This window comes from Pseudomonas sp. NIBRBAC000502773, from assembly GCF_006517195.1.
In the GTDB taxonomy this organism is placed as follows: Bacteria; Pseudomonadota; Gammaproteobacteria; order Pseudomonadales; family Pseudomonadaceae; genus Aquipseudomonas; species Aquipseudomonas marginalis.
Genome location: NZ_CP041189.1, coordinates 2275157 through 2332827, shown reverse-complemented (window position 1 = coordinate 2332827; position 57671 = coordinate 2275157). Strand labels below are relative to the sequence as shown.

Here is a 57671-nt window from a genome sequence, read left to right as displayed (position 1 = left end):
GCGCCAACGCCGGGCTATTGGCGGCGATACCGATACCCAGGGTGAAATACTCGGGGTTGGTGGTGGCCCCCAGCTTCAGGCCGGCCCAGAGGATCAGCGGCACCGCAAGGCTCATCAACAGCAGGAACAGCGGCAAGCCCCAGCTGGCGCTGACCAGCGAGCGCGGGTTGAGGTTCTCGGTGAAGGTCATGTGGTACATGTGGGGCATTACGATCGCCGAGGCGAAGAACACCAGCAACAGCGTGCGCCATGGGCCTTCCTGCAACGGCGTGTGCAGGGCGGCGAGAGCGGTCTGGTTTTGCAACAGCCACAGCTCCAGCTGTTGCGGGCCGTCGAACACGCCATAGAGCGCGTAGAGGCCGACGCCGCCGATGGCGATCAGCTTGATCACCGATTCGAACGCAATCGCAAATACCAGCCCTTCATGCTTCTCGCGGGTGGCGATGTGACGTGAGCCGAAGAAAATCGTGAACAGGCTGATCAGCGCACAGAACGCCAGGGCGACCCGGTGTTGCACCGGCTCGCGGGTCAGGATGCTGATGGAGTCGGCCACCGCCTGGATCTGCAGGGCCAGCAGGGGCAGCACGCCGATCAGCATGAACACCGTGGTCAATGCCCCGGCCCACGTGCTGCGGAAGCGGAAGGCGAACAGGTCGGCCAGGGACGACAACTGATAGGTGCGAGTAATTTTCAGGATCGGGTACAGCAGCACCGGTGCCAGCAGGAACGCGCCGGACACACCCAGGTAGCTGGAGAGAAAGCCGTAGCCGTATTGATAGGCCAGGCCGACGGTGCCATAGAACGCCCAGGCGCTGGCGTACACGCCGAGGGACAAGGTGTAGGTCAACGGATGGCGAATGATCGCCCGCGGAATCATTCCGCGCTCACTGATCCAGGCGACGCCGAACAGTGCCGCCAGGTAAGCGGCGCTGATCAGCAGCATCTGAGTGAGGCTAAAGCTCATCGGCATCTTTTTGGCTCTGCAGGATGAAGGTCACGACGATCAGGATCAGCCACAGCAGATAGGGGCGATACCAGGCGCCCGTGGCGTCGATCCACCAATCCATGATGGCGGGGGAAAACAAGTAGATCCCGACGACCAGCAGCAGGACCAATCGATAGATGTACATGTTGGCCTCTGATTAAAAAACTGCGGCGATGGTAACGGATGGCTGGCAGGCTGCAAGCGCCTTCAGCGTAATTGCGCTTCGGCCAGGGTCAGTGTGCGCGGGATCCTGCTGGCATCCCAGTGCACAATGCCCCAATCCAGCAACTCCCGTGGGCTGGCATGAAGCAGTTCGTTGCCAGGCTGCTGGCCAAGGGCGCGCAGGGCTCTTAATAGCAGCGGCGTGGCCTGGTCGGGATGCAGTGGCGGGGAACGATAGGACTTGCCCAACTTGTTACCGTCCGGCTGGACGATCAACGGTACGTGCAGATAGCGCGGCTGGCGCAGGCCCAGCAACTCCTGCAGGTACAGCTGGCGTGGCGTGGAGTCGAGCAGGTCGGCGCCGCGCACGATATCGGTAATCCCTTGCCAGGCATCGTCGAGCACCACGGCCAGTTGGTAGGCGTAGAGGCCATCGCGGCGACGGATGACGAAGTCGCCGACATTACGGCCCAGGTGTTGTCGGAATTCTCCTTGTACGCGGTCAGTAAAGTGGTACTCCAGCTCCGGAACACGCAGGCGGATGGCGGCGTCCTGCTGGTCGTGACCGGCATTTCGGCACAGGCCTGGGTAAATCCCGTCGTAGGGCTCCAGTTGTTTGCGTGAACAGGTACAGGCGTAGGCCAGGCCGTGGTTGAACATATCGTTCAGTACCTTGGCGTAGGCGTCATGCCGCTCGCTTTGTCGGACCAGTTCGCCATCCCACTCAAAGCCGTAGCTTTCCAGGGCATGCAGGATTGCCGCCTGGGCGCCGGGCTCTTCGCGGGGCGGGTCGAGGTCTTCCATGCGCATCAGCCAGCGGCCGTGATTGGCGCGGGCGTCGAGGTAGGAGGCGAGGGCGGCGACCAGGGAGCCGAAGTGCAAATGGCCGCTGGGCGTGGGGGCGAAACGCCCGATATAGGTAGAGGCAGTCATGGGCCGGATACTACTGGAAAATCGGTAAATCCCAGAAACAAAAATGGGGCGTTTGCACGCCCCATTTATTCAGCTCGGCTGGATCACTTGCCGACCTGTTTTTCCTTGATTTCAGCCAAGGTCTTGCAGTCTACGCAGAGGTCCGCAGTAGGGCGGGCTTCCAGGCGACGGATACCGATCTCGACACCGCAGGATTCGCACCAGCCGTATTCTTCGTCTTCGATCAGTTGCAACGTCTTGTCGATTTTCTTGATCAGCTTGCGCTCGCGATCGCGGGCGCGCAGTTCGAGGGCGAACTCTTCTTCCTGGCTGGCACGGTCTGCCGGGTCCGGGAAGTTGGCCGCTTCATCCTTCATATGGTCAACCGTGCGGTCGACTTCCTGCATCAAGTCCTGCTTCCACTGCTTCAGGATTTTGGAGAAGTGCTCGCGCATGGGCTTGCCCATGTATTCCTCACCCTTCGATTCAACGTAGGGTTGGAAGCCGCTGATGCTCTGTTGCTTTGCTTGGGTGGACATGAATAGACCGCCTCTCACTCTTCTAATCCATTGCGCAGGATTGCAACGTCACCGACACCTGCCGGCCCTGCGGCTGCAAGCGGGCGAACTTACCAGATAGATTCAGGGTGCGCCACTCCCGGTTGTCGACGCCCGTCACGCAGGGGTTGCCAACTGCAGCAGCCTGCTGTGGCTGGGTATGCATCGTCTCGAATGTTGATTTTAGTCGTTTTGCAAGCGCTTGCCGGGTTCATCTTGGACGGCCAGGCAGGCAATAGAGCATGTTTTACCGCGAGGGTTCGGTAGAATCCTGATTTTGTCCTCACCGTTAAGGAAGGCTAATGGCTCAGCCCTACAGTGCGCGCAGTCGCGCCATCGAACCTTTTCATGTCATGGCGTTGCTGGCGCGAGCCAATGAGCTGCAAGCGGCCGGCCATGATGTGATCCACCTGGAGATCGGCGAGCCGGATTTCACCACGGCCGAGCCGATCATCCAGGCCGGCCAGGCGGCGCTGGCCAATGGCAAGACCCGCTATACCGCGGCCCGTGGCCTGCCGGAATTGCGTGAAGCCATCAGCGGTTTCTACCAGCAGCGCTACGGATTGAACGTCGATCCCGAGCGTATCCTGATCACCCCCGGGGGCTCCGGCGCACTGTTACTGGCCAGCAGCCTGCTGGTGGACCCCGGCAAGCATTGGCTGCTGGCAGACCCGGGTTACCCGTGTAACCGGCACTTCCTGCGCCTGGTGGAAGGTGCCGCGCAACTGGTGCCGGTAGGCCCTGACGTGCGTTATCAACTGACCGCTGACCTGGTGGCCAGACACTGGGATCAGGACAGCGTGGGCGCGTTGGTTGCCTCCCCGGCGAATCCCACCGGCACGATCCTCACGCGCGATGAATTAGCCGGGCTTTCCGACGCAATCAAGGCGCGTAACGGCCATTTGGTGGTGGATGAGATCTATCACGGCCTGACCTACGGCACTGACGCCGCCAGCGTGCTGGAGGTCGACGATGAGGCCTTCGTCCTGAATAGTTTTTCGAAGTATTTCGGCATGACCGGCTGGCGCCTGGGCTGGCTGGTGGCGCCGCCGGCTGCGGTCGGCGACCTGGAAAAACTGGCGCAAAATCTGTATATCAGCGCGCCCAGCATGGCCCAACATGCCGCGCTCGCCTGCTTTACCCCGCAGACCCTGAGCATTCTGGAGGAGCGCCGTGCCGAATTTGGCCGGCGTCGCGATTTCCTGCTGCCCGCCTTGCGCGAGTTGGGCTTCGGGATTGCGGTAGAGCCGGAAGGTGCGTTCTATTTGTATGCCGATATCAGTGCGTTCGGCGCAGATGCCTTCGCGTTTTGTCGTCATTTCCTCGAAACCGAGCATGTCGCCTTTACCCCCGGTCTGGATTTTGGCCGCTATCAAGCGGGTCATCATGTGCGCTTTGCCTACACGCAAAACCTTGATCGACTACAGGAGGCGGTGGAACGAATCCAGCGTGGCCTGCGGAGCTGGCAAGGCTGATGCGCTTTTATCCTCCCCTCGAAGAAGGCCGGCTGATTCGCCGCTATAAGCGCTTTCTCACCGATATCGAAACCGTTACCGGCGAGTTGTTGACTATTCACTGCCCAAATACCGGTTCGATGCTCAACTGCATGGTGGAAGGCGGGCAGGTCTGGTTCAGTCGCTCCAATGACCCCAAGCGCAAGTTGCCCGGCACCTGGGAAATTGCCGAAACGCCCCAGGGCCGCTTGGCGTGCGTTAACACGGCACGCGCCAATCCGTTGGTCGAGGAGGCGTTGCGTGCTGGCGTGATCACCGAACTCAACGGTTTCACCGCGTTGAAGCGGGAAGTGCCTTACGGCCAGGAGAAAAGCCGCATCGACTTTCATCTCGAAAATCCCGACGGCGCGGTGTATGTGGAAGTTAAAAGTGTCACGCTGGGGTTTGATGGCACCCGGGTTGCCGCTTTCCCCGATGCGGTGACCCAGCGTGGCGCCAAGCACCTGCGGGAGCTGGCGCACCTGGCGCGTGAAGGTGTGCGGGCAGTGCAGTTGTATTGCGTCAACCTCTCGGGGATTGATGCGGTGCGCCCGGCACTGGAGATCGATGCTGCCTACGGTGCTGCCTTGCGCGAGGCTAAAGCTGCCGGGGTGGAAGTGTTGGCGTATGGGGTGCGCGTGACGTCCGAGGAGATTTGCGTGGACCGTCGGTTAGAGGTGCTGCTCGACTAGAGATCCACCCACAGGCCCTGCGCGTCTTCGCGACCACGCAGGGCCTTGAGGCTTTTACCTGCGCATGGGCCGGCAATGCACTCGCCGCTTTCGATCAGGAACAGCGCGCCGTGGGTGGCGCATTGGATCAGGCTGGCGCTGTCGTCAAGGAACCGGTCGGGTTGCCACTCCAGTGGAATGCCGCGATGAGGGCAGCGGTTGATATAGAAGTAAGCGATGCCGTCCCGGCGTACCGCCAGCAGCGGCGTGCCATCCATCGTAAAACCTAGGCTGCTGTTGGGCGCGAGCATGTCCGAGGGGCAGAGAAACTTCATTTCAATCCTTAAGTGCCTTGATGTTCAAATGCAAACAATTATCAAATGCCGGCTTCGCCCGTTAGCTGACTGGGTGCTCAGTTCGATGTCCGCCAGGGGTTACCTGTCACATCGATGAGTGCTCGAAAGGCCCTGCTCTTTGGAAGGAAACCCTGTTATGCGCCTGAGTGCCAGCGCTATTGCGCTTGTTGTCGGACTGCTGGTCAACCATGGGGCGCAAGCCTCCGAACTGCCACAACGCTGGGTGAGTGCCGGTGGGGCGCTGTCGGAATGGGTCACGGCGTTGGGCGGTGAGCCGAAGTTGGTCGGCGTGGACACCACCAGCCAGCATCCTGAATCGCTCAAGGCGTTGCCAAGTATCGGCTATCAGCGGCAATTGTCGGCCGAAGGCATTCTCAGCCTGCGCCCACAGGTGCTGGTGGGGACTGAAGAGATGGGGCCGCCGCCGGTGCTGGCGCAGATTCGCAGTGCAGGTGTCCAGGTCGAGATGTTCTCGGCGCAGCCGGATTTGCCGACCTTGAAGGGTAATCTTCAGCACCTGGGCAAGTTGCTGGGAGATGAGGCTAAGGCCAGTGCATTGTTTACCGGATATGAACGGGCCCTTGATCAGCAGAAAAGCTGGGTCGCCAAGGCGCAGGTCGCGCAGAAGGCACCTGGCGTGTTGCTGCTGATCGGTCATGCTGGCGGCAAGCCGCTGATTGCCGGTAAGGACACCGCGGGCGATTGGGTGGTGCAGCAGGCCGGCGGGCATAACCTGGCTACCCACAGCGGTTACAAGCCGTTTTCGGTGGAGTCGTTGGCAGGGCTGAGCCCGGATGTGCTGGTGTTTGCCGATCGTGCCCTTACCGGAGACGCGGCGCGCGCGGCGTTGTTCAAGGAGAATCCGATCCTGGCTTCGACGCCGGCGGCCAAGCGTGGGCGTGTGTTCGAGCTGGACCCGACCTTGCTGGTGGGTGGGCTTGGACCGCGCCTGCCGCAGAGTCTTGTGAAACTCTCGGCCGGTTTTTACCCGTCACAGGCTAAACCCGCTCCATGACCACTCTGGTTAAACCGAAAGCGCTGTTCATTGGCCTGGCACTGTTATGCCTGTTGGCGACCTGGCTCTCGTTGGCATTGGGCCCGGTAAGCTTGCCGTTGCTGGATACGCTCAAGGCGGCATTGCGCTTGATGGGCGTGCCGATAGAGGCGCAAGGCCTGGAGCAGGCTGAGTTGATCCTGGGGCAGATTCGTTTGCCGCGGACGTTGCTCGGTTTGGCGGTTGGCGGCGTATTGGCATTGTCCGGTGTGGCCATGCAAGGTTTGTTTCGTAACCCCCTGGCCGATCCGGGGTTGGTCGGGGTTTCCAGCGGGGCGGCACTGGGGGCGGCAATCGCCATTGTCGGCGGTGCGTTTTTTGGTGGGTTACCGGAGGCATTCGGGCCTTATCTGCTGTCGCTGTGCGCGTTTCTAGGCGGGCTGGGCGTGACCGCGCTGGTTTATCGGCTGGGGCGCCGTAACGGTCAGACCAATGTGGCGACGATGCTGCTTGCCGGCATTGCCCTCACTGCACTGGCAAGCTCGGCAGTGGGCCTGTTCACCTACCTGGCGGACGACGCCACCCTGCGCACCCTGACGTTCTGGAACCTTGGCAGCCTCAACGGCGCGAGCTATTCGCGGTTATGGCCCTTATTGCTGGTCAGTGCCGGTGTGGCGCTCTGGTTGCCGCACCGGGCCAAGGCGTTGAATGCGCTGTTGCTCGGCGAATCCGAGGCCAGTCACCTGGGAATTGATGTTGAAGGGCTCAAGCGCGAGTTGGTGTTCTGTACCGCATTAGGTGTAGGTGCTGCGGTGGCTGCGGCGGGCATGATTGGTTTTGTCGGGCTGGTGGTGCCGCATCTGGTCAGGTTGCTGGCCGGGCCTGATCACCGCGTGCTGCTGCCGGCGTCGATATTGGCGGGCGCGAGTTTGTTGCTGTTTGCCGACTTGGTTGCGCGGCTGGCCTTGGCGCCGGCTGAATTGCCGATTGGTATCGTGACTGCGTTTATTGGTGCGCCGTTTTTTCTTTACCTGTTGTTACGGGGGCGTGCCTGATGCTGCGTGTTGAAGGCCTGCAGATCCGGCGTGGCCACAAGGTCGTGCTGGCGGATGTCACTCTGGAGTTGCTGCCGGGTGAAGTGATCGGTGTGCTGGGTCCCAATGGCGCGGGTAAGAGCACGTTGCTGGGGGCGTTGTGCGGTGAGTTGCACCCGGATCAGGGCAAGGTGTGGTTGGGGCAGCAGGCGTTGAAAGACTGGAGCGGACCGCAGCGCGCGCAGCGGCTGGCGGTGTTGCCACAAACTTCGACTCTGGACTTCGCGTTCCGTGTCGAAGAGGTGGTCGGCATGGGGCGTTTGCCCCATCAGGCGGGGCGTGTGCGCGATTATGAAATTATCCATGCGGCCTTGCTGGCGGCGGACGTCGCACACTTGAAAGGTCGTAGCTACTTGGCGCTGTCTGGTGGCGAGCGTCAACGCGTGCACTTGGCGCGGGTGTTGGCACAACTATGGCCGGGTGAGGCGGGGCAGACATTGCTGCTGGATGAGCCGACATCGATGCTGGACCCCCTGCATCAGCACACGACCCTGCAAGCGATCCGCCGCTTTGCCGATCGTGGTGCGGCGGTGCTGGTGATCCTCCATGACCTGAACCTGGCCGCGCGCTACTGTGATCGCATTTTGCTGCTGGAGCAGGGCCGTCCCCACGCTTTGGATACACCGGCGCAGGTGCTGCGGCCCGAGCCGCTTAAGGCCGTGTTTGGTTTGGAAGTATTGGTTCAGCCGCACCCGGAGCGTGGGCATCCGTTAATCATTGCTCGCTGAAGCGTGCTTTTTCACAGGCAAAAAAAGACCCGGCAAAAGCCGGGTCAAATAACCGTGATTAGCCTGATGAGGAGATAATCTGAGAGTCCGAACCAATGGTCTTTCAGTTATCGGCTGATCTCGCGACCAGTTGTGATAATCATAACGATTCTCATTTGAGAGTCAACAGTTGTTTTTGAAGGATCTGCGTTTTTCCTCAAACGTCCGTTCGAAGTGCGCATAAACATTGGGCCTTGCTGACGATCTAGCTCTTCTGGCGCGCTGAAATGGCATCCAGCTGGCGGTTCAACGCCTCCTTGCGCTCGACCGGAATGTCATTCCAGTGCACGTCCATCAGGGCCCCTTCGATCGCATAGAGCAACACTTTTGATGCGCGAAACCCGCGAGTCCTGACGGCTCGATACGCATCGACCGCTCCCAGGCGGCGCAAGTCGGATGCACTGTGGATGCCCACCGCATGCAGCCACTGCGCTGACGTCTTGCCGAGGTTTTTCAGGTGTTGCAGCTCATCGTTCATCAAGCCTCCTTGCGACGGCCGAATGGTGCGGTGGGTATCGTGACCAGGCAGGCCTGAACAGCAGTGTAGCGCTCAGTAGGAAAAGCGTAGTTCTTTGGTCTGAAACGGCCAAAAAGCTTATAAGAATGGCGTGGGGATTTTGACGCGGGGCAGGCGTGAAGCACCCGCTACGCGTTGCGCGTAGTCGGGCTTGGATCGAATCTTACTTGGTGCGGTAGCGCAGTCGCGTGCCGAAATTGACCGACATGAGGATCTCATCGGCAGTCAATTCAGGCGGGAAGTAGGTGCCCGAAATCTGCGCATGGGCCAGGCTGGCGCCTTCCAGTGAGCAGTCGCGCAAATCCAGGCCGCGCAGGTCGGCAGAACGGAAATACGCGTCGGTGAAGTCCACGCCGGTGGCATTCAGGTCGCGCAGGTCCAGTCCACGGAAGTCGCCACCACGCATGTCGATAATGCCGCCTGCCGGGCGTTCCTGGTTGAAACCACGGATATCGTCTTTATGCAGGAGTGCGTAGAGCGGTGTATCTAGAAGCTTGGGCTGACTCATGAAAACGACTCCTGTTGGATTTATGACGCCATTATAGTGCCACTATTTCTTGGGCGTGCGTCCAAGTAGACGACACGCCCAAGAAATTTTTCTTACAGGCCTGGCAGGCGCTGGCGAATTTGTGCGACCAACGCATCCAGGGTTCCGCTTTGGTTGGTCTCGACGCGTTTACTCAGCAACAGTTCTTCGGCGGTCAGTGGGTCACGGTTGGCCTGTTGTTCTTCGATAACGCTCAGGGTCGCGTCGGATGGATCGTTTTTGTCGGCCTGACGTTGCGCCAACCAACTGGTGATAACCGCCTGTGGTGCGTTGCAGTCCAGGATCAGGAACGGCGCCCCCGTGGCTTCGGCCACTTTGGCTGCGGCGTCGCGTTGTTCGCGTTTGAGGAAGGTGGCATCCAGTACTACCGGGAAGCCGGCGCGAAGCACGGTATCCGCGATGTCATTCAAGCGAGCGTAGGTCCTGGCGCTGGCGTCGGACGCATAGATGCCGGCCTGGGGCGTGTTTTCCACCTGCTGCTCACCGAACATGCGCTTGCGCTCCACGTCCGAGCGCAGGCGTACAGCGCCCAATGCTTCCACCAGGCGCATGGCAACGTGGCTTTTGCCGACTGCCGAGACGCCATGGGTAATTGCCAGGAAGCGCGATGGAATGGTGCTGTAGCTTTCCGCCAGGTTGGCGTAGTTGCGGTATTGGCGCAGGGTGGTGGCGCGCTGCACCGGGCTTGCCTCGCTCGGCATGCTGAACAGCGACACCTTGGCACGCACCAGGGCGCGGTAGGCTTTGTAGAAGTTCAGCACTTCAAGGCCCTGATAATCACCGGTCAGTTCCAGGTACTGGCTGATAAAGCGCCGCGCCAGGGACTTGAGGCCGCGGTCTTCCAGGTCCATGGCCAGGAAAGCGGTGTCGGCGTACACATCGGTGAAGCGAAACGGCTCGTTGAACTCGATACAGTCGAAGATCACCACCTTGTCGTCAATCAAGGTGGCGTTGCCGAGGTGGATGTCACCGTGGCACTCGCGGGTGAAACCGTCGAGCTTGCGCTGTGCCAGCAGCGGTTTCAGGCGTTCGAAGCTGCTTTCGGCCCAGGCTTGCAGGGCTTCCAGTTGAATCAGGTCGGCTTTGTCGCTGAGGAATGGGCGGATCTGGTCGAAGTTCTGCCGTACCGGTGCCATCACTTCATCGGGGGTGCCGGCCGCGTGGTCCTGAGGCACTTTTGGTGCGGCGAGGTGAAAGCGTGCGATCTGCCTGGCCATTTCATCGATGTGCGCGGCGGTCAATTCGCCATTGGCCTGCAAGGTGCTGAGCAATTGGCTCTGCGGGAACTGACGCATCTTCAGGGCATATTCGATCACCGGACCGTCGCCACCCAATTGCGGGGCTTCGGCTGTGCCGGTAACCGGCAACACTTCCAGATACAGATCTGTGGTCAGGCGTTGGTTGAGGCGCAGTTCTTCGTTGCAGAAGTGCCCGCGTTTCTCCAGGTCGGTGAAGTCCAGGAACCCGAAGTTCATCGGTTTCTTCAATTTATAGGCGTAGGGGCCGGTCAAGATGACCCATGAAATATGCGTTTCGATGACCTGGAACGCTTCAACCGGATGAGGGTACAAAGCCGGGTTTTGCAGGGCTGCGATCAGTGGCTGGCTCACGGGCGATCCTTCAGAGTCGGTGGGAAATCATGGCGCGCATTATGGCTGCTACGGGCGGTCGTGCAAACCGCTGTCCGGCTCATGTTGATCATCAATAAAGTGCGTATAATCCGCCGCCATGACTCGAACCCGATCTCCCCGTTCCCGTAAAAAACCTCCTTCCCGCGGCCTGCGCCCGTGGCTTGGCTGGGCGCTCAAGCTCGGCCTGGTAGGCCTTGTGGTGCTCGCTGGCTTTGCGGTGTACCTCGACGCTGTGGTCCAGGAGAAGTTCTCCGGCAAGCGCTGGACTATCCCGGCCAAGGTGTATGCACGCCCGCTGGAACTCTTTACCGGCCAGAAGCTGAGCAAGGATGACTTCCTCACCGAACTCGACGCCCTGGGCTATCGACGCGAACCCGTGAGCAATGGTCCAGGGGCGGCTGCAGTCAGCGGCAACACCGTCGACCTCAATACCCGCGGCTTCCAGTTCTATGAAGGCCTGGAGAAGGCCCAGCCTGTGCGCGTGCGCTTCTCCGGCGACTATGTGGCCGAACTGTCGTCCCTCAACGGTTCCAAGTTGCCGGTGGTACGCCTTGAGCCGCTGATGATCGGCGGGATTTACCCGAAGAACCTTGAAGATCGCATCCTGATCAAGCTTGATCAGGTGCCGCCGTATCTACTGGAAACGTTGGTGGCTGTAGAGGACCGCGACTTTTATAGTCACTGGGGCGTTTCGCCGAAGTCGATTGCCCGTGCCGTCTGGGTGAATACTTCCGGCGGCAGGATGACCCAGGGCGGCAGTACGCTGACCCAGCAGTTGGTGAAGAACTTCTACCTGACCAACGAGCGCAGCCTGACCCGTAAGCTCACCGAAGCCATGATGGCGATGCTGCTCGAGCTGCACTACAGCAAGCAGGAGATCCTTGAGGCGTACCTCAACGAGGTATTCGTCGGCCAGGATGGTCAGCGCGCGGTGCACGGCTTCGGTTTGGCCAGCCAGTTCTTCTTCGGTCAACCGCTGTCCGAGTTGAAGCTGCATCAGGTTGCCTTGTTGGTGGGCATGGTCAAGGGGCCTTCCTACTACAACCCGCGTCGTAATCCGGAGCGTGCGCTTGAGCGCCGTAACCTGGTGCTCGATGTGCTTGAACAGCAAGGCGTTGCCACGGCGGAACAAGTGGCCGCGGCGAAAAAAATGCCACTGGGTGTGACAACCCGCGGGAAGTTGGCGGACAGTTCATTCCCAGGCTTTATCGATCTGGTAAAGCGCCAGTTGCGTGAAGACTATCGCGACGAAGACTTGACCGAAGAAGGCCTGCGGATCTTCACCAGCTTCGACCCGATCCTGCAGATGAAGGCAGAAGCGTCGGTCAACGACACCTTCAAGCGCCTGACGGGCCGTAAGGGCGCCGACGAAGTAGAAGCCGCCATGGTGGTGACCAACCCGGAAACCGGTGAAGTCCAGGCCATGATCGGCAGTCGCCAGGCCAGCTTTGCCGGTTTCAACCGCGCACTCGATGCCGTGCGGCCGATCGGCTCGCTGGTCAAGCCGGCGGTCTACCTGACAGCGCTGGAAAAACCGAGCAAATACACCCTTACCAGTTGGCTGTCGGATGATCCGCTGTCGGTCAAGGGGGGCGATGGCCAGGTCTGGACGCCGCAGAACTTTGATCGCCGCTCCCACGGCACGGTGTTCCTGTATCAGGGCTTGGCGCATTCCTACAACATTTCCACGTCCCGGCTCGGCTTGGAGGTTGGCGTGCCGAATGTCCTCAAGACACTCGCGCGCCTGGGCATCACCCGTGAATTCCCGGCCTTCCCATCGATTCTGCTGGGGGCCGGTGCCATGACGCCGATTGAAGTGGCGACCATGTACCAGACCCTCGCCAACGGGGGCTTCAATACCCCGATGCGCGGGATCCGCAGTGTGCTGACGGCCGAGGGTGAGCCGCTCAAGCGCTATCCGTTCCAGATTCAGCAACGCTTTGATGCGGGCTCCATCTATCTGATCCAGAACGCCATGCAGCGTGTGATGCGTGAAGGTACCGGCAGCTCGGTCTATAAAGTCTTGCCTTCCAACCTGACACTGGCGGGCAAGACCGGTACCAGTAACGACTCGCGTGACAGCTGGTTCGCCGGTTTCGGCCAGGATGTGCTCGCCGTGGTGTGGCTAGGCCGTGACGATAATGGCAAGACACCATTCACCGGCGCCACCGGCGCGCTGCAGCTCTGGACCAGTTTCATGCGCAAGGCCGACCCGCTGCCGTTGAACATGCCGCAGCCGGATAACATCGTGCAGGCCTGGATTGATCCGCATACCGGCCAGGGCTCCGATGCCAACTGTCCGGGCGCGGTTCAGATGCCGTATATTCGCGGCAGCGAACCACCAGCCGGTGCTGCGTGCGGTGGCGGAGCCCCTGCAGATGCGGAATCGGTGATGGATTGGGTCAAGGGCTGGATGAATTAAGCAAAGAGGGTTTCAAGTGAACAAGTGGTGGATTCCAGCTATTACAGCTCTGGCTTTGCTCGGCGGTTGCTCCAGCGTGCAGCGCGGCTCTATTCCTGTGGTGGATTCGAGTACAGCTGTCTCCAATAATGACCGTATCTCGGCCAATGGCGGTTTCCGCCAAACCGTGACCAACCGTCCGGCCCAGGCTAAGCCTCAGGCCGTGCCGCAGGATTCGGGTGTGGTCGTGATGGTGCCGGGCGGCGGTGCTGCTGCCTCGGCGCCAATCAGTGCCGAGCCTTGGACGCCTGGGCCAAGCACCTCCGGGCCGATCGATGCCGCGCCGATGCAGACCGCGCCGATCAACCAGGGTACCTACACCATGCCGTCGACGCCGAGCGGCATTCCATCGTCCTCCAGCGCTGGCGGCTTGTCAGCCGACGAGCAATTGGACGGTCCGGTGCTGGCGTTGCTGACCACCGCGCAGCAACAGCAGGCGGGTGGTGACTTGAATGGTGCGTCATCCAGCCTTGAGCGTGCGCAACGTGTTGCTCCGCGCGAGCCGCAAGTGCTGTATCGCCTTGCCCAGGTACGCATGGCCCAGGGCGATGCGCCCCAGGCCGAACAATTCGCTCGTCGTGGTCTCACGCTGGCCAACGGTCGTCCCGACCTGCAAGCCAGCCTGTGGGCGTTGATCGGCGATGCGCGTGCGGCACAAGGTGACGCTGCCGGCGCTGCCCAGGCTCGGCAAAAAGCCAAGGTCAACCTCTGATGGATGCACGGTTTCCCGCGATTGCCGAACAGTTATTGCTGATCGAGCGCGAATTGCGCGTGCAGGGCTGGTGGGATGAGGTGCGCCCCAGTGCCGAAGCGCTCAGCAGTGTCGAGCCCTTTTCGGTGGATACCCTGGACTTCCACCAGTGGTTGCAGTGGGTCTTCCTTGTGCGCATGAAGCAGATTCTCGAGCAGGATCTGCCCTTGCCCAATGCTTCCGGGATCATGGAGATGGCCGAGATGGTCTATGCCGACCGGCCGCTCGAGAGCCTTGGTTTGCGCAATGCGCTGAAAAAGTTCGACCAACTGATCGTCGACGCTCGTTAATTGCCTGGCTGCCGGTTTTTCCGGCAGTCTTGCGCACATTTCTACCGCTTGACGACATTCAGGCGAGTTTTATCCCTCCTCAAAGCCCTTTCTTCTACGTTCTCATGCGCTTAGTTGGAAAAAAGCGCAATTATTGCTTGACTTGAGAGGCCTGAAACAGAAGAATCCAAAGTCCGCTGTATCGGGACTGCCAGAAGCAGGCCCGCTCAGCAGATCATGAGGCGCACATCCGCGCCGACCTGTTACACCCGCAACGCGTTACCTCGCGCTGGGTGGGAAAAGCCCGCAACACTTGGGACGATCCCAATACTTGCTCAGTCAGTGCTGACGTAGTCGGCGACCACCGTCGCTCATGCTCTGTTGAGAAGTAAACCTATTAAGACCCGTCGGTTTTCAACGGACGGTATTCTGGCGTTTTAGAGGTGAACAACGTGGAGCTTTTATCTGGCGGTGAGATGCTCGTCCGCTTTTTGCGTGACGAAGGCGTCGACTATATCTACGGGTACCCAGGTGGTGCTCTGCTGCATGTTTACGACGCACTGTTCAAGGAACCGGCTGTTACCCACATCCTGGTTCGCCACGAACAGGCCGCGACCCATATGGCTGACGGTTATGCCCGTGCCACCGGTAAAGCCGGTGTGGTACTGGTAACCTCCGGCCCAGGCGCAACCAATGCCATTACCGGCATCGCGACTGCTTATATGGACTCCATTCCGATGGTGATCATTTCCGGCCAGGTGCCAAGCACCATGGTGGGGACCGATGCGTTCCAGGAAACCGACATGATCGGTATCTCCAGGCCGATCGTGAAACACAGCTTCATGATCAAGCATGCGTCGGAAATCCCGGACGTCATGAAAAAGGCCTTCTACCTCGCACAGTCCGGTCGCCCGGGGCCTGTCGTGGTCGATATCCCGAAAGACATGACCAACCCGGCTGAAAAATTCGAATACGTTTTCCCGAAGAAAGCCAAGCTGCGCTCCTACAGCCCGGCCGTTCGTGGGCACTCGGGGCAAATCCGCAAGGCGGCAGAAATGCTCCTGGCGGCCAAGCGTCCCGTGTTGTACTCGGGTGGTGGCGTGATTCTGGGCGGCGGTTCTGCACCGCTGACCGAACTGGCCAAGCTGCTCAACCTGCCGGTCACCAACACCCTGATGGGCCTCGGCGCATTCCCGGGTACGGACCGTCAGTTCGTGGGCATGCTGGGCATGCACGGCAGCTACACCGCCAACCTGACCATGCACCACGCCGACGTAATCCTGGCAGTGGGCGCGCGTTTTGATGACCGCGTGATCAATGGCGCGAGCAAGTTCTGCCCGAATGCCAAGATCATCCATATCGACATCGACCCGGCGTCCATCTCCAAGACCATCAAGGCCGATGTGCCGATCGTAGGTCCGGTAGAAAGTGTATTGACCGAAATGGTCGCTGCACTCAAGGACATCGGCGAGACGCCGAACAAGGAATCCGTTGCCAGCTGGTGGAAGCAGATCGACGAATGGCGTGGTGACCGTGGCCTGTTCCCTTACGACAAGGGCGACGGCAGCATCATCAAGCCACAAACCGTGATCGAGACCCTCTGCGAAGTGACCAAGGGCGACGCCTTTGTGACCTCCGATGTGGGCCAGCACCAGATGTTCGCCGCGCAGTACTACAAGTTCGACAAGCCTAACCGCTGGATCAACTCCGGTGGCCTGGGCACGATGGGCTTTGGTTTCCCGGCAGCCATGGGAGTGAAGCTGAGTTTCCCGGACTCTGATGTTGCGTGCGTCACTGGTGAAGGCAGTATTCAGATGAACATCCAGGAGCTGTCGACGTGCCTGCAGTACGGTCTTCCTGTGAAGATTGTCTGCTTGAACAACGGCGTGCTGGGCATGGTTCGTCAGTGGCAGGACATGAGCTACGGTAGCCGTCACTCCCATTCCTATATGGAATCGTTGCCGGATTTCATCAAATTGGTTGAGGCTTATGGCCACGTTGGCATTCGCATCACCGATCTGAAAGATCTGAAGCCGAAGATGGAAGAAGCGTTCGCCATGAAGGACCGTCTGGTGTTCATCGATATTCAGGTGGATACCAGTGAGCACGTCTACCCGATGCAGATCAAAGACGGCTCTATGCGCGACATGTGGCTGAACAAGACGGAGCGTACTTAATCATGCGGCACATTATCTCCCTGCTTCTGGAGAACGAACCCGGCGCTCTGTCTCGTGTTGTCGGCCTGTTTTCGCAACGCAACTACAACATCGAAAGCCTGACCGTGGCGCCGACCGAAGACCCGACTTTGTCGCGCCTGACGTTGACCACCGTGGGCCACGATGAGGTGATCGAGCAGATCACCAAGAACCTCAACAAGCTGATCGAAGTGGTCAAGCTGGTCGACCTGTCGGAGAGTGCCCACATCGAGCGCGAGCTGATGCTGGTCAAGGTCAAGGCCACGGGTGCCCAGCGTGCCGAGATCAAGCGCACTACCGATATTTATCGCGGGCAGATCGTCGATGTGAGCGCCAGTGTTTATACCGTTCAACTGACCGGTACGAGCGACAAGCTGGACAGCTTCATCCAGTCGATCGGGACGGCCTCGATTCTGGAAACGGTACGCAGTGGTGTCACCGGGATTGCCCGTGGCGACAAAGTACTCAGCATCTAACCCAAATTAGCGAATGGCCTTACGGCCTGGATATATAGAGGAACCTCATGAAAGTTTATTACGATAAAGATTGTGACCTGTCGATCATCCAGGGCAAGAAAGTCGCCATCATCGGCTACGGCTCCCAGGGTCACGCGCAAGCTTGCAACCTGAAAGACTCCGGCGTTGACGTGACTGTCGGCCTGCGTAAAGGCTCGGCCACCGTTGCCAAGGCTGAAGCCCACGGCCTGAAAGTGACTGACGTTGCTTCCGCTGTTGCTGCCGCCGACCTGGTCATGATCCTGACCCCGGACGAGTTCCAGTCCGCGCTGTACAAGAATGAAATCGAGCCGAACATCAAGAAGGGCGCCACCCTGGCCTTCTCCCACGGCTTCGCGATCCACTACAACCAGGTTGTACCGCGCGCTGACCTCGACGTGATTATGATCGCGCCGAAGGCGCCGGGCCACACCGTACGCTCCGAGTTCGTCAAAGGCGGTGGTATCCCTGACCTGATCGCGATCTACCAGGATGCTTCGGGCAACGCCAAGAACGTTGCGCTGTCTTACGCTGCCGGCGTAGGTGGCGGTCGTACCGGCATCATCGAAACCACGTTCAAGGACGAGACCGAAACCGACCTGTTCGGTGAGCAGGCCGTTCTGTGCGGCGGTACCGTTGAGCTGGTTAAAGCCGGTTTCGAAACCCTGGTTGAAGCTGGCTACGCGCCGGAAATGGCCTACTTCGAATGCCTGCACGAACTGAAGCTGATCGTTGACCTCATGTACGAAGGCGGTATCGCCAACATGAACTACTCGATCTCCAACAACGCCGAATACGGCGAGTACGTGACTGGCCCGGAAGTCATCAACGCCGAGTCCCGCCAGGCTATGCGCAACGCCCTGAAACGTATTCAGGACGGCGAGTACGCCAAAATGTTCATCAGCGAAGGTGCTACCGGCTACCCTTCGATGACCGCCAAGCGTCGTAACAACGCTGCTCACGGTATCGAAGTCATCGGCGAGCAACTGCGCTCCATGATGCCGTGGATCGGTGCCAACAAGATCGTCGACAAAGCCAAAAACTAAGTCGTACGTATCAACAGAAAACGCGGCTTAGGCCGCGTTTTTTCGTTTGAGGGGCGGGTTCTGGTATAAAGCTGCATCGTTTGCGGGCGAACACTCGCCGCAAGTATTGGTCGAATTTTTTTCACACCGTTGCAAGGTAAAGTCCATGAGCGAACGTCCCGAAGAGCCAAGCCAGGCTTCTGACGCCGAAAGCCTGCTACCGATCGATGAACATGTCGAAGAAGGGCATGACGCTGAAGGCCGCAAGGTCCGGCATCGTGGCATCTATTTGCTGCCCAATCTGTTCACTACGGCAAACCTGTTTGCCGGGTTCTATTCCATCATCAACTCAATGAGTGCCCAAAGCGCCCTGGCGGCAGGTGATGCGGCGAGCGCCAGCAAGTATTTCGGCTTTGCTGCCATCGCGATTTTCGTGGCCATGGTGCTGGATGGCCTTGATGGTCGTGTGGCGCGCATGACCAATACCCAAAGCGCCTTCGGAGCCGAGTATGACTCGCTATCGGACATGGTTGCCTTTGGTGTTGCACCTGCACTGCTGGCCTTCGCCTGGGCGCTGGGTGATATGGGTAAGGTTGGCTGGATGGTCGCCTTCATCTATGTTGCGGGTGCGGCGTTGCGCCTGGCTCGCTTCAATACCCAGGTGGGGACTGCTGACAAGCGTTACTTCATCGGTCTGGCCAGTCCGGCAGCGGCGGGCGTGGTGGCGGGTATCGTCTGGGCGTTCAGCGACTACGGCATCCAGGGTTCGAAAATGTCGTTCCTGGTGGCGTTGATGGTTGCTGCGGCCGGTATGTTGATGGTCAGCAATATCAAGTACAACAGCTTCAAGGAGCTTGACCTCAAGGGGCGTGTACCGTTCGTGGCGATCCTGGCAGTGGTACTGGTGTTTGCGGTGGTCTTCAGTGATCCTCCTCGGATTCTGCTATTGGCCTTCCTGGTCTACGCCGCTTCGGGACCGATTCAGTACTTGCTGCATATGCGTCGGGACAAAACGTTGCCTTAATGTAATTTCCCCCATACTCCGCAGTCTATTGGTGCATCAGTTCTCCAATGCTGCGGAGTTGCCATGTTAATCAAATTGCCCAAAGCGTCCGATTGCCAAGAATCGGATGTCACGCCTGAATCCTTCTACCTTTCTCGCCGTAGCTTGCTCGGTGGTGCGCTTGCCGGCATTGCTGCCAGCAGCCTGCCGCGTTGGGCCAGTGCTGACGAGGCCGCGCGTTATCCCGATGTTGAGCCTGGCAAGGCGCCCAATTGGTTTGCCGAAAAATTGCCGGCAACGAAATGGCAGGCGGTGACGGTCAAGGATGAGTCCATCACCCCCTTCAAGGACGCAACTCACTACAACAACTTCTATGAGTTCGGAACAGACAAGGGCGATCCTGCGAAAAATGCGGGATCACTCAAGACCGAGCCCTGGAGTGTGGTGATTGATGGTGAGGTTGCAAAGCCGGGGCGTTACGCCCTTGAAGACTTCATGAAGCCCTATCAATTAGAAGAGCGGATCTACCGTTTACGCTGTGTCGAGGCGTGGTCGATGGTCATCCCGTGGATGGGTTTTCCGATCTCTGCCTTACTCAAGCAGGTTGAGCCGACCTCCAAGGCCAAATACATCCGCTTTGAAACCCTCCAGGATGCCAAGAGCATGCCTGGGCAGCGCTCGAGTTTTGGCTTGATTGACTGGCCATATGTAGAGGGGCTGCGTCTGGATGAAGCGATGAATCCTTTGGCGATTCTTGCCGTTGGCATGTATGGGCGCGAGTTGCCCAATCAGAACGGTGCGCCGTTACGTCTGGTCGTGCCCTGGAAATACGGTTTCAAGAGCGTGAAATCCATTGTGCGTATCAGTCTTGTGAGCGAGCAGCCAAAAACCACTTGGCAGAGTATCGCGGCGGATGAGTATGGCTTCTATGCGAATGTGAACCCTACGGTGGATCATCCCCGCTGGACCCAAGCGCGGGAGCGTCGTCTGCCAAGTGGGCTGTTCAGTCCCAATGTGCGTGAGACGCAGATGTTCAATGGCTACTCGGATGAGGTCGCCTCTTTATATACAGGCCTCGATCTGCGGAAGAACTACTGATGCGTTACCCCATCTGGCGCGTTGGCGTTTTTATAGCTGCGGCAGTGTGGCCGTTATTGTGGCTGTATGAGGCATGGAGTTTTGCCTTGGGGCCGGATCCGGGCAAGGTGCTGGTTGATCGGCTTGGCCTGGGTACCTTGATCCTCTTGTTGATTACCCTTGGAATGACGCCGCTGCAGAAGCTGAGCGGTTGGGCGGGGTGGATTGCCGTGCGCCGGCAGCTTGGATTGTGGTGCTTTGCTTATGTAGTGCTGCATTTGGCGGCGTACTGCGTGTTTGTCCTGGGGCTGGATTGGTCGCAATTGGGTGTGGAGTTGCGCAAACGGCCTTACATTATTGTGGGGGCGCTGGGGTTCTTGTCTTTGTTGGTGTTGGCGGTGACGTCTAATCGCTATAGCCAACGCCGACTGGGTAGTCGCTGGAAGAAACTGCATCGGCTGGTGTATGTGATTCTTGGGCTTGGTCTGTTGCACATGCTGTGGATCGTGCGGGCTGATCTGAAGGAATGGGTTATCTATGCTTCTATAGGTGCGTTGCTTCTGGTGCTGCGTGTACCGTCAGTGGCGCGCCGAATCCCCCGACTTATTACTAAAAAAGCACTCACTGCAACAAAAGCGTAATTAACGCTTGACCGCAGATTGTAGGCGTCTATAATTCGCCCCACTTCCGGCGCAGTCGAAACGTAAAACTCCTTGGTAAACAATGAGTTATGCAGAATAAGGCAGCGAATTGCTTCAGTTCATCGAAGCTCAGAAGGAGTTGGTAGGGTCGTGTTGTTTGACGCTATTAACGATTCGATCTTCTCGGTCGAAAGTGGAGAAAAGAGGTGTTGACAGCAGCGTGTAACGCTGTAGAATTCGCCTCCCGCTGACGAGAGATCGTAAGCGCAAGTGGTTGAAGTTGTTGAAGAAATCTTCGAAAGCTTCTGAAAATAATCACTTGACAGCAAATGAGGCTGCTGTAGAATGCGCGCCTCGGTTGAGACGAAAGCTCTTAACCAACCGCTCTTTAACAACTGAATCAAGCAATTCGTGTGGGTGCTTGTGGAGTCAGACTGATAGTCAACAAGATTATCAGCATCACAAGTTACTCCGCGAGAAATCAAAGATGTAACCAACGATTGCTGAGCCAAGTTTAGGGTTTCTTAAAAACCCAAAGATGTTTGAACTGAAGAGTTTGATCATGGCTCAGATTGAACGCTGGCGGCAGGCCTAACACATGCAAGTCGAGCGGTAGAGAGAAGCTTGCTTCTCTTGAGAGCGGCGGACGGGTGAGTAATGCCTAGGAATCTGCCTGGTAGTGGGGGATAACGTTCGGAAACGGACGCTAATACCGCATACGTCCTACGGGAGAAAGCAGGGGACCTTCGGGCCTTGCGCTATCAGATGAGCCTAGGTCGGATTAGCTAGTTGGTGGGGTAATGGCTCACCAAGGCGACGATCCGTAACTGGTCTGAGAGGATGATCAGTCACACTGGAACTGAGACACGGTCCAGACTCCTACGGGAGGCAGCAGTGGGGAATATTGGACAATGGGCGAAAGCCTGATCCAGCCATGCCGCGTGTGTGAAGAAGGTCTTCGGATTGTAAAGCACTTTAAGTTGGGAGGAAGGGCCATTACCTAATACGTGATGGTTTTGACGTTACCGACAGAATAAGCACCGGCTAACTCTGTGCCAGCAGCCGCGGTAATACAGAGGGTGCAAGCGTTAATCGGAATTACTGGGCGTAAAGCGCGCGTAGGTGGTTTGTTAAGTTGGATGTGAAATCCCCGGGCTCAACCTGGGAACTGCATTCAAAACTGACTGACTAGAGTATGGTAGAGGGTGGTGGAATTTCCTGTGTAGCGGTGAAATGCGTAGATATAGGAAGGAACACCAGTGGCGAAGGCGACCACCTGGACTGATACTGACACTGAGGTGCGAAAGCGTGGGGAGCAAACAGGATTAGATACCCTGGTAGTCCACGCCGTAAACGATGTCAACTAGCCGTTGGGAGCCTTGAGCTCTTAGTGGCGCAGCTAACGCATTAAGTTGACCGCCTGGGGAGTACGGCCGCAAGGTTAAAACTCAAATGAATTGACGGGGGCCCGCACAAGCGGTGGAGCATGTGGTTTAATTCGAAGCAACGCGAAGAACCTTACCAGGCCTTGACATCCAATGAACTTTCCAGAGATGGATTGGTGCCTTCGGGAACATTGAGACAGGTGCTGCATGGCTGTCGTCAGCTCGTGTCGTGAGATGTTGGGTTAAGTCCCGTAACGAGCGCAACCCTTGTCCTTAGTTACCAGCACGTAATGGTGGGCACTCTAAGGAGACTGCCGGTGACAAACCGGAGGAAGGTGGGGATGACGTCAAGTCATCATGGCCCTTACGGCCTGGGCTACACACGTGCTACAATGGTCGGTACAGAGGGTTGCCAAGCCGCGAGGTGGAGCTAATCCCAGAAAACCGATCGTAGTCCGGATCGCAGTCTGCAACTCGACTGCGTGAAGTCGGAATCGCTAGTAATCGCGAATCAGAATGTCGCGGTGAATACGTTCCCGGGCCTTGTACACACCGCCCGTCACACCATGGGAGTGGGTTGCACCAGAAGTAGCTAGTCTAACCTTCGGGAGGACGGTTACCACGGTGTGATTCATGACTGGGGTGAAGTCGTAACAAGGTAGCCGTAGGGGAACCTGCGGCTGGATCACCTCCTTAATCGACGACATCAGCTGCTCCATAAGTTCCCACACGAATTGCTTGATTCATTGAAGAAGACGATAAGAAGCAGCCCGAAATTGGGTCTGTAGCTCAGTTGGTTAGAGCGCACCCCTGATAAGGGTGAGGTCGGCAGTTCGAATCTGCCCAGACCCACCAATTTTGTGTGGGAAACGCCTGTAGAAATACGGGGCCATAGCTCAGCTGGGAGAGCGCCTGCCTTGCACGCAGGAGGTCAACGGTTCGATCCCGTTTGGCTCCACCACTACTGCTTCTGCGTTATGAAAGCTTAGAAATGAGCATTCCATCGGTATGATGGTGAATGTTGATTTCTAGTCTTTGATTAGATCGTTCTTTAAAAATTTGGGTATGTGATAGAAAGATAGACTGAACGTTACTTTCACTGGTAACGGATCAGGCTAAGGTAAAATTTGTGAGTGGCTCTTAATTGAGTATGATCGAATTTTCGGCGAATGTCGTCTTCACAGTATAACCAGATTGCTTGGGGTTATATGGTCAAGTGAAGAAGCGCATACGGTGGATGCCTTGGCAGTCAGAGGCGATGAAAGACGTGGTAGCCTGCGAAAAGCTTCGGGGAGTCGGCAAACAGACTTTGATCCGGAGATGTCTGAATGGGGGAACCCAGCCATCATAAGATGGTTATCTTGTACTGAATACATAGGTGCAAGAAGCGAACCAGGGGAACTGAAACATCTAAGTACCCTGAGGAAAAGAAATCAACCGAGATTCCCTTAGTAGTGGCGAGCGAACGGGGACTAGCCCTTAAGTGGCTTTGAGATTAGCGGAACGCTCTGGAAAGTGCGGCCATAGTGGGTGATAGCCCTGTACGCGAAAATCTCTTAGTCATGAAATCGAGTAGGACGGAGCACGAGAAACTTTGTCTGAATATGGGGGGACCATCCTCCAAGGCTAAATACTACTGACTGACCGATAGTGAACTAGTACCGTGAGGGAAAGGCGAAAAGAACCCCGGAGAGGGGAGTGAAATAGATCCTGAAACCGTATGCGTACAAGCAGTGGGAGCCCACTTTGTTGGGTGACTGCGTACCTTTTGTATAATGGGTCAGCGACTTATTTTCAGTGGCGAGCTTAACCGAATAGGGGAGGCGTAGCGAAAGCGAGTCTTAATAGGGCGTCTAGTCGCTGGGAATAGACCCGAAACCGGGCGATCTATCCATGGGCAGGTTGAAGGTTGGGTAACACTAACTGGAGGACCGAACCGACTACCGTTGAAAAGTTAGCGGATGACCTGTGGATCGGAGTGAAAGGCTAATCAAGCTCGGAGATAGCTGGTTCTCCTCGAAAGCTATTTAGGTAGCGCCTCATGTATCACTGTAGGGGGTAGAGCACTGTTTCGGCTAGGGGGTCATCCCGACTTACCAAACCGATGCAAACTCCGAATACCTACAAGTGCCGAGCATGGGAGACACACGGCGGGTGCTAACGTCCGTCGTGAAAAGGGAAACAACCCAGACCGTCAGCTAAGGTCCCAAAGTTATGGTTAAGTGGGAAACGATGTGGGAAGGCTTAGACAGCTAGGAGGTTGGCTTAGAAGCAGCCACCCTTTAAAGAAAGCGTAATAGCTCACTAGTCGAGTCGGCCTGCGCGGAAGATGTAACGGGGCTCAAACCATACACCGAAGCTACGGGTATCACGTAAGTGATGCGGTAGAGGAGCGTTCTGTAAGCCTGTGAAGGTGAGTTGAGAAGCTTGCTGGAGGTATCAGAAGTGCGAATGCTGACATGAGTAACGATAATGGGTGTGAAAAACACCCACGCCGAAAGACCAAGGTTTCCTGCGCAACGTTAATCGACGCAGGGTTAGTCGGTCCCTAAGGCGAGGCTGAAAAGCGTAGTCGATGGAAAACAGGTTAATATTCCTGTACTTCTGGTTATTGCGATGGAGGGACGGAGAAGGCTAGGCCAGCTTGGCGTTGGTTGTCCAAGTTTAAGGTGGTAGGCTGGAATCTTAGGTAAATCCGGGATTCTAAGGCCGAGAGCTGATGACGAGTTAACTTTTAGTTAACGAAGTGGTTGATGCCATGCTTCCAAGAAAAGCTTCTAAGCTTCAGGTAACCAGGAACCGTACCCCAAACCGACACAGGTGGTTGGGTAGAGAATACCAAGGCGCTTGAGAGAACTCGGGTGAAGGAACTAGGCAAAATGGCACCGTAACTTCGGGAGAAGGTGCGCCGGTGAGGGTGAAGGACTTGCTCCGTAAGCCCATGCCGGTCGAAGATACCAGGCCGCTGCGACTGTTTATTAAAAACACAGCACTCTGCAAACACGAAAGTGGACGTATAGGGTGTGACGCCTGCCCGGTGCCGGAAGGTTAATTGATGGGGTTAGCTAACGCGAAGCTCTTGATCGAAGCCCCGGTAAACGGCGGCCGTAACTATAACGGTCCTAAGGTAGCGAAATTCCTTGTCGGGTAAGTTCCGACCTGCACGAATGGCGTAACGATGGCGGCGCTGTCTCCACCCGAGACTCAGTGAAATTGAAATCGCTGTGAAGATGCAGTGTATCCGCGGCTAGACGGAAAGACCCCGTGAACCTTTACTATAGCTTTGCACTGGACTTTGAATTTGCTTGTGTAGGATAGGTGGGAGGCTTTGAAGCGTGGACGCCAGTCTGCGTGGAGCCAACCTTGAAATACCACCCTGGCAACTTTGAGGTTCTAACTCAGGTCCGTTATCCGGATCGAGGACAGTGTATGGTGGGTAGTTTGACTGGGGCGGTCTCCTCCTAAAGAGTAACGGAGGAGTACGAAGGTGCGCTCAGACCGGTCGGAAATCGGTCGTAGAGTATAAAGGCAAAAGCGCGCTTGACTGCGAGACAGACACGTCGAGCAGGTACGAAAGTAGGTCTTAGTGATCCGGTGGTTCTGTATGGAAGGGCCATCGCTCAACGGATAAAAGGTACTCCGGGGATAACAGGCTGATACCGCCCAAGAGTTCATATCGACGGCGGTGTTTGGCACCTCGATGTCGGCTCATCACATCCTGGGGCTGAAGCCGGTCCCAAGGGTATGGCTGTTCGCCATTTAAAGTGGTACGCGAGCTGGGTTTAGAACGTCGTGAGACAGTTCGGTCCCTATCTGCCGTGGACGTTTGAGATTTGAGAGGGGCTGCTCCTAGTACGAGAGGACCGGAGTGGACGAACCTCTGGTGTTCCGGTTGTCACGCCAGTGGCATTGCCGGGTAGCTATGTTCGGAATAGATAACCGCTGAAAGCATCTAAGCGGGAAACTAGCCTCAAGATGAGATCTCACTGGGACCTTGAGTCCCCTGAAGGGCCGTCGAAGACTACGACGTTGATAGGTTGGGTGTGTAAGCGCTGTGAGGCGTTGAGCTAACCAATACTAATTGCCCGTGAGGCTTGACCATATAACACCCAAGCAATTTGCGTCGAAAGGCCAGATTGCGGTGTGTGAAGACGCAATGAACCGAAAGTTCGAGATCTTACAAAACACCGACAGCTGTCACATACCCAATTTGCTGAAGCGAGGCCAGCTGGCCACGACTCAGTACCCGAATTTCTTGACGACCATAGAGCATTGGAACCACCTGATCCCATCCCGAACTCAGCAGTGAAACGATGCATCGCCGATGGTAGTGTGGGGTTTCCCCATGTGAGAGTAGGTCATCGTCAAGATTAAATTCCGAAACCCCATTTGCGAAAGCAGATGGGGTTTTGTTTTGGGCGGTCGAAAAGTGCGAAGAAGCGCCTCGGGAGGGGCTTCAGTGCTAAAGTCCATGCCCTCGATTTTGCTTTTCCCAAGGAAGCCGTTATGCCGGATGCGACGTCCCTCAGCGCTGGATTCATGGTGGTTCACGGCAACCGCTTGGACGAACTGCGCAGCCTGGTGGTGAGTTGGATGCGCCGTTATCCCCTGGCGCCTCTGGAAAACGAAATCGCCTTGGTACAAAGCAACGGCATTGCCCAGTGGCTCAAACTGGCCTTGGCTGAAGACCCGCAAGACGACGATATGGGAGGCTGCGGAATTGCCGCCGCCATCGATGTACAGCTCCCCGGCAGCTTCATGTGGCAGCTCTATCGCATGGTCCTGGGACGTGACGAAATCCCTCCAAAATCCCTGCTCGATAAAGCCCCGCTCACTTGGCGCCTGATGCGCCTGCTCCCGGAACTCATTGATCAACAGCATTTCGAGCCGTTGCAACGTTTCTTGACACACGACTCCGATCTGCGCAAACGCTACCAACTGGCGGAACGACTGGCTGACCTGTTCGACCAATACCAGGTCTACCGCGCTGACTGGCTGGAAGACTGGGCTGCCGGCCGCCATCAATTGCGTAACGGTCGAGGCGAGTCAAAGCCACTCAACCCTGCCAATTGTTGGCAAGCCGAGTTATGGCGCGCGCTGTTGTTGGACGTCGGTGAAGAGGGCATGGCCGAAAGCCGCGCCGGCGTACACCAGCGCTTTATCGAACGTATCAATGCGCTTGAGCAAGCGCCGAAGGGGCTGCCTTCCCGGGTGATTGTCTTCGGGATTTCTTCCTTGCCCGCCCAAGCGCTGGAGGCGCTGGCCGGCTTGGCCCGTTTCAGCCAAGTCCTGCTGTGCGTGCACAACCCGTGTCGCCACCATTGGTCCGACATCGTGGCCGACAAAGACCTGCTGCGTAACGAATACAAACGCCAGGCGCGCAAAGCCGGCATGCCCGTTACCATCGACCCACAAACCCTGCACCAACACGCCCATCCGCTGTTGGCTGCCTGGGGCAAACAAGGTCGCGACTACATCAGCCTGCTGGACAGTTACGACGATCCCAACAGCTACCGCGCCGCTTTTCGCGATGGTCGAATCGACCTGTTCAGCGACAGCGAGCCCACCACACTGCTCAACCAGCTTCAGGACGATATCCTCGAACTGCGCCCGCTCAATGAGACTCGGGAACAATGGCCGGCTGTCGATCTGGAGCGTGATACATCCATCCGCTTCCACATTGCCCACAGCGCCCAACGCGAAGTGGAAATTCTCCATGACCAATTGCTCCAACGCTTCAGTGCCGACCCCACGCTTCGCCCAAGGGACATCATCGTCATGGTCCCCGACGTCGACAGCTACGCGCCGCATATCCGCGCGGTATTCGGTCAGCTGGACAGAATCGATCCCCGCTTTATCCCCTTCACCCTGACCGATCAAGGCCAGCGCGGCCGCGATCCTCTGCTGATCGCCGTTGAACACCTGCTCAAACTCCCCGACAGCCGCTTCCCCGTCAGCGAAATCCTCGACCTGTTGGATGTCCCGGCCTTGCGCGAACGCTTCGCTATCAAGGAGCGCGATCTACCTACGCTGCATCGCTGGATTGAAGGCGCCGGTATCCGTTGGGGGCTCAACGCCGAGCAACGTGCGGGGCTCGGTCTGCCGAGTGAACTGGAACAAAACAGTTGGCGATTCGGTCTTCGCCGTATGCTTCTAGGCTACGCCGTCGGCACCGGTGCAGCCTGCGAAGGCATTGAGCCTTACGACGAAATCGGCGGGCTTGATGCGGCCTTGATCGGCCCGCTGGTCGCTTTGCTCGATGCTCTCAGCGATGCCCATCAAGCGCTGTCACAACCCGCGCCGCCCCACGAATGGGGTGAGCGTTTGCAACGCCTGATGCAACTCTTCTTCCTACCCAGCAGCGAGCACGACGACTACCTGCTGGGTCAGCTTGAGCAACTCAGGGAAACCTGGTTGGAAACCTGCGAGTCCGTCGGCCTGCAGGATGAGTTACCGCTTACCGTAGTCCGCGAAGCCTGGCTGGCCGGCCTGGATCAAGGCCGTCTGTCCCAGCGCTTCCTCGCCGGAGCTGTCAATTTTTGCACCCTGATGCCCATGCGCGCCATCCCCTTCAAACTCGTCTGCCTGCTCGGCATGAACGATGGCGATTACCCACGCGCCCAACCACCGCTGGATTTCGACCTGATGGGCAGCGACTACCGTCCCGGCGACCGTTCGCGCCGCGAAGACGACCGTTACCTGCTGCTCGAGGCCCTGCTGTCCGCCCGCGACCAGCTCTATATCAGCTGGGTCGGCCGTAGCATCCGCGATAACAGCGAGCGCCCGGCCTCTGTACTCATCGGCCAACTGCGCGACCATATCGCCAGTGGCTGGCACAACGCACAAGAAACACCGCTACTGGACGCGATGACCCAGGAACACCCGCTCCAACCCTTCAGCGCCCGTTACTTCCACGAAGGTGATGCGCTGTTCAGCTACGCCCGCGAATGGCAGTTACTCCACGAAGCTGTGGATAACGTTCCCAAAGAGGATCAACTGGCGCAGTACCAACAGGAAGAGCCCCTGAGTCTCGGCCAGTTGCAGGACTTCCTGCGCAACCCGGTCAAACACTTCTTCAGCCAGCGTCTGAAAGTGTTCTTCGAAGCCGCCGAAGTACCCTTGGCCGATGAAGAACCCTTCGTGCTTGACGCGCTGCAACGCTACAGCCTGAGCGACAGCCTGTTGAACGCTGCGCTGTCCCAGCCCGAACACCTCGACCAGGCCCTCAACGCCCAGGCCCTACGGCTGCAAGGCAGTGGCCTGTTGCCAATGGTCGGTTTCGGCGAGTGCCTGCGCAACGAACTCATTGAGCCCCTGCCTGACTTGTTGCAACGCTACCAGCAGTTGCTGGCTCTCTGGCCAACGCCACACACTGCCGCAGAGCCGATCAGTTTCGAGCATCAAGGTATAGCGCTGGAAGGCTGGATCAGCGGCCTGCATCGACGCAGTGATGGCGGATTGCTGAGTGTCACCACCATCCCCAATAGCATCGGGTCGATCAAAACGCGCAAATGGCATCGCCTGATTCGTCCTTGGGTCAATCATGTGGTGGCCTGCGCCTGCGGTATGTCGTTGAGCACGGGGTTGGTGGCCAGCGACGATACGTTGCTACTGGCCCCGCTTGATCAGCCCATCGCCCGGGAAATCCTCGGCAACCTGCTGTTGGCCTGGCACAGCGGCATGAGAGAACCGCTGCCGGTAGCCGTCAAAACCGCCTTCGCCTGGCTCAGCCAGACCGATCCGGTCAAAGCCCACGCCGCCGCAAGCAAAGCCTATGAAGGTGATGGCCTGACCACCGACGGCGAGCGTCGCGAAACCCCGGCGCTCACCCGACAGTTCCCCGATTACGCCGCCCTGGTCGCCAGCGAAGAGTTCGAAGGCTGGTGCGAAACCTTGTATCGACCGCTCATCAACGCCCCATGGCGATCACTCACAGGCGAGGAGGCCGGCCCATGAGCAGCAAACCCTTGGCCCTGGCCTTCCCGTTGAATGGCAGCCAGCTGATTGAAGCCAGTGCCGGCACCGGCAAAACCTTCACCATCTCCGCCTTGTACCTGCGTCTGGTCCTTGGCCACGGTGATAGTGAGTCCGGTTTTGGCCGTGAACTGCTGCCGCCGCAAATCCTCGTGGTGACCTTTACCGATGCCGCCACCAAAGAGCTGCGCGAACGCATCCGCATTCGTTTGGCCGAAGCTGCACGTTTCTTCCGCGAAGAGATTGAACAGCCCGACGCGCTGATCGCCGACCTGCGTGCGCAATACCTCCCCGAGCAATGGCCCGCCTGTGCCAACCGCCTGGACATCGCCGCCCAGTGGATGGATGAAGCGGCGGTTTCCACGATTCACAGTTGGTGCCAGCGCATGCTGCGCGAACACGCGTTCGACAGCGGCAGCCTGTTCACCCAGACCCTGGAAACCGACCACAGTGACCTGCTCGGCGAAGTGCTGCGCGATTATTGGCGACTGTTCTGCTACCCGATGCACGACGACGCGCTCAACTGGGTACGCAGCAACTGGGGCGGCCCGGCAGCGTTGATGCCACGCGTGCGCGCACTGTTCGGCAGCGAACGGCCGACGGATGAAACCCGCGAACCCGCCGAGTTGATCAACGCTTGCCTGCAAGAACGCCGTGAAGCGTTGATAAACATCAAGGCTCCCTGGCAACAATGGGCCGCCGAGTTGCGCGATATCTGTCTGCAAGCCGTAGCCGCCAAAGCCGTCGACGGCCGCAAGATGCAAGCGCGTTACTTCGAGCCCTGGTTCGAAAAGATCAGCGCCTGGGCCGCTGACGAAACCCTCGAGCAACTGGACATCGGCACCGGGTTCACCCGCCTCACCCCCGACGGCATGGCCGAAGCCTGGAAGGGCGACCCGCCGCAACACCCCGGCATCGACGCCATGGCCGGCCTCAAGGCCGCCCTCGACGCGCTGCCAACCCCCGACGCGGCGGTGTTGCAACACGCTGCCGGTTGGGTGGGCAAGCGCTTCGAAGAAGAAAAGCGCCGTCGCGCCGAAATGGGCTTCGACGACATGCTGATCCGCCTCAACGCCGCCCTGCAGGCCGATGGCGGCGAGCGTCTGGCCAGTGTGATCCGCGAGCAGTTCCCGGTGGCCCTGATCGACGAGTTCCAGGACACCGACCCGGTGCAATACAGCATCTTCGACAGTATTTACCGCATCGAAGAGAACCACCTCGACAGCGGCCTGTTCCTGATTGGCGACCCCAAGCAAGCCATCTACGCCTTCCGCGGCGCCGATATCTACACCTACCTGCGCGCGCGCAAATCCACGCTCGGCCGTCATCACACCCTGGGCACCAACTTCCGTTCCAGCCATGCGATGGTCGAGGCGGTGAACCACGTGTTCCTGCGGGCGGAAACCGGCCGCGGCGCGTTCCTGTTCCGGGAGTCGAACGGCGACAACCCGGTGCCGTTCCACCCGGTGTTGTCCCAAGGCCGCAAGGAAAAACTGCAGGTCGACGGCCAAACGTTGCCGGCGCTGAACCTGTGGCACCTGCCCACCGACCAGCCGGTTTCCAACGCGGTGTACCGCCAACAACTGGCCGGCGCCTGCGCCACCCGGATTGTCGAATTGCTCAACGGCGGGCAGCAAGGTACGGCCGGTTTCCTGCAACCGGATGACAGTTTCAAAGGTGTACTGCCGTCGGACATCGCCATCCTCGTGCGCGACGGCAAGGAAGCCCAGGCCGTGCGCGCCGAGTTGGCCGCCCGTGGCGTGCGCAGCGTGTACCTGTCCGACAAGGACTCCGTCTTCGCCGCCCAGGAAGCCCATGACCTGCTCGCCTGGCTCAAGGCCTGCGCCGAGCCGGACGTCGAGCGGCCGCTGCGGGCGGCCCTGGCTTGCGTCACCTTGAACCTGTCATTGCCGGAACTGGAGCGTCTGAACCAGGACGAACTGGCGTGGGAAAGCCGCGTGATGCAGTTCCGAGGCTACCGCACGATCTGGCGCACCCAAGGCGTGTTGCCGATGCTGCGTCGCCTGCTGCACGACTTCAAACTGCCGCAAACCCTGATCGCCCGCAGCGACGGCGAACGTGTGCTGACCAACCTGTTGCACCTCAGCGAGTTGTTGCAACAAGCCGCGTCGGAACTGGACGGCGAACAGGCGTTGATCCGCCACCTGGCCGAACACCTGGCGTTGTCCGGCCAGGCCGGCGAAGAGCAAATCCTGCGCCTGGAAAGTGACGAGCAACTGGTCAAGGTGGTGACCATTCACAAATCCAAGGGCCTGGAGTACGACCTGGTCTTCCTGCCTTTCATCTGCTCGGCCAAGCCGGTCGACGGCAGTCGCCTGCCGTTGCATTACCACGATGAACACGGCAAATCCCACGTCAGCCTGCGCCCCACCGCCGAGTTGATCGCCCAGGCCGACGATGAGCGCCTGGCCGAAGACCTGCGTTTGTTCTACGTGGCCCTGACCCGCGCCAAACATGCCTGCTGGCTGGGCGTTGCCGACCTCAAGCGTGGCAACAGCAGCAGCTCGGTACTGCACCTGTCGGCGCTGGGTTACTTGCTCGGCGCCGGTGCGTCGTTGAGTGAGTCTGCCGGCCTCGCGCGTTGGCTGCTGGATCTGCAGGACGGCTGCCCGGCCATCCACTACGCCCCTGTGCCCGACGCCCAGGACATCCTGTTCCATCCGCCGCGCAACACTGCCCATTTGCTCGCGCCCTTGTTACCCAAGCGCAAGGCCGCCGAGAACTGGTGGATCGCGTCCTACAGTGCCTTGCGCATTGGCGACAGCATGAGCGTCGCCCACCTCGAAGCGCCCGAAAGCCCACAGGCGCAAAAGCTGTTCGATGACGAACGCCTCGATCCCGACGCACCGCGTGACGTGGCGGCGTCCGGCGCAGACATTCACCGTTTCCCACGCGGTCCGAACCCCGGCACCTTCCTTCACGGCCTGCTGGAGTGGGCCGGGGAAGAAGGCTTCAACGTGACCTCCCAAGCCATCGAACACGCCGTAGGCGCGCGCTGCAATCGCCGCAACTGGGAAGGCTGGATCGTCACCCTCAGCGACTGGCTGGGCCATCTGCTGCACACGCTGCTGCCGGTGGATAACGACCAGGTCGCCCTGAGCGACCTGCAGCACTACCAGATCGAAATGGAGTTCTGGTTCGCCAGCCATAAAGTCGACGTGCTCGCCCTCGACAAGCTGGTGTGCCAGTACACCCACAACGGTGTGTCCCGCGTCGCCGCCGAAGCAGTGCTGCTCAATGGCATGTTCAAGGGTTTTATCGACCTCACCTTCGAACATGACGGCCGCTACTACGTGGCCGACTACAAATCCAACTGGCTCGGTCCTGACGATTCGGCCTACACCCAGGAAGCCATGGAACAGTCGATCCTCGAGCACCGCTACGACCTGCAATACGTGCTTTACCTGCTCGCGCTGCATCGCCAACTCAAGGCGCGCCTGCCGGACTATGACTACGACCGGCATGTCGGCGGCGCGCTGTACCTGTTCCTGCGCGGCACCCAGGCTGCCAGCCGAGGGGCGTTTTTCACCCGGCCGCCACGGGACCTGATCGAAGGCCTGGACCTGCTGTTCCAGGGCAAGCCCATCCCGCCCAAGGCTGAGCCTGCCTGGGAACAAGGAGTGTTGTTATGAGCCTGTCGCCGTTACCGCTTGAGGCGTTAGCGCCCTTGAGCCGCGCCGCCGACCTGGTGAGCCTGCTGGAGCGTTGGGTTGATCGGGGGTGGCTGCGGGCGTTGGACAAGGCGTTCGTGGGCTTCCTGCACGAGCTTGATCCACACGCGGACCCCTTGGTGCTCCTGGCGGCGGCGCTGACCAGCCATCAACTCGGCCACGGCCATGTGTGCCTGGACCTGTTCGAAACCCTCAACGCGCCGGATTTTGCTCTGTCCCTGCCGCCCGAAGGCGACCTGCAAAGCGGCGCCATGCTGCTGCCGTCGCAGTTGCTCGACGGCCTTGATGGCGCCCGCTGGTGCCACGCCCTGGCCGCCAGCCCGTTGGTCGCCCTGGCGGTGGACGGCAGCGAATCGGCACACAGTCGTCCCTTGGTACTGTCGGGCAAACGCCTGTACCTGCGCCGCTACTGGACTTATGAACGACGTATCGACAGCGCCTTGCGCCTGCGTCTCGCCACCCAGGAACGCGTCGCCGCCGATTTGCCCCAGCGCTTGAATGGCTTGTTTGACCAACCGGCGCCCGATGGCGTGATCGACTGGCAGAAACTCGCCTGCGCCCTGGCCACCCGCGGTGCATTCAGCATCGTCACCGGCGGCCCCGGCACCGGCAAGACCACCACCGTGGTACGCCTGCTCGCGCTGTTGCAGGCGCCGGCCGTTGAGTCCGGCAACCCGCTGCGTATCCGCTTGGCCGCGCCGACCGGTAAAGCCGCGGCGCGTTTGACCGAATCCATCAGCCAGCAAGTGCTGTCGCTGACAGTGCCGCAAAGCGTGAAGGAAAAGATTCCGACCCAGGTCACCACGGTCCACCGCTTGCTGGGCAGTCGCCCGGGCACTCGGCACTTCCGCCATCACCTTGGCAACCCGTTGCCCCTGGATGTACTGGTGGTGGACGAAGCCTCGATGATCGACCTGGAAATGATGGCTAACCTGCTGGATGCGTTACCGCCCCACGCGCGCCTGGTGCTGCTGGGTGACAAGGACCAACTCGCCTCGGTGGAGGCCGGCGCCGTACTCGGTGATTTGTGCCGCGACGCCGAAGCCGGCTGGTACAGCCCCGACACCCGCCAATGGCTGCAAACCGTTAGCGGCGAAGACCTCAGCGCCAGTGGCCTGCACGAAGACCTCGATGGCAGCCATCCCTTGGCTCAGCAAGTGGTGATGCTGCGCTACTCACGGCGTTTCGGCGAAGGCAGCGGCATCGGCCAACTGGCGCGCTGGGTCAACCAGCAAAACGCCGACGAGGCGCGCAAGCTGCTGGCCGCGCGCAGCCACAGCGACCTGTTCTGCGTCAGCCTCAAAGGTGAGCACGACCACGCCCTGGAGCGCCTGGTGCTGGACGGGCAGGGCGACGGCGCCCAGGGTTATCGCTATTACCTCAACCTGCTGCACAGCGCGCGCCCCACCGTCGACACCCCGCGCGATGACCTCGCCTGGACCCACTGGGCCCAGCAACTGCTGCAAGCCTTCGATGCGTTCCAACTGCTCTGCGCCGTGCGCAAGGGGCCTTGGGGTGTGGAAGGCCTGAACCTGCGCATCACGGCCGCCTTGCGCAAAGTGCGGCTGATCGAGGGGGATGAGCAATGGTACGAAGGCCGTCCGGTGTTGATGACGCGCAACGATTATGGCCTGGGCTTGATGAACGGCGATATCGGCATTGCCCTCAAACTGCCTGAAAGCGACGGCGGCCCCCAGGTGCTGCGGGTGGCTTTCCCACGTAACGATGGCCAGGGTGGCGTGCGCTTTGTCCTGCCCAGCCGTCTCAATGATGTGGAAACCGTGTACGCCATGACCGTGCACAAATCCCAGGGCTCGGAGTTCACCCACACCGCACTGATCCTGCCGGACGCCCTGAACCCGGTGCTCACCAAAGAGTTGATCTACACCGGCATCACCCGCGCCAAGCGCTGGTTCAGCCTGATCGAACCCCGTGGCGGGGTTTTTGAAGAGGCCGTGCGCCGCAAGGTCAAACGCTTGAGTGGGTTAATGCTGGAGTTGGGTCAGGAGTCAGAAATATCTGACGCTGTGCTATCGTTGCGGCATCACCCCGAAAACACCTGAGAGAATCGCTGCATGAACCTGGCCGTCTCGCCCACAGAGCGTAGTTTGAGCTGGAGACGCCTGCTGCTGGTGGCGGTTCTATGCCTGCTGGCACCCCGGGTATTTGCCGAGGCCCCAGGCCCGGCTGACCAGCGCGCCCAGGCGGTCACCCAGGTAGTACTCGGTATCCTCAGCTATGCCCGCTGGCCAGTAGAGCCTGCGCAACTGCGCCTGTGCATCGTCGGCCCGACCCAATACACCGACGACCTGATCAAAGGCACCACCCAGGCTACCGGCCGTCCGGTTGTGGTGCGGCGCCTGCTGGCCGACCATCCCGATATCGTCAATGCCTGCGATGCCGTGTACATCGGCAAACTCAGCAATGACGAACGCAGCCGCTTGTTTGCCTCGTTGATCGGCCACCCGGTGCTCAGCATCAGTGAAGGCGGCGACCAATGCACCGTGGGCAGCCTGTTCTGCCTGCGAGTGGGCGATGAGCAAGTCTCGTTTGAGGTCAACCTCGACTCGGTGGCGCGCAGTGGCGTGCGCATTCATCCCAGCGTGTTGCAACTGTCCCGGCGCCGGGCGCCCGCCACATGAAAGCGGCGAACGTACGACCTACCCTGCGTTCCGTCATCGGCCGAGGGCACATGATCCTGGCGCTGGTGGCGGTGACGCTGGCCAGTGTTTCCCTGACCCTGCTCGGCGTGTTGGCGCTGCGGGTCTACGCCGAACACAACCTGCACCTGATCGCCCGGTCCATCAACTACACCGTGGAAGCGGCCGTGGTGTTCAACGACCGCGGCGCGGCCACCGAAGCCCTCAGCCTGATTGCCTCCACCGAAGAAGTCGCCCAGGCTGACGTGTTCGATAGCAGTGGCCGGCTGTTGGCGCACTGGGAACGCCCGGAAACCGGCATGCTCTCCCGGGTTGAACTGGCGCTGGCGCATACGCTGCTCGAACAACCCATCAGCCAACCGATCCTCCACCAGGGGCGCACCATCGGCAGCATTCACCTGACCGGCCACGGCGGTAGCCTGCTGCGCTTCCTGCTCAGCGGCCTGGCGGGGATCCTGATCTGCACCGTCCTCAGTGCCTGGGTCGCGCTGCACCTGGCCCGTCGCTTGTTGACCGGCATCACCGGGCCGCTGCAAAGCCTCGCCGCCGTGGCCCACGCCGCCCGCAGCGAGCGGGACTTCGACCGCCGCGTGCCGCCGGCCCGCATCGCCGAACTCGACAGCCTGGGCAGCGACTTCAATGCCTTGCTTGGCGAGATGGAAGCCTGGCAAAACCATCTGCAAAGCGAAAACGAAACCCTCGCCCACAAGGCCAACCACGACAGCCTTACCGGTCTGCCCAACCGCGCGTACTTCGAAGGCCGCCTGATTCGCGCGCTGCGCAGCGCCGCCAAAGCCAAGGAGCAGGTGGCCGTGCTGTACCTCGACAGCGACCGGTTCAAAGAGATCAATGACAGCTTCGGCCATGCCGCCGGTGATGCCGTGCTGGTGGCCGTCGCCGAGCGGGTGCGTGCGCAATTGCGTGAAGATGACCTGGTAGCGCGCCTGGGCGGTGACGAGTTCGCCATCCTGCTGGCGCCGCTGCACAAAGTCGAAGACGCCCAGCGCATCGCCGAAAAAATCATCGCCAGCATGGACATGCCGATTGCCGTGCCCGGCAGCACCCAGGTATTGACCTCCCTCAGTATCGGGATCGCCATCTACCCCGAACATGGCGTCACACCCGGCACCTTGCTCAATGCCGCCGATGCCGCGATGTACCAGGCCAAGCGTTTGTCCTCGGGCGGCCAGCAAACGGCGGAGCCGGAGAGCCCCGTCGTCAACGTTCAACACAGGAGTTGATCCCTTGTTCTCGACCGCGCGTTTTATGTTTATCACCCTGCTGGTGGCTTTGCTCGCCCTGGGCGGCTGCCAGACGGCGCCTCCCAAAGGCCTGACCCCGGCGCAAGTCGCCGTCCTCAAGCAACAGGGCTTCGAGCTTACCGATGACGGCTGGGCGTTCGGCCTGTCCGGCAAAGTGCTGTTTGGCAGTGACGTCGAAACCCTTAACCCACCCAGCACCGACATCGTCCAGCGCATCGGCAAGGCCCTGCTGGGTGTAGGCATCGAGCGCGTACGCGTCGATGGCCACACCGACGGCTCGGGCAAGGAAACCTACAACCAGCAACTGTCCCTGCGCCGCGCGAAAAGCGTGGCCACGGTGCTGCAAGGCGTGGGCATGAAAGAAGAAAACATCCAGCTGCGTGGGCTGGGCAGCAGTAAACCGGTGGCCGCCAACGACACAGCGGCAGGGCGTACCGAGAATCGGCGGGTGTCGATTGTGGTGATCGCGGACTGAGCCGGCAGCCCGATTTCAATCTGAAATCCAATCAAAATGTGGGAGGGGGCTTGCCCCCGATAGCAGTGTGTCAGCCAGTCCATCTGGTTCTGTCACTCCGCTATCGGGGGCAAGCCCCCTCCCACATTTGAATGATGTTCGCTTAACTGCCCGGCGTCATCGCCTGCGTCAAGTCACCCACCACGGCCTTGCCCATCTATCAGAGACACCGCGCAGCCCAGCCCTTTAATCCGCAAACCGCATCTCCCGCGTCTCCCCCATCAACAACCCTTGGTTCTGCTCCGTCACTTCCCGGATGTAATCCCACAACAACGTAATCCGCTTCAACTTCCTCAGGTCCTCACGGCAATACATCCAGAACTGCCGGGTAATCGCAATCTGCTCCCCCAGCACCGGCAGCAACCGTGGATCCTGCGCCGCCAGAAAGCACGGCAAGATCGCCATCGACCGCCCTTGCTGCGCCGCCACGTACTGCGCAATCACGCTGGTACTGCGCAGGCTGGCGCTGGCGCCGGGCACGACGTTGGCCAGGTACAGCAGCTCCGAGCTGAAGGCCAGATCATCCACATAGCTGATAAACGGATGCTCGGCTAAATCGGCCGGGCGCTGGATGGGCGGGTGTTGGTCGAGGTATTCCTGGGTCGCGTACAGCTGCAGTTTGTAGTCACACAGTTTGCAGCATACGTAGGGCCCGTGTTCCGGGCGTTCCAGGGCGATGACGATGTCGGCTTCGCGCTTGGACAGGCTGATGAAGTGGGGCAGGGGCAGGATATCGACCGAGATGGCGGGGTAGGTGTCGACGAAGTGGCTCAACTGCGGGGTGACGAAGAAGCTGCCGAAGCCTTCGGTGCAACCCATGCGCACATGGCCGGACAGCGCCACGCCGGAGCCGGACACCTGTTCGCAGGCCATGTGCAGGGTGCTTTCGATGGACTCGGCATACCCAAGCAAACGCTGGCCTTCGGGGGTGAGGACGAAGCCGTTGGTCCGGGATTTTTCGAACAGCAGCGTGCCGAGGGACACTTCCAATGAGCTGATGCGCCGCGACACGGTGGTGTAGTCCACCGCCAGGCGCTTGGCAGCGACGCTGGCCTTGCGGGTGCGGGCCACTTCGAGGAAAAACTTCAGGTCATCCCAATTCAGGGAGCCCAGTGATGTGATGTTTTTTTGCATATTGGACCGGCTTTTATGTGCGTTCTTATTAGAGATTTGCACATCTATACTCCAAAAACAGTCCGAACGCCTCATTCTTCAAGGCGATTCAAGCGCCTTGTCTCTGTATAAATATAAGAGTTGGAGACCACATGAACGCATCTGCCGATATTTCCGTGCAACAGGTCAAGTTGCTCATCAACGGTGAGTGGGTCGAGTCCAGGACCACCCATTGGCAAGACATCGTCAACCCGGCCACCCAGCAAGTGCTGGCCAAAGTCCCGTTCGCCACGGCTGATGAAGTCAATGCCGCCATCGACGCCGCCCATCAAGCCTTCCAGACCTGGAAGCTGACGCCGATCGGCGCGCGCATGCGCATCATGCTCAAGCTGCAAGCCTTGATCCGCGAACACTCCAAGCGCATCGCGGTGGTCCTGAGCGCCGAGCAGGGCAAGACCATTGCCGATGCCGAGGGCGATATTTTCCGTGGCCTGGAAGTGGTGGAGCACGCCTGCTCCATCGGCACCCTGCAAATGGGTGAGTTCGCCGAGAACGTCGCCGGCGGCGTCGATACCTACACCCTGCGCCAACCCATCGGCGTGTGTGCCGGCATTACCCCGTTCAACTTCCCGGCGATGATTCCGCTGTGGATGTTCCCGATGGCCATCGCCTGCGGTAACACCTTCGTTCTCAAGCCGTCCGAACAGGACCCGCTGTCGACCCTGCTGCTGGTGGAGCTGGCGCTGGAAGCCGGCGTACCGGCGGGTGTGCTCAACGTGGTGCACGGCGGCAAGGACGTGGTGGATGCGCTGTGCACCCATAAAGACATCAAGGCCGTGTCCTTCGTTGGCTCGACTGCCGTCGGCACTCACGTCTATGACCTGGCCGGCAAGCACGGCAAGCGCGTGCAGTCGATGATGGGCGCCAAGAACCACGCCGTGGTGCTGCCGGATGCCAACCGTGAACATACCCTCAATGCCCTCGTCGGTGCCGGTTTCGGCGCGGCGGGCCAACGTTGCATGGCCACCTCGGTGGTGGTGCTGGTGGGGGCGGCCAAGCAATGGCTGCCGGATCTGAAAGCGCTGGCGCAAAAGCTCAAGGTCAACGCCGGCAGCGAAGCGGGCACGGATGTCGGCCCGGTGATCTCCAAGCGCGCCAAGGCCCGTATCCTGGAGCTGATTGAAAGCGGCGTGAAAGAAGGCGCCAAGCTCGAGCTGGACGGCCGCGACATCAAGGTACCGGGCTTCGAGCACGGCAACTTCGTCGGCCCGACCCTGTTCTCGGGCGTGACCACCGATATGCAGATCTACACCCAGGAAATCTTCGGCCCGGTGCTGGTGGTGCTGGAAGTCGACACCCTCGATCAGGCGATTGCGCTGGTCAACGCCAACCCGTTCGGCAACGGCACCGGCCTGTTCACCCAGAGCGGGGCGGCGGCGCGTAAATTCCAGAGCGAAATCGATGTGGGCCAGGTCGGTATCAACATCCCGATCCCGGTGCCGGTGCCGTTCTTCAGCTTCACCGGTTCCCGTGGCTCCAAGCTCGGTGACCTCGGCCCGTACGGCAAGCAAGTGGTGCAGTTCTACACCCAGACCAAGACCGTCACCAGCCGCTGGTTTGACGACGACACGGTCAACGATGGCGTCAACACCACCATCAACCTGCGCTGATTCGGGAGACGACCATGAAGATTGCATTTATCGGCTTGGGCAACATGGGCGCACCGATGGCCCGCAACCTGATCAAGGCCGGCCATGGGCTGAACCTGTTCGACCTGAACCAGACGGTGCTCAAGGAACTCGCCGAATTGGGCGGCAACATCAGCGACTCGCCGCGTGACGCTGCCCAAGGCGCCGAGCTGGTGATCACCATGCTGCCCGCCGCCGCCCATGTGCGCAGTGTCTGGCTGAATGAAGACGGTGTACTGGCGGGGATCGGCAACGGCGTGCCCGCGGTGGATTGCAGCACCATCGACCCACAGACTGCGCGCGACGTCGCCGCTGCTGCCGCCAAGCAAGGCGTGGTGATGGCCGACGCACCGGTCTCCGGCGGCACCGGCGGGGCGCAGGCCGGGACCCTGACCTTCATGGTCGGCGCCACCCCGGAACTGTTCGCCACCCTGCAACCGGTGCTGGCACAGATGGGCCGCAACATCGTGCACTGCGGCGATGTGGGCACCGGGCAAATCGCCAAGATCTGCAACAACCTGCTGCTCGGCATCAGCATGGTCGGTGTCAGCGAAGCCATGGCCTTGGGCGACGCGCTGGGCATCGATACCCAGGTGCTGGCCGGGATCATCAACAGCTCCACCGGGCGCTGCTGGAGTTCCGACACCTACAACCCATGGCCGGGCGTGATCGAAACCGCGCCGTCGTCCCGTGGCTATACCGGCGGGTTCGGCGCCGATTTGATGCTCAAGGACCTGGGGCTGGCCACCGAAGCGGCGCGCCAGGCCAAGCAACCGGTGATTCTGGGCGCCGTGGCCCAGCAGTTATATCAATCGATGAGTCAGCGCGGCGAAGGGGGCAAGGACTTTTCGGCGATCATCAACAGCTATCGCAAACCCGAATAAACTGACGGTGGCGAGCGGGCTTGTCCCGCTCACCACAAAAAATCAGTTCACTGGAAGAGGCGGCTTAAGCAAACACAAAATACTTACGTACCGTCTCGACCACTTCCCACGTCCCCTTCATCCCTGGCTCCACCACAAAGATATCCCCTGCCCGCAAGTGAATCGGCTCCATCCCCTCAGGCGTGATCACGCAGTAGCCTTCCTGGAAATGGCAGTATTCCCATTTCACGTATTCGACATACCACTTGCCCGGCGTGCAGATCCAGGTGCCCATGATCTTGCTGCCGTCTTCGCTGGTGTAGGCGTTGAGGTTGACGGTGTGCGGGTCGCCTTCGAGCTTTTCCCATTTGCAGGCATCCAGGACCGGCAGGGGATGGGTGTCGCGCAGTACGGTGATGGGCTTGGACATGATGACTCCGAGGCAGGGAATGGAAAGATGCACCCTAAGGCCTGGGGCGTTGCGCCAGTGGTCTGAACTCGACATCGGGATGCCCAGAAGCGCAGGTGAACACGATTGTCGGGGCATCGCGAATCAGTGTGGGAGGGGGCTTGCCCCCGATAGCGGTGGGTCAGCTGGCACCTGTGTAAACGGACCCACTGCCCTCGGGGGCAAGCCCCCTCCCACATTAATCCTCTCTAGCCGACACTTTTGAGCGTGAATCAGTCGTTTCCTCGCAGTAAGTGCGAAAGAAGTCACTCTCGGCGCACGAATTCGCAAGAAAATTCACGTCTGGCCCTCGTATCATTCACCCCAGTAACCGCCGAGAGCCTTCAAATGACCTCAATAAAAACGTGGTGGGACATCAGCCCGCCCTTGAGCACGGCAACCCCGACCTGGCCGGGCGATACGCCGTTCCAGGAAGAGCGTGTGTGGCAGTTCGGCCCGGAGTGCCCGGTGAATGTCGGACGCATCACCCTGTCGCCGCACACCGGCGCCCATGTGGATGCGCCGCTGCATTACAGCGCCGACGGAGCGCCGATTGGCGAGGTGTCGCTGGAGGTGTACATGGGCCCGTGCCGGGTGCTGCATTGCCTGGACAGCGGCGCGCTGGTCCAGCCCCATCAGTTGGACGGGCGTGTGGATAACCTGCCGGAGCGCGTGCTGCTGCGGACTTATCCACAGGCGCCGCTGACCGAATGGGATGCGAACTTCACCGCCATCGCCCCGCAGACCATTGAACTGCTGGCCAGCCTGGGTGTGCGCCTGATCGGTATCGACACGCCCTCCCTGGACCCGCAACAGTCCAAGACCATGGATGCCCACAACGCCGTGGCGCGGCATGGCATGGCGATCCTCGAAGGCATCGTGCTCGACGACGTACCGGAGGGTGACTACGAACTGATCGCCCTGCCGCTGCGTTTCGCCAACCTGGACGCCAGCCCGGTCCGTGCCATTCTCCGCCCGCTCAAGGAGCCCACGCGATGAGCCAATGTCCTTTCTCTGCCGACTACCAGCCACCGGAAGAATGGCATAACGCCGAACTGAATTTTTCCGAGTCCATGAGCTATGGCGACTACCTGGACCTGGGCAAAGTGCTCAGTGCCCAGCACCCGCTGTCGCCGGACCATAACGAAATGCTCTTCATCATCCAGCACCAGACCTCCGAGCTGTGGATGAAGCTGATGCTCCATGAACTCAAGGCCGCCCGCGAACACGTGCGCCTGGGCGAGTTGCCGCCGGCGTTCAAGATGCTGGCGCGGGTGTCGCGGATCTTCGATCAACTGGTGCACGCCTGGGCCGTGCTGGCGACCATGACGCCGTCGGAATACAAGGCGATTCGCCCGTTCCTGGGGCAGTCCTCCGGGTTCCAGTCGTTCCAGTACCGCGAGATCGAATTTATCCTCGGCAACAAGAGCCCGGCGCTGTTGCGCCCCCATGCACATCGCCCGGAATTGCTACAGCAATTGCAGGTGGCGATCGCCACGCCCTCGCTGTATGACGAGGCGATCAACCTGATGGTCAAGGCGGGCCTGGCGATTGACCCCAAGCGTGCCGAGCGCGACCCGACGGCGGCGACCGTGCACGATGAGTCGGTGGAGGCAGCGTGGCGCGAGGTGTATCGCGATCCGAGCCGGTATTGGGACTTGTACCAGTTGGCCGAGAAGTTTATCGACCTGGAGGATTCGTTCCGCCAATGGCGCTTCCGGCATGTGACCACGGTGGAGCGGATTATCGGCTTCCAGCCCGGCACCGGCGGCACCGAGGGCGTGGGTTACCTGCGCAAGATGCTCGATACGGTGCTGTTCCCCGAGCTGTGGCGAGTGCGCTCCACGCTGTAAACGCAATCAAATGTGGGAGGGGGCAAGCCCCCTCCCACATGGATATTACTGCGCAGCGGCAACCGCTTTCGTCTTGCTCATTCGCAACCGGTAGGCCACATAGATAACCCCCACCCAAACCGGCATCGCATACACCGACTCGCGAATCCCCGGGATCGCCAGCATCACGCTGATGATCATCAGCATGAACGCCAGGCACAGGTAGTTGCTGAACGGGAACCAGAAGGTCTTGAACGACGGCGTCACGCCTTGCTCGCCCATGGCTTTGCGGAACTTGATGTGGGTGATGCTGATCAGCGCCCAGTTGATCATCAGCGAGGCAACCACCAGCGCGAACAGCAGCTCCAGGGCACTTTGCGGTGCCACGTAGTTGACCACCACGCACAGCATCGTCACCAGCGCCGAGATCGCCAGGGCCCGCAGCGGTACGCCTTGCTTGTTGAGCTTCATCAGCGCTTTCGGCGCATCACCTTGCTCGGCCAGGCCGAACAGCATGCGGCTGTTGCAGTACACGCCGCTGTTGTACACCGACAGCGCCGCGGTCAGCACCACGAAGTTGAGGATGTGGGCGGCGGTGTCGTTGCCGATCAGCGAGAAGATCTGCACAAACGGGCTGCCGCTGTAGGCATCGCCTGACGCGCCGAGGGTTTGCAGCAGTTGATCCCATGGGTACAGCGACAGCAGTACGGTCAATGCGCCGACGTAGAAAATCAGGATCCGGTACACCACCTGGTTGATCGCCTTGGGGATCACCTTGCGGGGCTCACTGGCCTCGGCCGCGGTGATACCCACCAGCTCCAGGCCGCCGAACGAGAACATGATGAAGGCCATGGACATCAACAGCCCCATGCCGCCATTCGGGAAGAACCCGCCGTGGCTCCACAGGTTGCTGACCGACGCTTGCGGGCCGCCGGTGCCGCTGAACAGCAGGTAGCAGCCGAGCACGATCATGCCGACAATCGCCACCACCTTGATGATCGCAAACCAGAACTCCGCTTCACCGAAGAACTTCACGTTCAGGGTGTTGATCAGGTTCACCGCGACAAAGAACACCAGGGCGCTGACCCAGGTCGGGATCTGCGGCCACCAGAACTGGATGTACTTGCCCACCGCAGTCAGCTCGGCCATGCCCACCAGCACGTAGAGCACCCAGTAGTTCCAGCCGGCCAGGAAGCCCGCGTAACCGCCCCAGTATTTGTGCGCGAAGTGGCTGAACGAGCCGGCCACCGGTTCTTCGACGATCATCTCGCCGAGCTGGCGCATGATCAGGAACGCGATGAAACCGGCGATCGCGTAGCCCAGGATCATCGACGGCCCTGCCGACTTGAGTACCCCGGCCGAACCGAGGAACAGCCCCGTGCCTATCGCCCCGCCCAAGGCGATCAACTGAATATGCCGGTTCTTCAGGCCACGCTTGAGGCCTACCGGGTTAACCATGTCATCCGCCATTAACATTCCCTTCTACTTGTTTTTCTCGGGGGTAGAACCCCTCAGAAGTGCTGAGGAGTCAGATATTACTCTGCGTAAACTTTTCGTAATACAGCTGAACGCCATCAAGTGCCTGATCCGCCAGCCATTGTTGGATGGATTCGACCATTGGCGGAGGGCCGCACACGTACATATCCGCCAATCCGTCGCGCAATTCGGCCAGGTCGAAATGCTCGGTGAGATAGCCGCGCTTGCCGGGCCATTCAGGCGCCGGTGCGCTCAGCACTTCGGTGTAGCGAAAACCGCGGATTGTCGAGGCGTATTGATGGATACGCTGCGCTTCACATAAGTCCTCGGCCCCGCGCACGCCGTAGTACAGGTGCACCGGCTGATCACAGCCCGTGGCGGCCAGTTCATCGAGCATGCCCAGTAACGCCGACAATCCGGTGCCGCCGGCCACCAGCACCAGCGGTTTGCTGACATGGCGCAGGTAGAACGCACCCAGCGGCGCCTCCATCAGCAACCCATCGCCGACGTGGCAACGTTCCCGCAGGTAATTGCTCATCACCCCATCCGGCAGCAGGCGGATCAGGAATTGCAGCCGGTTGCCCGGCAGGTTGGCGAACGAGTAGGAACGCCAACAGTCGGTGCCGGGCACCGAGATGCGCGCGTATTGGCCCGGCAGGAAATCCAGCTCCGTGTCCAACCGCACCGTCAAGATCGCCGTACTGGCCGACACCTGCTGCACCTCGCTTACCGTGCCACGCACCTGCACCGGCCCCGGCGCATTGCACAGGCTCGAATCGAAGTCGAAGTAGAACGCCGCGTCGGACTTCACCCGGGTCTGGCAACTGAGCATCTTGCGCTGTTGCAGGTCGAGGCTGGAGAGGGCTTCCTCGTCCACATAGTCCTGGGTGTAGTCACCTGACTCACACCGGCCCTGGCAGGTGCCGCATACGCCTTCGCGGCAGTCCAGGGGGATCTTGATGCCATTGCGCAGTGCCGCATCCAACAGGATTTCATTTGTGCCCACCGGGAAAAACAGGGTCTTGCCGTCGGCAAAACTGAAGGCCACTTTGTGATTCATTCACGGAAACTCCACGCGTGTAGGGCTGGCACATCACCTGTGGCGAGGGAGCTTGCTCCCGCTGGGCTGCGCAGCAGCCCCAAAAAGCCTGGGAGCGCTGCGCACTCCAGCGGGAGCAAGCTCCCTCGCCACAAGGTGTGATGTGCTTCAAAGGTGATAGAAATCCAGCACCGAATTGATGGTGTCGTTAAGCAGCAGCGCATGCTTGCGAGTGATCAGCCAACTGTCGCCATGGGGCTTGAGGCGATAGGTGGCATGCCCGTAGAACTGCTCCGATGTGGCCAGCCGATAGAACAGCGTGTGCCAGTTCAACCGGACCTCCAGCGTGCCGTCCGCCTGCTCGGCAATGCGTACGTTGTTGATCAGGTGCAAGGTGCGCGGCATCGGTGTAGCGGACGCTGCCTTGCCGGTGCGCAGGCGGAACACGCGGTCTTCCAGGCCCGAACGATTGGCGTAGTAGATCAGCGACATCTCGCGCTTGGGGTCGCGGGTGTAGACGTGCTCCGAGTCCCATTGCGGCAGGTGGAATTCGCTCTGCGGGTCAAACAACTGCACATAGGCGTCCCAGTCCTGGGCGTCGCACAGCTCGGACTTGCGGTAGAAAAACTGCTCGATCCGGTACTGCAATGGTGCATTCATCACTTCACCTCCCGCAGTGTCAGCGCGTGTTGGTCCAGGCCCTTGAGCAGGAACTGCTGCCAGTTGCGGTGCTGGTTGACGTACAGGCCTTCATGGGTGAACTCGGTGCCGGTCAGGGCCGGTTGAATGCCGATGGCCTCGCTGTTCGGCGTTGGCCCGGTCTCCCAGCGATGGCTGCCGCGTGAAATATCGCTCCAGCGTTCCAGGCGGCCCTGGAAACCACGCTGGGCTTCGCGGAACTCCACCAGGTCGTCCGGAGTGCCCATGCCCGAGACGTTGAAGAAGTCTTCGAACTGGCGAATACGGTTTTCGCGGTCGGCGTCGGATTCGCCTTTCACCCCCAGGCACTGGCTGATGATCTCGGTCTTGTTCCACGCCACCGGGCGGATGATGCGCAGCTGCGAGCTGATCTGGTCGAGGAAGAACAGGCTCGGGTAGATATTCAGGTTGCGCAGGCGGTGCATCATCCACTCGGCCTTCTGTTGGCCGTGCTCTTGCACCAGGCGCGGCATGATGGTGGCGTAGCCGGAGCGCACGCTGGGGTTGGGCATGTCGCTGAACAGCACGCTGTGGCCATTGTTGAAGGCGAACCAGCCGTCATCGGTGTTGGCGTCGCCGGCGCCGAGCTTGCTGTAGTCCAGGGTGCTGGCGGACCCGCTGCCGTTCTCGGTATTCACCTGCTGGCGATGCTGCACCGTGGCCACGTAGTTGTAGTGCACGGTGCTGACGTGATACCCGTCCAGGCCGTTTTCGTTTTGCAGTTTCCAGTTGCCGTCGTAGGTGTAGGCCGACTTGCCCGGCAGCACCTCCAACTCACCGGTGGCGGACTGCGCGACCATCATGTCGAAGAACACTTTGGCATCGCCGAGGAAGTCTTCCAGGCTGTCACGGCCATTCACGTCCAGGCTGATGAAGACAAAACCCTTGTAGCTCTCGATGCGGGCCTTTTTCAGGCCGCGTGTTGCCTTGTCGAAACTTTCCGGATATTCCCCCGGCGCCTTGACCTTCACCAGCCGGCCATCGCTCTTGTAGCACCAGGCGTGGAACGGACAGGTGAAGGTCGACTGGTTGCCTTTGCCGACCCGGGTGAGGGTGGTGCCGCGATGCTGGCAGGCGTTGACCAGCGCATTGAGCCGGCCCTCGCCATCACGAGTAATGATCATCGGCTGGCGCCCGGCGCGCATCGTCACGAAGTCGTGATGATTGGCCAGTTCGCTTTCATGGCAGGCGTAGATCCAGTTCTTCTCGAAGATCAGCTCCATCTCAAGATCGAACAGTTCCGGCTCGGTGAACATATCGCGGGCGATGCGGAACACGGCGTCTGCCGGGCGAAAATCCAGGCAGCTCTCGATAAAGCTTTTCCATTGCTCGACGCTTCTTGCACCACTCATGGGAGGCACCTTTTGATAATGGCTGAACAGGTGAGCCATTAAGAGGCTGCGACAAGGTGGCGGGCTATCCGCTTAATGGGGGAAGGTGGGCCGCAAAGTTGGGCAGCAAATACCCACGGCGGTGCGGGGCGGTGACGCAACGCGCCACTGTCCGGTGCGGCCAGGGGCGGCAAAACCTGTGGTTTATCCACATAGTCGGCCGTTGCTATCCACCCGGTTGCAATCGGGTCGGCGTGGCGTAGAACTTGCTGTGGAACCACAACGACGCGCCGCCAGAGCGCGCAACCGCCTGACCGCCGTGGGTGCACACTGATGAATAGTCCTACACGCGATATCCATGTCCAACGCTTCGACCTCGAAGGCGCCCGCAGCTGGATGTCCGGCATTTGCGGACCGCACCGCCTGGTGACGAGCACGCCCGAGCGCCTGCGCTTTCATCACAGTGCCAACGTGTTCAAGTCCCGGGCCACCACCCTGGGGGTGATCGAGTACGGCACCGACGTGACCATCGATATCGAAGACGCCGAGCACTTCAGCAGCTACAGCCTCACGCTGCCGTTGGTGGGGGAGCAGGAGCTGAGCAAGAACGGCCAACGCCTGAGTTCCAACCGCGACCAGGGCGTGATCATCGCGCCCAACGAGCACCAGGTGCTGGCGATTTCCGGCGATTGTCGCAAGTTGCAAGTGGTGATCACGCGGGCGGCGATGAGCGAGTCGCTGGAAGGCTTGCTGCAACGGCCGATCGAAGCGCCGCTGCAATTTGAACCGGTGATGGATGCGGTGGAGGGGGCGTCGGCGTCGTGGTGGCGCATGGCGCGCTACTTCATCGCGGAGCTGGAGTGCCGTAGCGAATTGTATGAACAGGCGGCGTTCACCCGTGACCTGGAAAGCTCATTGATCAAGGGCCTGATCCTCGCCCAGCCGAACAATTACTCGGAAGAACTGCGCGACGTATTGGGGGTGAAACTGCCCCATTACCTGATCCGTGCGCGCCAGTACATTCACGACAACGCCCGCGAGGCGCTGCACCTGGAAGACCTGGAAACCGCTGCCGGGGTGTCACGGTTCAAGCTGTTCGATGCGTTTCGCAAGTACTTTGCCCTGTCACCCATGGCCTACCTGAAGAAGCACCGGCTGAGTGCGGTGCGCCAGGAAATCCTCGAGCACGGATCGATCCGCACCATCTCCGAGATCGCCTTCGGCTGGGGCTTTACCCACCTGGGGCGGTTCTCGGCGGAGTATCGAAAACTGTTCGATGAATCCCCCAGCCAGACGCTGCAACGCATGCGTATGCGCAGTACTTGAAGCTGATGAAGATCAACCTGTGGGAGGGGCAGTGCCTGGGCGATTTCAGATCAGCTCTTCAACCAACTGCAGGCAATGACTGAGCCCCGGCGACTGATCATTCACCCGTCGGCTGAGAATGATCGGCGAGGTCGCCGTCGCTTCCACAACCGGCGTGTAGCCGATATCCGCGCGATGCAGCACCTGCACCGACGCCGGCACCAGTGTCACGCCCATGCCTGCACCGACCAGGCCGATGGCGGTCTGCAGTTCGTTGGTCCACTGCGCCACCTTGAGGCTCAGGCCGTGGGCGTCGAACAGTGCGATCACATGGTCGGCATAGCTGGGGCGCGGGTTGCCGGGGTAGAGCACAAACGGCTCGGCGGCCAGTTGGGCGAGGGTCGCGGGGGCGGCCAGCAAAGGGTGGCCGGCGGGCAGCACGGCGACCAACCGATCCTCCACCAGTACGCGCTGGACGATGGCCGGGTCGTCGATACGAATGCGCCCGAAGCCCACGTCGATACGCCCGGCCTTGAGCGCCTCTACCTGCTGCAAGGTGGTCATTTCCGACAACCCCAGTTCCAGCTCCAACGCCTCATGGGTGCGCAAGCGCCGGATCAATTCCGGCAGCACGCCATACAAGGTCGACGGCGCAAAGCCGATGCCCAGCCAGGTCTTCTCGCCCTGGCCGATGCGTCGCGTGTTGTCGCAGACCGTGGCCAATTGTTCGAGCAACACATTGGCGTGCTCATAGAAAAACCGCCCGGCCTCGGTCAGCCGCAGCGGTCGGCCACGCTCCAGCAGGACCACGCCCAATTCCTCTTCCAATTGCTGGATCTGCCGGCTCAACGGCGGCTGGGCGATGTGCAGGCGTTCGGCCGCACGGGTGAAGTTGAGGGTCTGCCCCAGCACCTGGAAGTAGCGCAGATGACGCAGTTCCATAACGGCTCCTTTCATACCTCAAGGGTATTGATCGAGACCAATTCTATATTGGAAGCCAGGAAAGATGCGGCACAGAATCGACGTAAATCTATAAAGAACCCAGCGGGTATTGCCATGCCGATTTGCGCCATCGAGTCGATCGAGACCATTATCGTCGACCTTCCCACCCTTCGCCCGCACAAGCTGGCGATGCACACCCTGCAAAACCAGACCCTGGTGATCATCCGCGTGCGCTGCGCCGACGGCATCGAAGGCATCGGTGAATCCACCACCATCGGCGGCCTGAGCTACGGCAACGAGAGCCCCGAGAGCATCAAGGTCAACATCGACCATCACTTCGCCCCACTGCTGATCGGCCAGGACGCCAGCAATATCAACGCAGCCATGTTGCGCCTGGAACGCCGCATTCGCGGCAACACCTTTGCCAAATCCGGTATCGAAAGCGCCTTGCTCGACGCCCTCGGCAAGCGCCTGAACCTGCCCGTCAGCGAACTGCTCGGTGGGCGTGTGCGCGATGCACTGCCGGTGGCCTGGACCCTCGCCAGCGGCAATACCGCCCAGGACATTGCCGAGGCCGAAAAGATGCTCGACCTGCGCCGCCACCGCATCTTCAAATTGAAGATCGGTGCCGGTGAAGTGGGCGAGGACCTGGCCCATGTCATCGCGATCAAACAGGCCCTGGGCGAACGTGCCAGCGTGCGCGTCGACGTCAACCAGGCCTGGGACGAAGCCGTGGCCCTGCGGGCGTGCAAGGTGCTCGGCGACCACGGCATCGACCTGATCGAACAGCCGATCTCGCGCAACAACCGTGGCGGCATGGCCCGGCTCAACCTGTCGAGCCCGGCGCCGATCATGGCCGACGAATCCATCGAGTGTGTCGAAGATGCCTTCAACCTGGCCCGTGAAGGCGCGGCCTCGGTGTTCGCCCTGAAGATCGCCAAGAACGGCGGCCCCCGTGCGGTATTGCGCACCGCCGCGATTGCCGAGGCCGCCGGTATCGGCCTGTACGGCGGCACCATGCTGGAAGGGGGGATCGGCACCCTGGCGTCGGCGCATGCCTTCCTCACGCTGAACAGGCTGGCGTGGGGTACCGAGTTGTTCGGCCCGCTGTTGCTGACCGAAGACATTCTTGCCGAGCCGCCGCTGTACCGCGATTTCCAGCTGCATGTCTCCCACATGCCGGGCCTGGGCCTGGCCATCGATGAGGAGCGCCTGGCGTTCTTCCGTCGTGACAAACACTAAGAGGCGCCGCCCATGTTGTTCCACGTAAAAATGACCGTGAACCTGCCCGTCGACATGCACCCCGAGCGCGCCGCCAGCCTCAAGGCCGACGAAAAGGCCTTTGCCCAGCGTCTGCAGCACCAGGGCAAATGGCGCCACTTATGGCGCATCGCCGGGCTCTACGCCAACTACAGCGTGTTCGACGTCGACAGCGTGCAAGAACTGCATGACCTGCTGATGCAACTGCCGCTTTACCCCTACATGGCCATCGAAGTGAATGCCTTGTGCCGGCACCCTTCGTCGATCCATGAAGACGACCGCTAGGCCGGTTTTCACCCTGATAACTACAAGATGAGGAACGCACCATGTCCATCCGACTGTCCCAGACTGCCCACGCCCAACGCTTTCTCGAAGAAGCCAGCGGCAACCTCACTGACGGCGGCAACCCGCGCGCCAAGGCGCTGATCTACCGCATCCTGCGCGATACGGTAAACATCATCGAAGACCTGGACGTGACCCCGGAAGAGTTCTGGAAGGCGGTCAACTACCTCAACGAACTGGGCAAGCACCAAGAGGCCGGACTGCTTGCCGCCGGGCTCGGCCTGGAGCATTACCTGGATATGCTGATGGACGCCGCCGACGAGGAAGCCGGCACGTCCGGTGGTACCCCGCGCACCATCGAAGGCCCGCTGTATGTGGCCGGCGCGCCGCTGTCGAAGTACGAGGCGCGGCTGGACGATGGCAAGGACGACGCGGTGCCGCTGTTTATGCGCGGGCAGGTGCGCGACACCGACGGCAAGCCGTTGGCCGGGGCGATTGTCGATGTGTGGCAGGCCAATACCGGCGGTACGTATTCGTGGTTCGACCCGACGCAATCCGAATTCAACCTGCGTCGGCGTATCGAGACCGACGCCCAGGGCAACTACCGCTTTCGCAGCATCGTGCCGTCGGGCTACGGCTGCCCGCCGACCGGGCCGACCCAGCAGTTGCTCGATCAACTGGGGCGCCACGGGCAGCGCCCGGCGCATATCCACTTCTTCATCTCGGCGCCGGGGTATCGGCACTTGACCACCCAGATCAACCTGTCGGATGACCCGTACCTGCACGATGATTTTGCCTACGCGACGCGGGATGAGTTGATTGCCGAGATTCGCTTCAGTGACGATCAGCAACTGGCGCGGGAGTTTGGCGTGGAGGGGCGGTTTGCGCAGATTGATTTTGACTTTGAGTTGCAAACCGCCGCAGCGCCGGTAGAGCAAAAACGTATGCAGCGGGTTCGCGCCCTCGAAGACTAAATGCGGTCAAAAGTGTGGGAGGGGGCTTACCCCCCACATTTTACCGATGGCGCTGCTCCTATTTGCGTACCACCAGATCAAGCACCTCATCCCGATCCTTGATCTTCTGCAGCACAATCTCCGAGCGGATATCCATCACCCCCGCCGTGCGGTTCAGGTGGTTCACGATAAAGTCCGAAAAGTGCTTGAGGTTGCGTGCCTGCACCCGCAGCACATAGTTGCTGGCGCCGGTGATCACGTAGGCGCTGGCCACTTCCGGCCAGCCTTGCACCTTCTTGATAAACGTCTCATGCCAATCCTCCACATCCTGGCGCAATGACAGGTGGACGATGGCCTCCAGTTCAATCCCCAACTGCTCGGCATTCAACACTGCACGGTAGCCGCTGATAATCCCTTCGCTCTCCAGCAGGCGTAGACGACGCAGGCAGGCAGAGGGCGACAACGCGACTTTTTCCGCCAGTTCCTGGTTGCTGATACGGCCATCTTGTTGCAGGAAATGCAGGAGGCGCAGGTCGGTGGCGTCAAGGATCATGGTTAGAATAAATCCGCGTATTTAGGGGTTAAATTCGAATTTCCTACAGCTTAATTAGCCTGTTACCCACCACTTTGCACGAAAATTCTCTAAATCTTCGTTCATTATTTGCTGCATCCTCACTGACAAAAACCAGGACAGCCCATGACCCCTCGCAGCCATTGCCAAGCCCTCGACACCCAGGACCCGCTGGCGCCGCTACGTCAGCAGTTCGCCTTGCCGCAGGACGTTATCTACCTGGACGGCAACTCCCTCGGTGCGCGTCCGGTGGCGGCGCTGGAGCGGGCGCAGGCGGTCATCGAGCAAGAGTGGGGCAATGGCTTGATCCGCAGTTGGAACAGCGCCGGCTGGGCCGACTTGTCCCAGCGCCTGGGCAACCGCCTGGCGCCGCTGATCGGGGCGCGGGACGCAGAGGTGGTGATCACCGACACTACCTCGATCAACCTGTTCAAGGTGCTCAGCGCCGCCTTGAGCGTGCAGCGCCAACGTGAGCCGGCGCGCAAGGTGATCGTCAGCGAAGCGAGCAACTTCCCCACCGATTTGTACATCGCCCAGGGCCTCGCCGAGTTGCTGCAACAGGGCTACTCCCTGCGCCTGGTCAACAGCCCGGATGAATTGCCCCGGGCCATCGACGGCGACGTGGCGGTGGTGATGCTCACCCACGTCAACTACAAGACCGGCTACATGTACGACATGCAGGCGCTCACGGCCTTGAGCCATGAATGCGGCGCGCTGAGCATCTGGGACCTGGCGCATTCGGCCGGCGCGGTGCCCATCGACCTGCACGGGGCCGGTGCTGACTATGCAATTGGCTGCACTTACAAATACCTCAACGGCGGCCCCGGTTCCCAGGCGTTCGTGTGGGTCAACCCGGCGTTGGTGGACCTGGTGCACCAGCCGCTGTCGGGCTGGTTCGGGCATACCCGGCAGTTCGCCATGGAATCCAGCTATGCGCCGAGCGCCGGCATCGCCCGCTATCTGTGCGGCACCCAGCCGATCACGTCGTTGGCGATGGTGGAATGCGGCCTGGAGATTTTCGAACAGACCGACATGGCCCGCCTGCGCAGCAAATCCCTGGCGCTGACCGACCTGTTTATCGAGTTGGTCGAAAGCCGCTGCGCCGCCCACAACCTTGTGCTGATCACGCCGCGTGAACACGCCCGGCGTGGCAGCCATGTGAGCTTCGAACACCCGGAGGGATATGCGGTGATCCAGGCCCTGATCGCACGTGGCGTGATCGGTGATTACCGCGAGCCGCGCATCATGCGTTTTGGGTTTACGCCGCTGTACACCAGCTTCGCCGAGGTGTGGGATGCGGTGGAAATCCTCGGTGAGATTCTCGACAACGGCACCTGGGACCAGCCGCAATTCAAAGTGCGCCACAGCGTCACCTGAAGATAATGCAGATCAAAATGTGGGAGGGGGCAAGCCCCCTCCCACAGGGGATTTGCGTCAATATCCAAATAGTGCAACCACAATAATAAAGGGGCACACCACGTGACCACGCCAGACAACGGCTTTGCCGAGATCACCCACCGCGAACTGGGCCTGAGGCGCCAGCTCACTTCCGGCCAGATGAGCATGATCGCCATCGGTGGCGCCATCGGCACCGGGCTGTTCATGGGCAGCGCCTATGCCATCGGCTACGCCGGGCCCAGCGTGCTGGTGAGCTACGCGATCGGCGCGTTGATCACCTTGCTGCTGATGGGCTGCCTGGCCGAGATGACGGTGGCCCATTCCACCTCGGGCTCTTTCGGCGCCTATGCCGAGTTCTACATCAGCCCGCTGGCCGGGTTCCTGGTGCGTTACGCCTACTGGGCGGCGATTGTGCTGGCGGTGGGGGCCGAGGTCACGGCGGTGGCGATGTACATGAAATACTGGTTCGCCCACGTGCCGGAATGGGTGTGGATCGTGTCGTTTTCCAGCGTGCTGATCCTGCTCAACGCCATCAGCGTCAAGACTTTCGGCAACTTCGAATACTGGTTTTCGACGATCAAGATCAGCGCCATCGTCGGCTTCATCATCCTCGCGGTGTACGTGGTATTCGGCTCCGGCAACCCGCAATACGGGGTGCAGAACTACACGGCCCATGACGGGTTTTTCCCCCATGGCGTGAGCGGCATGTGGATCGCCGTGATCGTGTCGATCTTCAGCTACCTGAGCGTCGAGATGATCGCCGTGGCCGCCGGTGAAGCGGCAGACCCGGAGCAGGCCGTGAAGAAAGCCTTTCGCGCGACCATCGTGCGGCTGGTGGTGTTTTACCTGCTGACCCTGGCGCTGATGCTCGCCATCGTGCCGTGGAACCAGGCCGGCCAGGCCCAGAGCCCGTTCGTCACGGTGATGCAGACCATCGGCATTCCCGGCGCTACCGGGGTGATGAATTTCGTGATCCTGATCGCGGCCTTGTCGGCGATGAACAGCCAGCTCTACATCACCACGCGCATGATGTTCAGCCTGTCCCGCGCCGGCTTTGCGCCCAGGTCCATGGGGGCCTTGAGCAAGAGCGGCATTCCGCTCAATGCCTTGCTGTTGTCCAGCTCGGGCATCGCCCTGGCGACGCTGTTGAACCTGGTCTACCCGGAAAGTTCGTTCACCCTGATGATGGCGATCTCGATGTTTGGCGCGATCTTCACCTGGTTCATGATCTTCCTTACGCACCTGTTCTTCCGGCGCTATCGCAAGCGTCATGGCGGCGCGAAGCTGTCGTTCCAGTTGCGCCTGTTTCCCTACAGCACGTTATTGGGCCTGGTGCTGATGGGCGCGGTGATGATCACCACGTACTTCACCGAAGCGTTCAAGATGACCCTGGTGTTTGGCGTGCCGTTCCTGCTGATCCTGTCGGCGGTGTATTACGGGGTTTTCCGCAAGGGCAGGGCCAAGGCATCGAACAAGGCCCTGGCGTAACCCGGCAATTGTTCGAACGAACGCGCGCATAACAGCAGCGTTCGGCAAGCCCACTCTTCCTGCAACGGTTGGGCGAGGAAGCGGCGCGGCGCTGGCCAGCGCGCCAGCGCCGCCTGGGGCACGATGCCCAGGCCGGCGCCGCGGGCCACCATGCGAATCAGCCCGTCAAAACCGTCGGCGCGGATGCGCGTCTGCACACGAAAGCCCGCGTGCAGCGCCTGTTCTTCCAGGTACACCGCGAGGGCGCTGGCGGCGGCCAGACCCACGTAGTCGTATTGCAGGCTGTCGACAAAGCTCACCGTGCCGCCCGCCAGGGGATGGTCGTGCGGCATGATCAGCGCCAGTGGGTCGTCGCGAAAGGGCAAGGTCTGCAAGCCGTGGGTGTCCACGGCGTCGGAGATGATCCCCAACTCCGCCGTGCCCTGGCGCAAGGCCTGGGTGATGCGCAGGCTAGGCAATTCCTGCAGGTCGATATCGAGGTTGGGGTGTTCGCGCAGAAAGTCCGCGAGCAGTTCCGGCAGGTATTCGCTGAGCGCAGTGGTGTTGCACAGCAGGCGCACCTGGCCTTTGACGCCGTTGGCGTATTCCGCCAGGTCCTGTTGCAGGTGCTCGGCCTGTTGCAACAACAGGCGGGCGTGACGGGCCAGGGCCTTGCCTGCCGGTGTGGGGGTGACGCCGCGACGTCCACGCTGGAGAAACTCGATGCCCAACGACGCCTCCATCGCCCGGATGCGGGCACTGGCGGCGGCCAGGGATAAATGGCTGCGGGCCGCGCCGGCGGTGATGTTGCCGGTGTCGAGGGTGTGCAGGTAGAGGCGCAGGTCGATCAGGTCAAAGTGCATGGCTGATGGCTCGGGTAACTGGATTGGCCTCAGGCTCACGCAAAACAAGAGG

General features: G+C 60.2%; 47 protein-coding genes, 2 tRNA genes and 3 rRNA genes (1 of these 52 cut by a window edge). 35 read left to right on the top strand and 17 right to left on the bottom strand.

Annotated features, from left to right (window positions below):
- From NIBR502773_RS10755 to dksA, 4 genes are all read right to left on the bottom strand, one after another.
- Window positions 1-970, bottom strand: partial view of a sensor histidine kinase gene (locus tag NIBR502773_RS10755; RefSeq protein WP_027605383.1) — the 5' portion only. It extends 1985 nt beyond the left edge of the window; the window shows 970 of its 2955 coding nt (coding positions 1-970); the start codon lies at window positions 968-970; the stop codon falls past the left edge of the window.
- Window positions 954-1130, bottom strand: coding sequence for a hypothetical protein (locus NIBR502773_RS10750; RefSeq protein WP_003176118.1), 177 nt, complete (start codon window positions 1128-1130; stop codon window positions 954-956). The genes NIBR502773_RS10755 and NIBR502773_RS10750 overlap by 17 nt, the downstream gene beginning before the upstream one ends.
- 62 nt (window positions 1131-1192) lie before the next feature.
- The gene (gene gluQRS, locus NIBR502773_RS10745; RefSeq protein ID WP_115487586.1) at window positions 1193-2080 is read right to left on the bottom strand and encodes a tRNA glutamyl-Q(34) synthetase GluQRS; all 888 of its coding nucleotides are present in this window, start codon (window positions 2078-2080) and stop codon (window positions 1193-1195) included.
- 83 nt (window positions 2081-2163) lie between these two features.
- Entirely contained in the window at window positions 2164-2598 is a 435-nt protein-coding gene (gene dksA / locus NIBR502773_RS10740) for an RNA polymerase-binding protein DksA (RefSeq protein WP_005791430.1), read from the bottom strand.
- Between the two features lie 320 nt (window positions 2599-2918).
- Between dksA and NIBR502773_RS10735 the strand changes: the two genes are divergently transcribed.
- Both NIBR502773_RS10735 and sfsA read left to right on the top strand, forming a co-directional pair.
- Window positions 2919-4091, top strand: a complete 1173-nt coding sequence (locus tag NIBR502773_RS10735) for a pyridoxal phosphate-dependent aminotransferase (RefSeq protein WP_141156021.1) — start codon at window positions 2919-2921, stop codon at window positions 4089-4091.
- Entirely contained in the window at window positions 4091-4801 is a 711-nt protein-coding gene (sfsA, locus tag NIBR502773_RS10730; protein WP_141156020.1) for a DNA/RNA nuclease SfsA, read from the top strand. Before NIBR502773_RS10735 ends, sfsA begins: the two co-directional genes overlap by 1 nt.
- Here sfsA and NIBR502773_RS10725 read toward each other — a convergent pair.
- Window positions 4798-5115 carry a Rieske 2Fe-2S domain-containing protein gene (locus tag NIBR502773_RS10725; RefSeq protein ID WP_065925298.1) on the bottom strand — a complete coding sequence of 106 codons (318 nt, stop codon included), beginning with the start codon at window positions 5113-5115 and terminating at the stop codon, window positions 4798-4800. The genes sfsA and NIBR502773_RS10725 overlap by 4 nt on opposite strands.
- A 157-nt stretch (window positions 5116-5272) precedes the next feature.
- Between NIBR502773_RS10725 and NIBR502773_RS10720 the strand changes: the two genes are divergently transcribed.
- The 3 genes from NIBR502773_RS10720 to NIBR502773_RS10710 are packed head-to-tail and all read left to right on the top strand — an operon-like array spanning window position 5273 to window position 7952.
- Window positions 5273-6151: a hemin ABC transporter substrate-binding protein gene (locus NIBR502773_RS10720; protein WP_141156019.1), complete on the top strand. Its 879-nt coding sequence runs from the start codon at window positions 5273-5275 to the stop codon at window positions 6149-6151.
- Window positions 6152-6201: 50 nt separating this feature from the next.
- The gene (locus tag NIBR502773_RS10715) at window positions 6202-7185 is read left to right on the top strand and encodes an iron ABC transporter permease (protein ID WP_168209037.1); all 984 of its coding nucleotides are present in this window, start codon (window positions 6202-6204) and stop codon (window positions 7183-7185) included.
- Window positions 7185-7952, top strand: coding sequence for a heme ABC transporter ATP-binding protein (locus NIBR502773_RS10710; RefSeq protein ID WP_141156017.1), 768 nt, complete (start codon window positions 7185-7187; stop codon window positions 7950-7952). Before NIBR502773_RS10715 ends, NIBR502773_RS10710 begins: the two co-directional genes overlap by 1 nt.
- Window positions 7953-8196: 244 nt before the next feature.
- Here NIBR502773_RS10710 and NIBR502773_RS10705 read toward each other — a convergent pair whose 3' ends face one another.
- The 3 genes from NIBR502773_RS10705 to NIBR502773_RS10695 form a co-directional block, all read right to left on the bottom strand.
- Entirely contained in the window at window positions 8197-8469 is a 273-nt protein-coding gene (locus NIBR502773_RS10705) for a TfoX/Sxy family protein (RefSeq protein WP_027605391.1), read from the bottom strand.
- Between the two features lie 202 nt (window positions 8470-8671).
- On the bottom strand, window positions 8672-9016 hold the full coding sequence (locus NIBR502773_RS10700; RefSeq protein ID WP_027605392.1) for a pentapeptide repeat-containing protein: 345 nt from the start codon (window positions 9014-9016) through the stop codon (window positions 8672-8674).
- A gap of 92 nt (window positions 9017-9108) precedes the next feature.
- Entirely contained in the window at window positions 9109-10665 is a 1557-nt protein-coding gene (locus NIBR502773_RS10695) for a bifunctional aminoglycoside phosphotransferase/ATP-binding protein (RefSeq protein ID WP_141156016.1), read from the bottom strand.
- A 118-nt stretch (window positions 10666-10783) separates the two neighbouring features.
- Here NIBR502773_RS10695 and mrcB point away from each other — a divergent pair, with 118 nt between their 5' ends.
- The 20 genes from mrcB to NIBR502773_RS10595 all read left to right on the top strand — a co-directional run bounded on the left by mrcB (window position 10784) and on the right by NIBR502773_RS10595 (window position 38050).
- Entirely contained in the window at window positions 10784-13108 is a 2325-nt protein-coding gene (mrcB, locus tag NIBR502773_RS10690) for a penicillin-binding protein 1B (protein WP_141156015.1), read from the top strand.
- Between the two features lie 16 nt (window positions 13109-13124).
- The gene (locus NIBR502773_RS10685) at window positions 13125-13859 is read left to right on the top strand and encodes a M48 family metallopeptidase (protein WP_141156014.1); all 735 of its coding nucleotides are present in this window, start codon (window positions 13125-13127) and stop codon (window positions 13857-13859) included.
- A complete protein-coding gene (locus NIBR502773_RS10680; RefSeq protein ID WP_065938260.1) occupies window positions 13859-14188 on the top strand; it encodes a YqcC family protein in 330 nt (109 codons plus the stop codon). Before NIBR502773_RS10685 ends, NIBR502773_RS10680 begins: the two co-directional genes overlap by 1 nt.
- Window positions 14189-14619: 431 nt before the next feature.
- Complete coding sequence (locus tag NIBR502773_RS10675) at window positions 14620-16344, top strand: acetolactate synthase 3 large subunit (protein ID WP_027605397.1); 1725 nt, start codon at window positions 14620-14622, stop codon at window positions 16342-16344.
- A 2-nt stretch (window positions 16345-16346) separates the two neighbouring features.
- The gene (gene ilvN, locus NIBR502773_RS10670) at window positions 16347-16838 is read left to right on the top strand and encodes an acetolactate synthase small subunit (protein ID WP_003176102.1); all 492 of its coding nucleotides are present in this window, start codon (window positions 16347-16349) and stop codon (window positions 16836-16838) included.
- 47 nt (window positions 16839-16885) lie between these two features.
- The gene (gene ilvC, locus NIBR502773_RS10665) at window positions 16886-17902 is read left to right on the top strand and encodes a ketol-acid reductoisomerase (RefSeq protein ID WP_003176099.1); all 1017 of its coding nucleotides are present in this window, start codon (window positions 16886-16888) and stop codon (window positions 17900-17902) included.
- A 145-nt stretch (window positions 17903-18047) separates the two neighbouring features.
- The gene (gene pssA, locus NIBR502773_RS10660; RefSeq protein ID WP_027605398.1) at window positions 18048-18905 is read left to right on the top strand and encodes a CDP-diacylglycerol--serine O-phosphatidyltransferase; all 858 of its coding nucleotides are present in this window, start codon (window positions 18048-18050) and stop codon (window positions 18903-18905) included.
- 63 nt (window positions 18906-18968) lie between these two features.
- On the top strand, window positions 18969-19982 hold the full coding sequence (gene msrP, locus NIBR502773_RS10655; protein WP_141156013.1) for a protein-methionine-sulfoxide reductase catalytic subunit MsrP: 1014 nt from the start codon (window positions 18969-18971) through the stop codon (window positions 19980-19982).
- On the top strand, window positions 19982-20602 hold the full coding sequence (gene msrQ, locus NIBR502773_RS10650) for a protein-methionine-sulfoxide reductase heme-binding subunit MsrQ (RefSeq protein WP_141156012.1): 621 nt from the start codon (window positions 19982-19984) through the stop codon (window positions 20600-20602). Before msrP ends, msrQ begins: the two co-directional genes overlap by 1 nt.
- A 544-nt stretch (window positions 20603-21146) precedes the next feature.
- A 16S ribosomal RNA gene (locus tag NIBR502773_RS10645) occupies window positions 21147-22683 on the top strand.
- An 82-nt stretch (window positions 22684-22765) separates the two neighbouring features.
- Window positions 22766-22842: transfer RNA gene (locus NIBR502773_RS10640), tRNA-Ile, on the top strand.
- Window positions 22843-22872: 30 nt separating this feature from the next.
- Window positions 22873-22948: transfer RNA gene (locus NIBR502773_RS10635), tRNA-Ala, on the top strand.
- Window positions 22949-23197: 249 nt separating this feature from the next.
- Window positions 23198-26089, top strand: a 23S ribosomal RNA gene (locus tag NIBR502773_RS10630).
- 152 nt (window positions 26090-26241) lie between these two features.
- Window positions 26242-26357 (top strand): 5S ribosomal RNA (gene rrf, locus NIBR502773_RS10625).
- The 16S, 23S and 5S rRNA genes sit together here with 2 tRNA genes alongside, the layout of an rRNA operon.
- Before the next feature lie 136 nt (window positions 26358-26493).
- Window positions 26494-29943: an exodeoxyribonuclease V subunit gamma gene (gene recC, locus NIBR502773_RS10620; RefSeq protein ID WP_141156011.1), complete on the top strand. Its 3450-nt coding sequence runs from the start codon at window positions 26494-26496 to the stop codon at window positions 29941-29943.
- Window positions 29940-33614, top strand: coding sequence for an exodeoxyribonuclease V subunit beta (gene recB / locus NIBR502773_RS10615; RefSeq protein ID WP_141156010.1), 3675 nt, complete (start codon window positions 29940-29942; stop codon window positions 33612-33614). The genes recC and recB overlap by 4 nt, the downstream gene beginning before the upstream one ends.
- Window positions 33611-35716 (top strand): exodeoxyribonuclease V subunit alpha, encoded by a 2106-nt coding sequence (gene recD / locus NIBR502773_RS10610; protein WP_141156009.1) that lies wholly within the window; start codon window positions 33611-33613, stop codon window positions 35714-35716. Before recB ends, recD begins: the two co-directional genes overlap by 4 nt.
- Before the next feature lie 12 nt (window positions 35717-35728).
- Window positions 35729-36295 carry a YfiR family protein gene (locus NIBR502773_RS10605; RefSeq protein WP_141156008.1) on the top strand — a complete coding sequence of 189 codons (567 nt, stop codon included), beginning with the start codon at window positions 35729-35731 and terminating at the stop codon, window positions 36293-36295.
- Window positions 36292-37554, top strand: coding sequence for a diguanylate cyclase domain-containing protein (locus NIBR502773_RS10600; protein ID WP_115488621.1), 1263 nt, complete (start codon window positions 36292-36294; stop codon window positions 37552-37554). Before NIBR502773_RS10605 ends, NIBR502773_RS10600 begins: the two co-directional genes overlap by 4 nt.
- Before the next feature lie 4 nt (window positions 37555-37558).
- Window positions 37559-38050 carry an OmpA family protein gene (locus NIBR502773_RS10595; RefSeq protein WP_141156007.1) on the top strand — a complete coding sequence of 164 codons (492 nt, stop codon included), beginning with the start codon at window positions 37559-37561 and terminating at the stop codon, window positions 38048-38050.
- A gap of 225 nt (window positions 38051-38275) precedes the next feature.
- Here the strand turns inward: NIBR502773_RS10595 and NIBR502773_RS10590 are convergent, their stop codons facing one another.
- Window positions 38276-39223, bottom strand: coding sequence for a LysR family transcriptional regulator (locus NIBR502773_RS10590; protein WP_065938980.1), 948 nt, complete (start codon window positions 39221-39223; stop codon window positions 38276-38278).
- Between the two features lie 131 nt (window positions 39224-39354).
- Here NIBR502773_RS10590 and NIBR502773_RS10585 point away from each other — a divergent pair, with 131 nt between their 5' ends.
- Both NIBR502773_RS10585 and mmsB read left to right on the top strand, forming a co-directional pair.
- Window positions 39355-40872, top strand: coding sequence for a CoA-acylating methylmalonate-semialdehyde dehydrogenase (locus NIBR502773_RS10585; protein ID WP_027607679.1), 1518 nt, complete (start codon window positions 39355-39357; stop codon window positions 40870-40872).
- A gap of 14 nt (window positions 40873-40886) precedes the next feature.
- A complete protein-coding gene (mmsB, locus tag NIBR502773_RS10580) occupies window positions 40887-41774 on the top strand; it encodes a 3-hydroxyisobutyrate dehydrogenase (RefSeq protein ID WP_027607678.1) in 888 nt (295 codons plus the stop codon).
- A gap of 64 nt (window positions 41775-41838) precedes the next feature.
- Here mmsB and NIBR502773_RS10575 read toward each other — a convergent pair whose 3' ends face one another.
- The gene (locus tag NIBR502773_RS10575; protein ID WP_003230905.1) at window positions 41839-42183 is read right to left on the bottom strand and encodes a cupin domain-containing protein; all 345 of its coding nucleotides are present in this window, start codon (window positions 42181-42183) and stop codon (window positions 41839-41841) included.
- A gap of 366 nt (window positions 42184-42549) precedes the next feature.
- On the opposite strand from NIBR502773_RS10575, the gene kynB reads away from it, so the two are divergent.
- Together kynB and kynA are read left to right on the top strand one after the other, a co-directional pair.
- Window positions 42550-43200, top strand: a complete 651-nt coding sequence (kynB, locus tag NIBR502773_RS10570) for an arylformamidase (RefSeq protein WP_141156006.1) — start codon at window positions 42550-42552, stop codon at window positions 43198-43200.
- Window positions 43197-44054 (top strand): tryptophan 2,3-dioxygenase, encoded by an 858-nt coding sequence (gene kynA / locus NIBR502773_RS10565; RefSeq protein WP_141156005.1) that lies wholly within the window; start codon window positions 43197-43199, stop codon window positions 44052-44054. Before kynB ends, kynA begins: the two co-directional genes overlap by 4 nt.
- A gap of 45 nt (window positions 44055-44099) precedes the next feature.
- Here kynA and NIBR502773_RS10560 read toward each other — a convergent pair whose 3' ends face one another.
- The 4 genes from NIBR502773_RS10560 to antA all read right to left on the bottom strand — a co-directional run bounded on the left by NIBR502773_RS10560 (window position 44100) and on the right by antA (window position 48599).
- Window positions 44100-45503: an amino acid permease gene (locus NIBR502773_RS10560; RefSeq protein WP_141156004.1), complete on the bottom strand. Its 1404-nt coding sequence runs from the start codon at window positions 45501-45503 to the stop codon at window positions 44100-44102.
- Window positions 45504-45561: 58 nt separating this feature from the next.
- Window positions 45562-46569 carry an anthranilate 1,2-dioxygenase electron transfer component AntC gene (antC, locus tag NIBR502773_RS10555; RefSeq protein WP_141156003.1) on the bottom strand — a complete coding sequence of 336 codons (1008 nt, stop codon included), beginning with the start codon at window positions 46567-46569 and terminating at the stop codon, window positions 45562-45564.
- Window positions 46570-46716: 147 nt separating this feature from the next.
- Window positions 46717-47208, bottom strand: coding sequence for an anthranilate 1,2-dioxygenase small subunit (antB, locus tag NIBR502773_RS10550; protein WP_053131958.1), 492 nt, complete (start codon window positions 47206-47208; stop codon window positions 46717-46719).
- On the bottom strand, window positions 47208-48599 hold the full coding sequence (gene antA, locus NIBR502773_RS10545) for an anthranilate 1,2-dioxygenase large subunit (protein WP_141156002.1): 1392 nt from the start codon (window positions 48597-48599) through the stop codon (window positions 47208-47210). The genes antB and antA overlap by 1 nt, the downstream gene beginning before the upstream one ends.
- A 312-nt stretch (window positions 48600-48911) precedes the next feature.
- Between antA and NIBR502773_RS10540 the strand changes: the two genes are divergently transcribed.
- Window positions 48912-49904 (top strand): helix-turn-helix domain-containing protein, encoded by a 993-nt coding sequence (locus NIBR502773_RS10540; RefSeq protein ID WP_108574769.1) that lies wholly within the window; start codon window positions 48912-48914, stop codon window positions 49902-49904.
- Between the two features lie 45 nt (window positions 49905-49949).
- On the opposite strand, the gene NIBR502773_RS10535 is transcribed toward NIBR502773_RS10540, so the two are convergent.
- Window positions 49950-50825, bottom strand: a complete 876-nt coding sequence (locus NIBR502773_RS10535) for a LysR family transcriptional regulator (RefSeq protein ID WP_141156001.1) — start codon at window positions 50823-50825, stop codon at window positions 49950-49952.
- A 114-nt stretch (window positions 50826-50939) separates the two neighbouring features.
- Here NIBR502773_RS10535 and NIBR502773_RS10530 point away from each other — a divergent pair, with 114 nt between their 5' ends.
- Genes NIBR502773_RS10530 through catA form a run of 3 tightly spaced genes read left to right on the top strand, consistent with a single transcriptional unit; the run spans window position 50940 to window position 53341 of the window.
- The gene (locus tag NIBR502773_RS10530) at window positions 50940-52067 is read left to right on the top strand and encodes a muconate cycloisomerase family protein (protein ID WP_141156000.1); all 1128 of its coding nucleotides are present in this window, start codon (window positions 50940-50942) and stop codon (window positions 52065-52067) included.
- A 12-nt stretch (window positions 52068-52079) separates the two neighbouring features.
- Complete coding sequence (catC, locus tag NIBR502773_RS10525) at window positions 52080-52370, top strand: muconolactone Delta-isomerase (RefSeq protein ID WP_027607668.1); 291 nt, start codon at window positions 52080-52082, stop codon at window positions 52368-52370.
- 41 nt (window positions 52371-52411) lie between these two features.
- Entirely contained in the window at window positions 52412-53341 is a 930-nt protein-coding gene (gene catA, locus NIBR502773_RS10520) for a catechol 1,2-dioxygenase (RefSeq protein ID WP_115488630.1), read from the top strand.
- A 58-nt stretch (window positions 53342-53399) separates the two neighbouring features.
- Here catA and NIBR502773_RS10515 read toward each other — a convergent pair whose 3' ends face one another.
- On the bottom strand, window positions 53400-53873 hold the full coding sequence (locus NIBR502773_RS10515; protein WP_003176072.1) for an Lrp/AsnC family transcriptional regulator: 474 nt from the start codon (window positions 53871-53873) through the stop codon (window positions 53400-53402).
- Between the two features lie 144 nt (window positions 53874-54017).
- Between NIBR502773_RS10515 and kynU the strand changes: the two genes are divergently transcribed.
- Both kynU and NIBR502773_RS10505 read left to right on the top strand, forming a co-directional pair.
- Entirely contained in the window at window positions 54018-55268 is a 1251-nt protein-coding gene (kynU, locus tag NIBR502773_RS10510) for a kynureninase (protein WP_141155999.1), read from the top strand.
- 102 nt (window positions 55269-55370) lie between these two features.
- Window positions 55371-56777, top strand: a complete 1407-nt coding sequence (locus NIBR502773_RS10505) for an amino acid permease (protein ID WP_141155998.1) — start codon at window positions 55371-55373, stop codon at window positions 56775-56777.
- Here NIBR502773_RS10505 and NIBR502773_RS10500 read toward each other — a convergent pair.
- Complete coding sequence (locus NIBR502773_RS10500) at window positions 56723-57619, bottom strand: LysR substrate-binding domain-containing protein (RefSeq protein WP_141155997.1); 897 nt, start codon at window positions 57617-57619, stop codon at window positions 56723-56725. The genes NIBR502773_RS10505 and NIBR502773_RS10500 overlap by 55 nt on opposite strands.
- Between the last annotated feature and the right edge of the window lie 52 nt (window positions 57620-57671).

Coding starts and splice junctions, on each gene's coding strand:
- NIBR502773_RS10750 (WP_003176118.1), bottom strand. CDS start 1,130: ATGTACATCTATCGATTGGTCCTGCTGCTGGTCGTCGGGATCTACTTG.
- gluQRS (WP_115487586.1), bottom strand. CDS start 2,080: ATGACTGCCTCTACCTATATCGGGCGTTTCGCCCCCACGCCCAGCGGC.
- dksA (WP_005791430.1), bottom strand. CDS start 2,598: ATGTCCACCCAAGCAAAGCAACAGAGCATCAGCGGCTTCCAACCCTAC.
- NIBR502773_RS10735 (WP_141156021.1), top strand. CDS start 2,919: ATGGCTCAGCCCTACAGTGCGCGCAGTCGCGCCATCGAACCTTTTCAT.
- sfsA (WP_141156020.1), top strand. CDS start 4,091: ATGCGCTTTTATCCTCCCCTCGAAGAAGGCCGGCTGATTCGCCGCTAT.
- NIBR502773_RS10725 (WP_065925298.1), bottom strand. CDS start 5,115: ATGAAGTTTCTCTGCCCCTCGGACATGCTCGCGCCCAACAGCAGCCTA.
- NIBR502773_RS10720 (WP_141156019.1), top strand. CDS start 5,273: ATGCGCCTGAGTGCCAGCGCTATTGCGCTTGTTGTCGGACTGCTGGTC.
- NIBR502773_RS10710 (WP_141156017.1), top strand. CDS start 7,185: ATGCTGCGTGTTGAAGGCCTGCAGATCCGGCGTGGCCACAAGGTCGTG.
- NIBR502773_RS10705 (WP_027605391.1), bottom strand. CDS start 8,469: ATGAACGATGAGCTGCAACACCTGAAAAACCTCGGCAAGACGTCAGCG.
- NIBR502773_RS10700 (WP_027605392.1), bottom strand. CDS start 9,016: ATGAGTCAGCCCAAGCTTCTAGATACACCGCTCTACGCACTCCTGCAT.
- mrcB (WP_141156015.1), top strand. CDS start 10,784: ATGACTCGAACCCGATCTCCCCGTTCCCGTAAAAAACCTCCTTCCCGC.
- NIBR502773_RS10680 (WP_065938260.1), top strand. CDS start 13,859: ATGGATGCACGGTTTCCCGCGATTGCCGAACAGTTATTGCTGATCGAG.
- ilvN (WP_003176102.1), top strand. CDS start 16,347: ATGCGGCACATTATCTCCCTGCTTCTGGAGAACGAACCCGGCGCTCTG.
- ilvC (WP_003176099.1), top strand. CDS start 16,886: ATGAAAGTTTATTACGATAAAGATTGTGACCTGTCGATCATCCAGGGC.
- pssA (WP_027605398.1), top strand. CDS start 18,048: ATGAGCGAACGTCCCGAAGAGCCAAGCCAGGCTTCTGACGCCGAAAGC.
- msrP (WP_141156013.1), top strand. CDS start 18,969: ATGTTAATCAAATTGCCCAAAGCGTCCGATTGCCAAGAATCGGATGTC.
- msrQ (WP_141156012.1), top strand. CDS start 19,982: ATGCGTTACCCCATCTGGCGCGTTGGCGTTTTTATAGCTGCGGCAGTG.
- recC (WP_141156011.1), top strand. CDS start 26,494: ATGCCGGATGCGACGTCCCTCAGCGCTGGATTCATGGTGGTTCACGGC.
- recB (WP_141156010.1), top strand. CDS start 29,940: ATGAGCAGCAAACCCTTGGCCCTGGCCTTCCCGTTGAATGGCAGCCAG.
- recD (WP_141156009.1), top strand. CDS start 33,611: ATGAGCCTGTCGCCGTTACCGCTTGAGGCGTTAGCGCCCTTGAGCCGC.
- NIBR502773_RS10605 (WP_141156008.1), top strand. CDS start 35,729: ATGAACCTGGCCGTCTCGCCCACAGAGCGTAGTTTGAGCTGGAGACGC.
- NIBR502773_RS10600 (WP_115488621.1), top strand. CDS start 36,292: ATGAAAGCGGCGAACGTACGACCTACCCTGCGTTCCGTCATCGGCCGA.
- NIBR502773_RS10590 (WP_065938980.1), bottom strand. CDS start 39,223: ATGCAAAAAAACATCACATCACTGGGCTCCCTGAATTGGGATGACCTG.
- NIBR502773_RS10585 (WP_027607679.1), top strand. CDS start 39,355: ATGAACGCATCTGCCGATATTTCCGTGCAACAGGTCAAGTTGCTCATC.
- mmsB (WP_027607678.1), top strand. CDS start 40,887: ATGAAGATTGCATTTATCGGCTTGGGCAACATGGGCGCACCGATGGCC.
- NIBR502773_RS10575 (WP_003230905.1), bottom strand. CDS start 42,183: ATGTCCAAGCCCATCACCGTACTGCGCGACACCCATCCCCTGCCGGTC.
- kynB (WP_141156006.1), top strand. CDS start 42,550: ATGACCTCAATAAAAACGTGGTGGGACATCAGCCCGCCCTTGAGCACG.
- kynA (WP_141156005.1), top strand. CDS start 43,197: ATGAGCCAATGTCCTTTCTCTGCCGACTACCAGCCACCGGAAGAATGG.
- NIBR502773_RS10560 (WP_141156004.1), bottom strand. CDS start 45,503: ATGGCGGATGACATGGTTAACCCGGTAGGCCTCAAGCGTGGCCTGAAG.
- antC (WP_141156003.1), bottom strand. CDS start 46,569: ATGAATCACAAAGTGGCCTTCAGTTTTGCCGACGGCAAGACCCTGTTT.
- antB (WP_053131958.1), bottom strand. CDS start 47,208: ATGAATGCACCATTGCAGTACCGGATCGAGCAGTTTTTCTACCGCAAG.
- antA (WP_141156002.1), bottom strand. CDS start 48,599: ATGAGTGGTGCAAGAAGCGTCGAGCAATGGAAAAGCTTTATCGAGAGC.
- NIBR502773_RS10540 (WP_108574769.1), top strand. CDS start 48,912: ATGAATAGTCCTACACGCGATATCCATGTCCAACGCTTCGACCTCGAA.
- NIBR502773_RS10535 (WP_141156001.1), bottom strand. CDS start 50,825: ATGGAACTGCGTCATCTGCGCTACTTCCAGGTGCTGGGGCAGACCCTC.
- NIBR502773_RS10530 (WP_141156000.1), top strand. CDS start 50,940: ATGCCGATTTGCGCCATCGAGTCGATCGAGACCATTATCGTCGACCTT.
- catC (WP_027607668.1), top strand. CDS start 52,080: ATGTTGTTCCACGTAAAAATGACCGTGAACCTGCCCGTCGACATGCAC.
- catA (WP_115488630.1), top strand. CDS start 52,412: ATGTCCATCCGACTGTCCCAGACTGCCCACGCCCAACGCTTTCTCGAA.
- NIBR502773_RS10515 (WP_003176072.1), bottom strand. CDS start 53,873: ATGATCCTTGACGCCACCGACCTGCGCCTCCTGCATTTCCTGCAACAA.
- kynU (WP_141155999.1), top strand. CDS start 54,018: ATGACCCCTCGCAGCCATTGCCAAGCCCTCGACACCCAGGACCCGCTG.
- NIBR502773_RS10500 (WP_141155997.1), bottom strand. CDS start 57,619: ATGCACTTTGACCTGATCGACCTGCGCCTCTACCTGCACACCCTCGAC.